Raw genomic sequence first — 57,490 nt, forward strand, 5'->3', positions numbered from 1 at the left:
GCATTTCCCGGGGGACACCAGCAGGGGCAATTACTTTGCGCCCGCCGTCTGGCCCGAGGAGCCGGACGGCGTCAACAGCAGCTGGACGGCGGGCTTCTGGACCGGCCTGCTCTGGATGGCGCATGAGCTGAGTGGCGAGGCCCGTTTCGGCACGGCCGCAGCCGCCCAGCTGGACGGCTACTCGCGCAGGCTGGAGCGGCGCTTTGTGGTGGACCACCACGACCTGGGTTTTCTCTTCATGCCCTCTTGCGTGGCGGCGCTGCGCCAGGGGCCGCAGCCTCTGGCGCACGCCACGGCTTTGCAAGCGGCGGCCTTGCTGATGACGCGCTACCTGCCGCGCGCCGGCGTGGTGCAGGCCTGGGGCCGGTTGGAAGACCCGGCCCAGCGCGGCCGCATCATCATCGACTGCCTGCTCAACCTGCCCCTGCTGCACTGGGCAGCAGGGCAGGGCGGCGCGGCCGAGATGCGCGAGGCCGCCATCAGCCACGCCCAGCGCTCGCGTGAACACCTGGTGCGGCCCGACCACAGCAGCTTTCACACCTTCCACTTCGACCCCGAAACCGGCGCGCCCTTGCACGGCACCACGGCCCAAGGCGCCTCGGACCAGTCCTGCTGGGCGCGTGGCCAGGCCTGGGGCTTGTACGGCTTCTCGCTCAACCACCGCTGGGTGCCGGAGCAGGGCTTTTTGCAAACGGCCTGCCAGCTGGCCGACCACTTCCTGGCCCTGCTGCCCGAGCATGGCATTGCCTGCTGGGACATGAGCTTCCCGCCCGAGGCGGGCGAGCCCTGGGACAGCTCGGCCAGCGCGATCGCGGCATGCGGCCTGATGGACATTGCCGAGCAGCTGCCTGCGGCCGAGGCCGAGCGGGCGCAGCGCTATCGCGCGGCGGCCGACCGCATCCTCGACGGCCTGCTGCGCCACTGCGCCGGCTGGGATGCGCCCGGCAATGCCTTGCTGCGCCACGGCGTTTACAGCAAGCCCGATGGCTTGGGCGTGGACGAGGCCAGCCTGTGGGGCGACTTCTTCTTCCTCGAAGCCCTGGCCCGCCGCGCCCGTGGCTGGACGCCGTTCTGGCACCCGCCTGCGGCTTTGAGCTCAAGCCCGATCTCGACCCTGACCCCAACCCCGACCCCTGTTTGACCTGGGCTGCGCGGCGCCCCTGCTTGCCAATTCTTCTTTTTCTTCTCGATGCCTTCTCTCTCGCTTCCCTGACCTTTCCCTTCCGCTCCCCCCGACTCGCTGCGCAGATCAGATCAATACCTACACTGGAGACACGACCATGCGACCCTCGACTCAGACTCTCTTTGCCCCTCGTTCCGCTTCGGCTTTCCCGACCGTGCCGCACGCCGTGGCCATCGCCGCCGCCAGCTTCCTGGCCCTGGCCGCCGGCAGCGCTGCGGCGCAAAGCAATGCCTCGGCCGCCACGCCCGAAGCCAAGGCACCGGTGCAGAACCAGCTGGACACGGTGGTGATCAGCGGCATCCGCGCCTCCAAGGAAAAGTCGCTCAACGCCAAGCGCTTTGCCGATGGCGTGACCGAGGTGGTGAGCGCCGAGGACATCGGCAAGATGCCGGACAAGAACGTGGCTGACGCGCTGCAGAAGCTGCCGGGCGTGACCACCACCGCCGGCAGCGGCGGCCAGGGCGGCTATGACGAGAACGACCGGGTCAGCATGCGCGGCACCAACCCCAGCCTGTCGCTGACCACCATCAACGGCCACAGCGTGGCGTCGGCCGATTGGGACCCGGGCGACCAAATCGCCGGCGGCACGGGCTCCAACAGCTCGGGCGCGGCGCGCAGCGTCAGCTTCCTGCTGCTGCCATCGGAAATCGTCAGCCAGGTGGTGGTGCGCAAGAGCGCCTCGGCCGACCAGCTCGAGGGCGGCGTGGCCGGCTCGGTGGACATCATCACCCGCCGCCCGCTGGAGTTCAAAAAGCGCTTCTCGGCTGAGATCGGCTTGCAAGGTGTGTACGCCGACCAGGCCGGCAAGACCGACCCGCAGTTCAATGCCTTGTTCAACTGGAAGAACGAGGCCAACGACGCGGGTGTGATGCTGCAGGTGTTTGACCAGACCCGCCACATCCGTCGTGACGGCCAGTCCGAGATCACCTGGGCCCGCCTCTCGCCCACCACACCGGCCGGCCAGGCCAATGGCGGCCAGCTGGGCAACAAGCTCTACATCAGCGGCCTGATCAACAGCCTGTTCGAGCAGAAGCGCCAGCGCCAGGGCGCGGTGCTGGGCGCCGAGTTCAAGGTCTCGCCGGACCTGACGGTCAACCTCGACGCCTTCCACAGCGAGCTCAAGGCCAGCTATACCAACACCCGCTTCTTTGTGCGCCCCGGCAACTCGGTGGCGGCCAGCGGCGGCGTGGTGCCCAGCGAAGTGAGCCTGGACGGCGAGCGCATCAACGCCGCGCGCTTCAACAACACCGGCAATGCCATGGGCGCCCAGCTGGAGACGCAGGCCAACCCGCTGGCCGCCTCCAAGACCCAGTACCTGAATGCCGACTTCAACTACCGCGCCAGCGAGGCGCTGAGCTTCAAGGGCCAGGTCGGCCACACCCGCGCGCAGGGCGACACCTTCCTGTACTGGAACTACGCCTTCATGCCCAACACGGCCACGGCCTACAGCTTCCAGGGCATGGACAAACCGGTGCAGGTGAGCCTGCCCAATGGCTTTGACGGCAGCAAGCTCAGCCATCTGCCCGGCAACTCCGGCGCCGACAACAGCTTCAGCCAACAGCGCAGCAAGGACCGCGAGAACTACGGCCAGATCGACGGCGAGTACCGCTTTGCCGAGAGCAGCCTGATTTCGGCCCTCAAGTTCGGCGCCCGATTTGCCGAGCATGAGCGCGAGGGCAGCCGCCCGGTCAAGGGCGCCGCGCCGATGAACGCGACCAAGAACGGCCAAGTTGCACTGACCAGCTTGCCGGCCTGGGGCGGAGCCAGCTTCCCCGGCAACTTTGGCAGCGGCCTGGGCGGCAACCCCGGCGGCGTGGGCGTGCCCTTGATTGACCCGGCGGCCGTGGTGGCTTGGTCGGACGCCAACTTCTCGGCCGACCCCGTGTTCAACCGCCCACCCTCAGGCGTGTTCACGGTGAAGGAGAACGTCAGCGCCGCCTACGGCCTGGCCAAGCTGGCGCGAGACGACTGGCGCGCCGAGTTCGGCCTGCGCCTGGTGCGCACCCGAACGCAGGTCACCACCAACACCGGCGTGCCCTGCGGCGCCGTCACCGCCAACAATGGCCTGACCTACGGCAGCCCCGCCCAGGCCGAGGCCTGCAAGGGCTTTGTGCCCCCGGGCGCCACCCTGGTGACCGGTTCGCGCTTCGGCAACTTCTACATCAAGAGCACCGAGAGCAGCGACACCCAGGCCCTGCCCAGCGCCAGCTTCAGCTATGACCTGAGCGACAAGCTGCTGCTGCGGGTGGCGGCGGCCAAGGTGATGGCCCGCCCGGACTACAGCGCCCTGGGCTCGACGCTCAGCGCCTTTGCCTACAACCCGGCCAACAACCCGCCGTCCACCGCGGCCGGTGGCAATGCCGAGCTGAAGCCCGTGGTGGCCAAGAACTACAACCTCGGCCTGGAGTGGTACTTTGCGCGCCGCTCGGTGCTGTCGGCCCAGGTGTTCGTGATGGACTTCGACTCTCTGATCGGCGCGGGCAGCTCCATGCAGCAGCAGCTGAACACGGCCATCCCCCTGGCCCTGGGTGGCCCGGCCGTGGTGCCCACCCTGGTCAGTTCGCCGGCGGCCACCACCGGCCGTTCGCGCGGCCTGGAGCTGGGCTATGAGCAGCCGGTCTGGGGCGGCTTCGGTGTCTCGGCCAACTACACCTACGCCAATGCCAAGGAAGCCAACGGCAACCCCATGCTGGGCGCCTCCAAGAACAGCTACAACCTGGGCGCCTACTACGAAGACGAGGTCTTCAGCGCCCGCCTGGCGTATGCGCACCGCAGCGCCTCCCGCGTGGGCTTGTACGGCCTGTCGCAGAACTATCTGGCGGCATCGGGCACGCTGGCCGCTTCGGCCAACTACAAGCTCAACGACACGGTGACCCTGACCTTTGAAGGCCTGAACCTGAACAAGCCGGTGACCCGCTTCTACAACGCGGCCAATGCCACCGTGCCTTTTGATGCGACCACCGCGCTGTACAGCAGCGGCCGCCAGTTCTACGTCGGTTTGCGCCTGAAGTATTGATGATGGGTGCGGGCGCTGCCGCCGGTGCATCAGGCCGGCGGTGGCGCCTTTTTTGTCTTTGCTTGTTCCTTCTCTTTTTCCGGCGCTCGATCGTGTGAGGTTTCGATCGGCGCCGCGCTCATGCCATGCAGTCCCCCAGCGCATTTCCTACTTCTCCCCCTTCGACCTTTGCCGTGTGCGGCGATGACTTCGTGCTGAACGGCCAGCCGGTGCAGCTGCTGTCCGGCGCGCTGCATTACTTCCGCGTGCTGCCCGAGCAGTGGGAAGACCGCCTGCTCAAGCTCAAGGCCCTGGGCCTGAACACGGTGGAGACCTACGTGGCCTGGAACCTGCACGAGCCGCGGCCGGGCGAGTTCTGCTTCGAGGGCGGGCTGGACCTGGTGGCTTTTGTGCAGCTGGCCCAGCGCCTGGGCCTGTGGGTGATCGTGCGGCCCGGGCCTTACATCTGCGCGGAGTGGGAGTTCGGCGGCCTGCCGGCCTGGCTGCTGGCGGACAGTGACATGGCCTTGCGCTGCAGCTACCCGCCCTATCTGGCGGCGGTGGACCGTTTCTTTGCTGCGCTGCTGCCGCTTCTCACGCCGCTGCAGATCACCGAAGGCGGCCCCATCCTCGCCATGCAGGTGGAGAACGAGTACGGCAGCTACGGCAGCGACACCGATTACCTGGCCTGGACCGAGGCCAGCCTGCGCCGCCACGGCGTGCGCGTGCTGCTTTTCACCTCGGACGGCCCGACCGACCACATGCTGACCCACGGCACGCTGCCGCATCTGCTCAAGACCGGCAACTTTGGCTCGCGCGTGCCCTCGGAGCTGGCCAAGCTGCGCGAGCACCAGCCGCGCGGCCCGCTGATGTGCATGGAGTTCTGGAACGGCTGGTTCGACCACTGGGGCGAGCCTCACCACACCCGCGACGGCGAGGACGCCGCCCGCTGCCTGGGCCAGATCCTGGAGGCGGGCGCTTCGGTCAACATCTTCATGGTGCACGGTGGCACCAGCTTCGGCTTCATGAACGGGGCCAACACCGATCTCAAGACCGGGGCCTACCAGCCCACGGTCAACAGCTACGACTACGACGCGCCCCTGGCCGAGGACGGCAGCGTGACGCCCAAATTCATCGCCATGAAGGCAGTGATCCTGGCCCATCTGCGCGCGCAAGCGCAGGCCCGCGGCCTGCCGCCGCCCGATTTGCCACCGCTGCCGCCCGAGGCGCCGCGCTTTGATCGGCAAGGCCTGGCCCTGGTGCCGTGCCAGCCCTGGTTCGAGGCCTTGCAAGGCCTGGCGCCGACCCGCATCGATGTTTGCCCGCGCAGCATGGAGCAGCTGGGGCAGGACTACGGCTTCACGCTCTACCGCTGCCGGGTGCGCCACCCGAAAGGCCCGGTGACGCTGTCGGTGCAGGCCGTGCATGACCGCGCCCAGGTCTTTGTGGACGGCCGGCCGGTGGGCCTGCTGGAGCGCGACGGGCCCTTGAGCCTGGCGCTGGATTGGCCCGGCGGCGAGGCCACGCTGGAGCTGCTGGTGGAGAACCAGGGCCGGGTCAACTACGGCCCGCAGCTGCAGGACCGCAAGGGCCTGCTGGGCTGGGTGCGCCTGGGTATCAATGTGCTGCAGCGCTGGGAGCACTTCGCCTTGCCCCTGGCCGAGCTGCCGGCGGGCGCCACGCAGGCGCGCAGGGCCGGCTCGGTGCAGAGCGGCCTGCCGCAGTTCTTCAGCGCCGACTTTGAGGTGGACGAGCCGGGTGACTGCTTTGTGCGCCTGAACGGCGGCCACAAGGGCCAGGTCTGGATCAATGGCTTCAACCTCGGCCGCCACTGGGTGCGCGGCCCGCAGCTGGCGCTCTATCTGCCCTGGCCGCTGCTGCGCCCAGGCCGCAACTCGCTGACCGTGCTGGAGCTGCAGCCCGAGGCCGGCCAGGCCTTGAGCGCCGACTTCTGCGCCCGCCTGCCGCAAGCCGACGAGGTGGTGGACATGGCGCCGACGCTGGCGGAGCTGTGGTGATGGACGAATTGTTCGTCACGCCCGCACGCGGCCGACCCAGCCTGCCCCTGCCTGAGGCCGTGATGCGCTTCTACGTGCAGCAGGTGGCGGCGGGCATGAGCGTCACCCAGGCCTGCCGGCATGGGCGCTTTTCCGACACGACCTTTTACCGCTGGCGCCAGATCCTGGCGCAGACGGGTTCGGCCCAAGAGCTGAACCCGCCTGCGGCGGGCTGAGGGCGCGGATCAGCGCTGCAGCCGGAAGCGGACCTCGAAAGAGCGCCCGGCTGCCTGCGCCACATTGACCTGCAGTTGCACCGTGGGCGCCAGACGCAGCACGGTGATGCCGGGGCTGTTGGCCAGCACGGCGCTGGCGGCGCGCTGGATCTCCACGGTGATGCTGCCGGTGTTGACCTGGGTGGGGTCGGCCACGCTCAGGGCCAGCTCGTCGGCGCTCTCGCGCATCAGCACCGAGGCCTTGGCGCTGCTGCTCAGCAAGGGTTTGCCGTCGAGGTTCAGCGTTTTGCTGCCATTGGTCAGGAAGTTGGCGCCGACCAGGCCGAGGCTGCTGTCTTGCACGGCCAGCATGTCGGTGCTGCGCGCCAGGATCTTGAGCGCGGGCTGGGCCGCGAAGGCGGCGGTCTGCGTGGCGCTGCGGCCGGGCAGGATGACATAGCTGTAGCTGGCGGCCGTGGGTTTGAGGCCGTGCGGGATGGCCAGGCTCAGGTAATGGGCGTTGACCGTGTCGTCCAGCTCCTGGGACTTGATGGCCTTCCAGCTGCCGCTGCGCTGCTCGCGCAGGGCTTGCACGGTGGGCCGGTCGGGGAAGACATAGCCGATGTCTGCGCCCGGCTGGCTGCCGGCCAGATGAGCCCAGGCGGTGTTGCTGAGGCTGGCGCTCCAGCCCGGCATGCTGGGTTGTGCCTGGCCGCCCACGGTCAGGGTGTTGCTGCCGCTGGTGTTGAGCTTGCGGTTCTCGACCACAGTCTCCACGGCCAGGCTGTTGCCGCTGCTGATGGCCCCACCCAGGGCGATGATCTTGTCGCCGAACAGGAACCAGGCCTTCTTGCCCTTGAGCGAGCTACCGGTCACGTTGAGCGCACCGAAGTCCAGCGTGGCGATGGCGTAGCGGCCTTCGAGCTGGGCGCCGCCGACCCAGTTGCTGGTGTTCTTGATCAGGGCCCAGTTCTTGAGGGCGGCGCTGCTGCGGTCGGTGGTGGTGCCGGGCAGGCGCAGCAGGTCGACCGTGGCCCAATAGTCGCCATCGAAGGCCTGCTGGTCGGCGTTGTGCAGGCTGCTCATGCCCATACCGGTCCACCAGGGGCGCAGGTTCTCGCCATTGCCCGATTCGTAGGCGCTGATGCGGTTGGAGAACAGGCTTAAATCGAAGCTGAAATCGGCATGGCGCAGCACGGCGCGGTCCATGGCGGCGAAGACCTGGGCGCCGGGCCGCTCGGGCGCGGGGCTGAGGCTGGTGTTGGCCTGCAGGCCTTGCAGCAGGCTGATTTCATGCAGGCTGAACTTGGCGCAGGCGCTGTCGGGCGCCAGGGTTTGGCCTGTGAAGCAAGTCGGGCCGAGGTAGCGGTTGCGCTGCAGCCAGCCCTTGACCATTTCCTTGAGCGGCTGCGCCTGGGCCGCAGGCGCGCCCTCGGCCAGGCGCAGCAGCGACCCCATCAGGCTGCGGCCGGCGGAGTGGTTGCTGGAACTGCGCCGGGCGATGGCACGGCCACGCACCGAATCGGTCATGGCACCATCGCGCACCAGGGGGCGGAAGGCCCGCTCGCTCCAGTCGTAGACATTGTTGAGCTGCGGGTCGTTGGGGGCCCAGAGGCTGCCCTGCAAGAGCAGCAGCAGGCGCGAGAGGCTGTCCAGCATCACCAGGCCGTAGCTGCCGGTGTAGGCCACGTAGCTGTGCTGAATGAAGGAGCCGTCGGCGTAGAAGCCATCACCCTGGGTGACGTAGTGCAGGGTCTGGCTGATCGCATCGCGGGCGTGGCGCAAGCGCTCGTCCGAGCCACCGAGCGCGCCACGCACGCCGACGATCAAGGCCTTGTCCAGGCGGTTGGCCCCGGTTTCCTCGAGGCTGGGCTGGTTGCCGCGGCGGGTGGCGTCGGGCACGTAGAAATCAATCGTGGCGAGGTAGCGGCTGCGCTCCTCGGCGCTGAGTGCGCCATGCATCAAGGTCAGGATGCTGCTCAAGGCCTGCGGCGCGCCGATCTCCCAATCCCACCAGTTGCCGTAGCGGCTGAGGCCCGGGCGGTATCGATTGGCGTGCATCCAGGCCAGGCCTTCGATCACGTCGCTGGCCAGCGTGGGGTGGCCGAACAGGCGCGAGCCCGGCGTGGCCTGGGCGCGCGCCATCAGCAGGAGGCGCGCGTAGTGGCTGGTCAGCACCGAGGCATCGCTGCTGCTTTGCAGATCGGGCCACAGGCCCGGCGTGCTGCTGGAGAGGTTGATGGCCTGCCAGTGCAGCTCGGCCTTGTCGGCCAGCTCGGCCAGGGCGGCCTGGCGCTCGGGCAGGGTGCTGGGGCTGCCGGTCAGCTGCTGCAGCCAGCGGCTGCGCAGCTGGGCGTAGTCGCTCTCGGTCTGGGCTTGGGCGGTCTGCAGGGCCAGGCTGCCGGCCAGGGCCAGCAGGGTGGGGCGCCAGAGCCGGGCGCGTTGCATGGGCACCATCTTCTTCATCATCATGTCGACGTCTCCTCGGTGTGGGCCGGCCATGGGGTGGCTGGCGTGTTATTTGAGGTGAACGTTAACATTTTGTGCGGCTGGTGGAGCTAGGGTTGTCGCCAGGAGGGGCGGTGCCAAGACGCTCAGCCCTGGGCGGGGCCGTGTTCACTCGCCTTGGGCGGCGGGCAACTCCTTGGGCGCACCGAACATGAAGCAGTCGATGAAGGTGAAGTAGAGCGAGGTGTAGAACACCGTCGTCAGCATCAGGCCCACCGGCATGGCCACCAGGGGCAGGTACTGGCCGAGGCCGAGCGCGCCGAGCAGCAGGCTGCAGATGGCCGAGGCGCCCATCAGCAGGCCGCCCCAGAGCAGGGCGTTGTAGGCGAAGGCCGTCTTGTTGCGCCAGACGCCCAGGGTGCTGGAGAACAGGGCTTGCATCAGGCCCTGGCCGCCCCAGTGGATCAGGGCCGGCGCATGCCAGAAGGGGATGGACAGCAGGCCGGCCAGGCCCAGGCGTGTGACTGCGCCCCAGAACAGGCGTGGGTCGGCCAGCAAGGCCTCGACCTCGGCCTTGGGCGCATCCTTGCCGAGCAGGGTTTGCAACTGCTCCATCGCACCGCCGTCCACCCACTCGGCCAGCAGGCTGATGCCCACGGTGGCCAGGGCGTAGATGGCGCCCAGCAGCAGCTGGTTGTTGCGCCGCTGCTGGGTCAGCTTGAGCGGCGCCAGGAACACGGCGGCGGTCGGCGTCTTCTCTTGCAGCACCAGATGGGTGGCAAGCATGAAGCCCAGGGAGAGCAGGGGCACGGCCATCAGCAGCGCGACCATGCCCACACCCGGCAGGAGCAGCAGCACAAAGGCCAGGAACACAAAGGTGGCGAACAGGCTGGCCAGGGCCAGGGGGCGGCGCTGGAAGACCTTGAAGCCATGGCGTATCCAGAGCAGGCCGTTGCGTGCCGGCACGGTCTGCAGGTGCAGCATCATGGCGGGGGTGGGGCGGCTGGCGTCACTCATTCCGTGGACTTCTCAAAAACTCGATGGGGGCGTGGTGGGGCGCGTGTGGGCGCTTCACGTGGATGGGAGGGCATGCCAGGCGCGCGCGATGCGCTCGCGCAGCACGCGCTCGAAATGGCTGGGGTCATGCGGCTTGAGCAGGCTGGCCTGGCGCGGCAGGTGCACATCCCAGAGCCGCGAGATCCAGAAGCGCAGCGCTGCCGCGCGCAGCAGGGCGGGCAGCAGGCGATGCTCGGTGCCGCTGAGCGGCCGCACGGATTCGTACGCGGTCACAAAGGCCTGGGCGCGTGCTTCGTCGAGGCGGCCGCTGGCCAGGTCGATGCACCAGTCGTTCAGGCACACGGCCAGATCGAAGAGCCAGGTGTCGACACCGGCGAAATAGAAATCGAAGAAGCCGCTCAGGCGCTCGCGCCCCTGCAGGGGCTGCACGCCCTCGGGCTGCGGCGGCAGCAGCTCGAACATCACGTTGTCGCGGAACAGGTCGGCGTGGATGGGCCCGCGCGGCAGCTCGGCAAAGCTCTGCGAGGCGGCCAGCTGCTGCTGGTAGGCCAGCTCTTCGCGCAGCAGCGCCGCTTGCTCGGGCGCCAGATGGGGCAGCAGCACGGGCACGGTGTCGGTCCACCAGGCCAGGCCGCGCAGATTGGGTTGGTGCAGGGGGAAGTCCTGGCCGGCCAGATGCATGCGAGCCAGGGCGGCGCCGACCTGCTCGCAGTGGAAGAGATCGGGCGCCAGCTGGTGGCCGCCGCGCAGCTTGTTGACCAGGGCGGCCGGCTTGCCCTGGATCTCGAACAGGATCTCGCCCCGCGCGTCGGCCTGCGGGTCGGGCACGGCCAGGCCGCGCGCGGCCAGGTGCTTCATGAACTGCAGGTAGAAGGGCAGCTGCTCGAAGCTCAGTCGCTCGAACAGGGTCAGCACGAACTCACCGCGTTCGGTGGTCAGGAAGTAGTTGGTGTTCTCGATGCCGGCGCCAATGCCGCGCAGCTCCAGCACCTGGCCCAGGTCCAGGCGGTTGATCAGGGCTTGCGCCTGCTCCAGTGTCACTTCGGTAAATACGGCCATGTCAGCACTGCTTGATCGCTTGCTACAGCGTGGGAATCGAGGCGGGCGCGGCGGCGGCTTGAGGGGTGAGGCTCAGGCGGCCGGGCCTCGCACTCAGAAGTTGAAAACGTTCCAGACGCGCTTGCCGGCGGCGCCGCGCGTGGAGCCCGGGCCGGCCGACAGGTCGCGGCTGCCATCGCCCATGATGATTTCGTAGCTCGGTAGCTTGCTGTTCTTGGACTGGACCGTGACCTTCTGGGTCTGGCCGCGCACCCGGGTCTCTTCGATGCGGGTGCTGTCGTCCTCGATCACGGTGACGGTCACGCGCGCATCGGCCACGCCATCGGCAGCTGCGGCCGCAGGGGCTTCAGGCGCTGGGGCGGGCTTGGCTGGCGCCGGATCGGCGGCCTGGGCCGAGGCGCAAAGCAGGGCGCTCAGCAGAGCCAGGGCGGCCGGCAATGATCGAAACCAAAGTGTCGAGGAGTTCATGCTTGCATTCTAGGGCCGGGGGCTCGGGCCCTGCGGCTGCAAGGGCGCTGCGCTGCGGGCCTTGTTGCGGCGGCTCCTGCCTAACCCGCAGTTCGCACAGCGCTTGTTGGCCCCTGGGGTTTTGCGCTAGGATGGCGCCCTGTTGGTGCTCGTGGGACTCCCAAAAGTCCTGCAGTTAAACGGGAATCAGTAGATGCAAGCCGTCCCTTCGGACCTTGCCTGACTGAGCTGCCCCCGCAACGGTGCGTGAACGAAGCGGCCTGGCCTTGCGCCAAGCCGGCCTCAGGGTTCATCTCAAGCCACTGGATGTTGTTGTCTGCATCTGGGAAGGCGATGGACTCGATTTCACCAGCCCGGATACCGGCCAACGAAGCGGTGCGCCGCAGCCCTTGGGCTGCCGCACCATGTGGCGAAAACCTGCGGGGAAGCGGGCGATCGCGCTGTTTCGGTGTCTCTACCCATGGATTCCTCTCCCTCCTAGGCCCTGATCGGGTCTGAGTTTCGGGTTCTCGCTCGTCGGGCCGTTGTGCCGTTGTGCCCTTGTGCTGATTCGCTTGCGCGTTTGCGCCGCAGCGACCGGCTGAGGCTGCTGCATGGCCGATTGCGGCAGGCGCCGCACCGTTGACCCCGCGTCTCATCCCCCCCCGAGAACTGTTTTCCCGCTGACGCGTGTGCCCGGCTCTGGCCGAGGCCTGCGCGTGGCCTGTCCCTGCGCGACCCGCTCTCGGCTGCGCTGTGTTCCACCGCCCCTTCATTCCACTCCCATCGGAGCTGCCACCATGCACATCGAACCCGGGCTGATCGCCCCCGCCAAACTGACCCTGGCCGCCGCCGTGGCCGCGCCGCTGGTGCTGGCGCATCTGCCGCCGCTGTTCAAGCAGCCGGCGCTCTTGCTGCGCACCTTGCTGGCGGCGCTGTTCTTCTCGCTCTTCATGCAGGCCTTTCACATGAAGGCGGGCCCGTCGGAGCTGCATTTCCTCGGCGCCATGCCGCTCTACCTGAGCTTTGGCTTTGTGCCCACGCTTTTGGGCCTGCCCCTGGGCCTGCTGCTGCAAGGCCTGGTGTTCGAGCCGCAGGATCTCGTGCATCTGGCGGTGAATTCGTTGTCGCTGATGCTGCCGCTGATGGCGGTGCACCACGGCCTGGCCCGGCGCCTGGTCCACGGCGAGCGGCCGGTCACGGTCAAGACTTTGCTGCAGCTGGACAGCGCCTACTACGGCGGCGTGATTGCCATGGTGGGTTTCTGGCTGGCCATGGGCCAGGGCGAGACCAGCCTGGCCGAGTGGGCGCGCTTTGCCGTGGCCTACGCACCGGTCGTGCTGCTGGAGCCCCTGGTGACCCTGGGCACGCTGTGGCTGCTGCGTGCCGATGGCCCGCTGCGCCGCCTGCCGCTGGCGGCCCAGTGCTTTGCACCGCAGCCGGGCCGGGCATGAGCGAGGCGCGAGCCGAGCCCGGCACGGTCTGGTTTGTCGGCGCCGGCCCGGGTGACCCGGACCTGATCACGGTCAAGGGCCGGGGCTTGATCGAGCGCGCCGGCGCCATCCTGTTTGCTGGCTCCCTGGTCGACGAGGCAGCCACGCGCTGGGCACCGCCGGGCTGCGAGATTGCCGATTCCAAGGGCATGACGCTGGACCAGATGTCGGCCTGGCTGATCGAGCGTGCCGCGCGCCATGAGACGGTGCTGCGCCTGCAGACCGGCGACCCGGCGCTCTACGGCGCGCTGATGGAGCTGGTGCAACCGCTCGATGCGGCGGGCGTGCCGCTGCGCGTGGTGCCGGGCGTGTCTTCGGCCATGGCCTCGGCCGCGGCGGCGGTGGAGACCTTCACCCTGCCGGAGCTGACGCAGACGGTGATCTTCACCCGCGTGGCCGGGCGCACGCCCATGCCGGCGGGCGAGGAGCTTGCGGCCCTGGCCGCGCACCGCTGCACCTTGTGCATCTTTCTGTCCATCACCTTGCTGGGCCAGCTCACGGCCGAGCTGCGCGCGGCCGGCTGGGCCGAAGACGCGCCCATGCTGGTGGTGCACAAGGCCTCCTGGCCGGGCGAAGAGCAGATCCTGCGCGCCACCCTGGCCGATGTGAAGCAGCGCTGCCGCGAGGCCGGCATCGTCAGCCAGTCCATGGTCATCGCCAGCCCGACCCTGGGCTCGCGCCACTGGCCCGAGCTGGCCAAGTCCAAGCTCTACGACCCCAGCTTCACCCACCGCTTCCGCCGTGCCAGCGTGCCGGCCCAGCCCGAACTCTGAGGCGCAACTTTCATGTCAATCACTCCCAACGAAACCCTTCTGCTGGTGGGCCACGGCTCGCGCGAAGCCGGCGCCAACGACGAGATCGAGGCCTTTGCCGAGCAATGGCGCCAGCGTCAGCCGGGCTGGCGCATCGAGGTCTGCTTCATCGAGTTTGCGCCGGTGATGCTGCACGGCGGCCTGCGCCGCGCCGCCGCCGGTGCGCAGCGCGTGCTGGTGCTGCCGCTGATCCTCAATGCCGCGGGGCATGTGAAGATGGACATCCCGCAGGCCATCGACAGCGCGCGCCTGGACTGCCCCGGCACGCAGTTCCTCTATGCCCCGCACCTGAGCGCCTGCGACCCCATCCTCGCCCTGCTCAAGCGCCGCCTGCGCCAGGCCATGATGAGCCTGGACATGCCCGACCCGCGTAACACCGGTGTGGTGCTGCTGGGCCGCGGCGCCTCGGACCGTCAGGCCAATGGCGATGTGGCCAAGATGGCGCGCTGGCTGCTGGAGGAGGGCGACCATGAGCTGGTCGATGTGGCCTTCACCGGCATCACCCACCCGCGCCTGGAACGGGTGGTGCAACGCCATAGCCAGCAGCTGATGACGCAGATCGTCGTCCTGCCTTACTACCTGTTCAGTGGCACCCTGATCAGCCGCATCCAGCGCCAGGTCGAGCATCTGCGCCTGCAGTACCCGCAGCTGCGCTTTGCCCTGGCCGATTACTTCGGGGCGGAGCGCGAGATCTTCGAGCTGCTGGAGCAGCGCGCCGCCGATCTGCGCGCCGGCGCCCCGGCCGCCCTGATGCCTTGCGACGGCTGCAAGTTCCGCGAGATCGCCGTCAGCCTGGGGCATGGCGGCCATCACCATGGGCCGGAGCCGCATGTGCACGATCACGACCATGGGCATGACCATTCGCATGCGCATGACCAAGCGCATTCGCACGACCACACACATGAGCACAGTCGCGCGCACGGTCACGAGCACCACCACCCTCACCACCATCACCCCCACGACGCCCATGCCCACGGGCATGCCCCGGCATGAGTATCCACCAGGCCCAGGGCAACACCGTCACCGAGCAGCTGACCGCGGCCGGCCGGGCCATCGAGCATGACTCTTTCGCGGTGATTGACCGCGAGGTCGGCCCGCACGGCTACGACGCGCTGCAGTGGCCGGTGGTGCGCCGCATGATCCACGCCAATGCCGATTTCGATTTCAACGGCCTGACGGACTTTCACCCGCAGGCGGTCGAGGCCGGCTTGGCCGCCATCCTGGCCACGGGCGGGCGCGCGCCCAGCCGCGTGGTCGCCGATGTGGAGATGATCTGCGTCGGCCTCTCGCGCCCGCGCCTGGCGCATTTCGGCATGGGCACGCATCAGTTCATCAGCGATGCCGATGTCATTCGGGACGCTGGCGAACAAGGCACGACCCGCGCCGTGCAGGCCATGCGCAAGGCCCAGACCCTGGGCCTGCTGGACGGGGCCATCGTCGGCATCGGCAATGCGCCCACGGCCCTGATCGAGCTGGTGCGCCTGATCCGCGAGCAGGGCGTGCGCCCGGCTCTGGTGGTGGGCATGCCGGTCGGTTTTGTCTCGGCGGCCGAGAGCAAGGACTTGATGGCCGAGCTGGACGAGGTGCCCTGGATCGTCATCCGCGGCCGCAAGGGCGGCTCCACCCTGGTGGTGGCGGCCATCCACGCCCTGCTGGGCCTGGCCGAGGCGCGCGAGCTGCAGCACAAGGGATCGGCTCAGCCATGATGGACAAGACCGTCAAGCGCGGCACCCGCACCGGCTTCACCACCGGCGCCTGCTCGGCCGCGGCCGCGCGGGCGGCGGTGCTGGGCCTGGTGCATGGCGCCGTGCCCGAGACGGTGGAATGCCTTTTGCCCAATGGCCAGCGGGTGCAGTTCGCCGTGCAGGACGGTCGCTGCGAAGGCGAAGGCCTGGCCCGTGTCGCTCATGCCATGGTCATCAAGGATGCCGGCGACGACCCCGACTGCACCGACAAAGCCCATCTGACCGCCGATGTGCGCCTGCGTCCCGAGCTGCAGGGTCAGGTCTTGCTGGCCGGCGGCTTCGGCGTCGGCACGGTCACCATGCCGGGCCTGGGCCTGGCGGTGGGCGGCCCGGCCATCAACCCGGTGCCGCGCCGCAATATCGAGGACAACGTGCGCGAGATCGGCCAGAGCCTGCTCGACGAGCTGGGCCTGGAGGTCTGCATCTCGGTGCCGCAAGGCCTGGAGATGGCCAAGAAAACACTCAACACGCGACTGGGCATCCTCGGCGGCATCTCCATCCTGGGCACCACCGGCATCGTCAAGCCTTACTCGACGGCGGCCTACCGGGCCAGCGTGGTGCAGGGTGTGCAAGTGGCTGGCACCACGGGGGCCGGCATGGTGGCCCTGACCACCGGCGGGCGAACCGAGAAGTTCGTCATGGCCGAGTTCCCGGAGCTTCCCCAGGCCTGCTTTGTGCAGATGGGCGACTTCCTGCGCTATGCGCTGGACGCGGCGGTCAAGGCCCGTCTGGCCCATGTGGTGATCGGCGGCATGGTGGGCAAGCTGACCAAGATCGCCCAGGGCGAAACCATCACCCACGCCGGCCGCGCCGAGGTGGACACCGGCCTGCTGGCCGAGCTCTGCGCCGGCATCGGCGTGCCGGCCGAGGTCTGCGAGGACATCCGAAACGCCGAAACCGCCCGTTATGCCAGCGAGCGCGTCGAGGCCCTGGGCCTGGTGCTGGAGTTCCACCAGGCCCTGGCCGAGCGCGTGGTGCAGACCCTGATGGGACGCTACCCGGGCAAGTTCCGCCTGACCGTGCTGGTCTGCGATTTCGAGGGCCGCAAGCTGGCCGAGGCGGCCAGCGATTGAAGAACACCCAGATGACAGACATGACGATTTCCGAAACCCACACCCATGTGCCGCGCCTGCCGCTGGGCGAGGACACCCGCTACGAAGGCCAGCGCTTCAGCGGCCGGCGCTGCCAGGTGATCGGCGTGCTGGACGATGGCGCGGCCAGTCTCAGTGCGGCCGCCCTGGCCCAGCTGCGCGCGGCCGACTGCGTGATCGGCGCGGCCCGCACCCTGGCTTTGTTCGAGGCCGAGATCGCGCCCGGCGCGCGCCGGCATGAGATCGGCAGCGCCCTGTCCCAGGTGCCGCTCTGGGTCCGCGAGGCCCAGGCCCAGGGCCAGCGCTGCGTGGTGCTGGCCACCGGCGACCCGCTGTGCTTTGGCATCGCCAGCTATCTGGCGGCACGCCTGTGCATCGACGCGCTGGAGGTGCTGCCGAACTTGAGCACCATCCAGCTGGCCTGCGCCCGCCTGGGCCTGCCCTGGCAGGACTTGAAGTTCTGCTCGGTGCACAGCCGCGATGCCGGCGAGTGGCAGCCGGGCGCCGATGCCTCGCATGGGCTCTACGCCTTGCTGCAGACCCTGCGCCAGCAGGAGCGGGTGGCCGTGCTGACCAGCCCTGAGAACAGCGCCGACCGCATCGCCCGCATGCTGCTGGCCGAGGGGCTGGGCGAGGCCTTTCAGATCGCCGTGGCCGAATCCCTGTGCCAGCCGGGCGAGCGGGTGCGGGCCGAGCTCAGCGTGGCCGAGGTGGCCGAGCTGCGCTTTGCGCCCCTGCATGTGATGCTGTTGCTGCGCCTGCAGCCGCGGCCGCGGCCGGTGCTCTTCGGCCTGGCCGATGAGATTTTTGAGCAACGCCAGCCGGAGAAGGGCCTCTTGACCAAACGCGAGGTTCGCGCGGTGTCGCTGGCGCGCCTGCAGCTGCGTGCCAACAGCATCGTCTGGGACATCGGCGCCGGCTCCGGCTCGGTGGGCCTGGAGGCGGCGCGGCTCTGCCCCGAGGGCCATGTCTACGCCATCGAGAAGAACAGCGAGGACGCCGCCATCATCGAGCGCAATCGCCGCAGCCTGGGCCTGAGTAACCACAGCAGCCAACAGGGCCGCGCGCCCGAGGGCCTGGAGGCATGGCCCGCGCCGGATGCGGTGTTCATCGGCGGCTCGGGCGGTGAGCTGGTCGAGCTGATCGAGCGCGTGTTCTCCCGGCTCAAGCCCCAGGGCTGGCTGGTGATGAACTTCGTGACCCTGGAGAACCTGGCCACGGCGGTGGCTGCGCTGAAAGCCGTGGGCGCGAGCTGGGATGTGCTGCAGCTGCAGGCCTCGCGCAGCAAGCCCATCCTGCACATGCACCGGCTGGCGGCCGAGAACCCGGTCTGGGTGGTCTGCGCGCAGCGCGGGACTGCGACATGAGTGAGAAGCTCGTGCAAGCCAAAGGGACGCTGTACGGCGTCTCGCTGGGCCCCGGCGACCCCGGGCTCATCACCCGCCGCGGCTGGGCCTTGCTGGAGCGGCGTGATGCCGTCTGGACCTATCCGGTGCGCAGCCTGCGCAAGGACAGCTATGCCCTGGACATCGCCCTGCGCGCCGGCCTGCAGCCGCCCGCGCAGCACCAGTCCCTGCTGTTTCCGATGACACATGACGCGGAGAAGCTGGCCCGCCACTGGCGCAAGGCGGCCGAGACGGTGCGGGCCCTGCTGGACGGCGGGCAGGACGTGCTCTTCCTGGTCGAGGGCGATGCCTCCACCTACGCGAGCTTTGGCTACCTGGCCCGGGTGCTGCGCGAGCTGGAGCCCGAGGCCCGCATCGAGATCGTCGCCGGGGTCAATTCCTTCAACGCCGCCTGCGCCCAGTTGCAGATGCCGCTGTCCGAGCAGGACGACACCATCGCCATCGTGCCGGCGGCCTACGGCATCGCCGCGGTCGAACGTATGTTGGAGGACTTCGACACCCTGGTGCTGATGAAGGTCAAGCCCCTGCTGGACGACTTGATCGATCTGCTGGCGCGCCGCGGCCTGCTGGCCCACAGCCGCTTCATCGAGAAGGCCGGCAGCCCGGTGGAGCGCATCGTCCACGAGGTGGCCAGCCTGCGCGGGACCAAAGTCAATTACTTGTCCCTGCTGCTGGTGCGCAACCCGGGGCGGGTGCGCGGCGAGCTGCAGCGCGGCTGCCGCAAGAAGGAAAGCCAGGCTGACGCCGAGCCGGAAGAGGCACCACAACCCGATGAAAGCGAAACATGAATCCTGAGAACCTCATCGCGGCACCGCGCGTGGTCCTGGTCGCCATCACCAAGCATGGCGCCGCCCAGGTGGCGGCCCTGGCGCGCGAGCTGCCGCAGGCCGAGCTCTGTGTGGCCGAGAAATTCGCGCCGACTCTGGCCGGACTGGCCAATCCGCTCCGCGTCTACAGCGGAGCCTTCAAGGACGAGATGGCCGCGCTGTTCGCGCGTTACGACCAGATCGTGTTCTTCGTCTCCCTGGGTGCCGTGGTGCGGCTGATCGCACCGCATCTGAAGAGCAAGGACGAGGACCCCGGCGTGCTGGTGGTCGACGATGCGGGCGAGTTCGTCATCCCCGTGCTCAGCGGCCATGTCGGCGGCGCCAATGCCATGGCCGAGCAGATCGCGGCCCTGCTGCGCGCCACGCCGGTGCTGACCACGGCCTCGGATGTGGGCAAGACCATTCCGGTAGACATCCTGGGTCGCGAGCTGGGCTGGCGGGTCGAGGCGCCCAAGATCAACATCACCCGCGTCTCCGCCCATGTGGTCAACGAGGAACCAATCGCTTTTGTGCAGGAGGCCGGCAGCCCGCATTGGTGGACCCGGCCGACGCCGCTGCCGGCCCACATCCAGCGTTTCGAGCGCTTGTCCGAGGTGGACCTGGCCCGCTTCAAGGCCGTGCTCTGGGTGACGCATGCGGAGGTGCCTGAAGTCCTCTGGCAGCGCCTGGCCGAGCGCCTGGTCGTGTACCGGCCGCCGCTGGCATGAGCATGTGCCTGCCTTGCGAGGGCCCGGTGGTGCTGGGCCTGGGCTGTGACCGTGGCACCTCGGCCGAGACCATCGCCCAGGCGGTGGCCCAGGCCCTGGTGCGCCTGGGCTGCGGCTCGGCCCAGGTGCGCGGCCTGGCCAGCATCGCGCTCAAGGCCGACGAGGCGGGCCTGCTCGCCTTTGCCGCGGCCCAGGGCTGGCCGTTGCGCTTTTTCAGCGCGGCCGAGCTGGCCCGTGTCGAGGTGCCCAACCCCTCGGAGACGGTGCGGCGCCACACCGGCACGCCATCGGTCAGCGAGGCGGCGGCCCTGCTGCTGGGCGGCGGCCGGGTCAGCGATCTGCTGCTGGAAAAACACAAGCACCGCGGCGCCGATGGGCGCCATGCCACCGTGTCGGTGGCCCGCTCACACAAGGAATGAAGCCATGAATGAAGCACAAAACCCCAGCGAGGCCAACCATCCCAACCCCGGCCGCATCTCGCTGGTGGGCATCGGCCCTGGCAGCGTCGAGCACATGACCCTGCGCGCGCGCGCAGCCATTGCCGAGGCCGATGTGGTGATCGGTTATGTCACCTACATCAAGCTGGTGGCCGATCTGCTGGAAGGCAAGGAGATCGTGCGCAAAGGCATGACCGAGGAGCTGGACCGGGCCGTCAGCGCGCTGGAGCAGGCCCGCCTGGGCAAGAAGGTGGCGCTGATTTCCTCGGGCGATGCCGGCGTCTACGGCATGGCCGGGCCCACCTACGAGGTGCTGTTCCAGGCCGGCTGGACGCCGGACGACCCGGTGCAGCTGGAGATCGTGCCCGGCGCCTCGGCCATCAATGCCTGCGCCTCGCGCGTGGGTGCGCCGCTGACGCATGACTTCTGCTCAATCTCTCTGTCCGACCTGCTGACGCCCTGGCCGACGATTGCGCGCCGGCTCGATGCCGCCGCGGCGGCGGATTTTGTGGTGGCGCTCTACAACCCCAAGAGCGGCCGGCGCACGCGCCAGATCGTCGAGGCGCAGCGACTCTTCCTGCGCCACCGCCGTCCGGACACACCGGTGGCCGTGGTCAAGAGCGCCTACCGCCGGCGCGAGCGCATCGAGTTCACGACCCTGGACCGCATGAGCGAGTGCGAGATTGGCATGTTGAGCACGGTGCTTATCGGCAACAGCAACACCGTGATCCAGCATGGCCTGATGGTCACGCCGCGCGGCTATGCCAACAAGTACGACCTGAGCGAAGGCGGCGAGACGCGCGCGGGTGAGCGGCCAGGACGCTCGCTGTCCACCGGCCTGCTGGGCTGGCTGGAAGGGCTGCAGGCCGACCATGCCGCGGGCGACAGCATCGAGGTTCTGGCCGCGCGCCACCGCCTGCCGCCTGACTACATCCGCGCCACGCTGAGCGAGGCGCTGGAGGACGAGCCCGTCGAGGCTGCCACTGAGGAAGCGGCCTGAACGATGGGTCTGTGGGAGCAGAAAGAAGAAGTGTGTGTGTTTGAAGTGAGCCAGAGAACAAAGATGAAGTGCATGGAACGAGGGAAGCCAGGGCCGTGGAGCCGGACCTTGTGGTGGCAGGGCCTGAGCCTGGCCTTGCTGTCGCCGGCCTGGGCAGAAGCTGCGGCGGAGGCAAGCGCGTCTGCGCCTGCGAGCCCGCAGGCTCTGCAGCGGGTGGAGGTGCAGGGGCAAGCGCAGCGCGGGGCACGCAGTGTCTTGCAGGCGCCGCAAAGCACCGCCTCCCGCCTGGGCCTGAGCCCGCTGGAAACGGCCGCCAGCGTCGAGGTGCTGGACGTGGAGCGCCTGCGCGCGCGGGGTGACGCGAGCGTGGCTGAGCTGGTCTCGCGCAGCACCGGCCTGGCGGCGTTAGGTTCGCCCGGCTCGGGCAGCACCTACAGCAGCCGCGGCTTCAGCGGCAATGATTCGGTGGCCCAGGCCGAGGACGGCCTGCGCATGGCCACGGCCTCGGGCACCCAGTCCAGCCCGGGGGACAGCTTTGGCTATGAGCGCATCGAGATCCTGCGCGGACCGGCCTCGGTGCTGTTTGGTGACGGCGCCATCGGCGGCCTGATCAATCTGGTGCGCAAATCGCCGGGCCGCGAGGCGCGCAGCGAACTCACCGCCGGCTTAGGGACAGACGGTGAGTACCGCCTCGGTCTTGGCCTGGGCCGGCCTTTGGGCGAGCAACTCGGGCTGCGCCTGGATGCGCTGGCCAAGGGCGGCGATGGCTTCGTCGCGCGCGGCCAGCACCGCAACCGCAAGCTGATGAGCATGCTGCGCTGGCAGGCCACGCCCGATCTGCGCGTGGACCTGAGCCTGGACATCCACCGCGACAGCCCCACGGCCTACTTTGGCTCTCCCTTGAAGAATGGCCAGCTCTGGGCCGAGCTGCGCGGCGAGAACTACAACATCAGCGATGCGATCTGGCGCATGGACCAGGAGCGCGCTCGCGCCCGCCTGGACTGGCAGCTGGCCGAGGGCCTGGCCGCCCGCGTGGTGGCCTACCGCTTCGAAGCCGACCGGCGCTGGCAGAACCTGGAGGAGTACGCGCTCAGCGCCGATGCGCAGACGGTGCAGCGCTCAGGCTATCTGGGCATCGCGCATGAGCTGCGTCAGAACGGGCTGCGCGCCGAGCTGCTGGGGCAGGGCGGGCAGGGTGGGCCGGGTGCTCGTCTGAACTGGTCGCTGGGCGCAGAACGCATGGATCTGCGCTTTCAGCATGCCAACGATTTGTACGAGTACAAGACGGTCAGCAGCGTGCCCCTGCATGGCTTCGACCCCGGCCTCTACATCGCCGCGGCCGAGCTGCTGCCCCGCAACCGCTCGCAGACCGAGCAGCTGGCCCTGTTCGCCGAGGCCGACTGGCAGCCGCTGGACGGCTGGCATCTCAGCGCCGGCCTGCGCCGCGACCGCAGCGTCGTCGATCGCCAGATCCTTTCGCCCAAGCCCGATGCCTGGAGCGGCCGCTTCACGCCCACGGCCTGGCGCCTGGGCACGGTCTGGCAACTCAGCCCGGCACAAAGCCTCTACGGCCAGCTCAGCAGCGGCACCGACCCGGTCGGCACCATCGCCACACTGAGCAAGGCCAATGCTGCCCTGCGCCTGACCGAGGGCCGGCAGGCCGAAGTGGGCTTCAAGCAGGCGGGCGCGGAGCTGGAGTGGACGGCGGCTCTGTTTCAGATCGCCAAGACGCACATCCTGACGCCCGACCCCAAGAACCCGCGCGAGAGCGTGCAGGGCGGCCGACTGCGCTCGCGGGGCCTGGAGCTAGGCCTGGCCTGGACGCCGGCGCCGGGCTGGCGCATCGATGCCAATGTCAGCCTGCTGCGCGCCCGCTACACCGAGCTCTTCGACAGCGCCGGCCTCTCGCTGGCGGGCAAGCGCGCGCCGAATGTGGCCGAGCGCCTGGCCAATCTCTGGCTCAGCCGCCAGCAGGGCGACTTCGACCTGGGCGCCGGCCTGCGTCATGTCGGCCAGCGCTACACCAGCACCGCCAACACGCAAAGCCTGCCGGGCTACACCGTGCTCGATGCCTCGCTAGGCTGGCGCTTCAGCCGCCAGGGCGCGCTGCGCCTGCAGCTGCGCAATCTGGGTGACCGGCTCTATGCCAGCAGCACCTACACCGCCAGCCAGGCCATGCTGGGCAAGCCGCGCAGCGCCGATCTGGTGCTGGACTACCGCTTCGACTGACAGCCGGGAGCTCAAGCGATGTGGCGCCGTCTTCATGTGATCCACCGCTGGGCCGGCATCGCCCTGGGCCTGCTGGTGCTGCTGTGGCTGCTCTCGGGCCTGGTCATGCTCTTTGTGGCGCGGCCCGAGCTGCGCCCTGAAGAGCGCCAGCGGGCGCTGGCCGAGCTGCCCGCGCAGGCCCCTGCGGTGACGCCAGCCCAGGCCTGGGCGGCGCTGGGCGCCTCAGCCCCAGCGGAGGCGGGCGGCCTGCGCCTGCAGCAGCAGCTAGGCCGGCCGGTCTATCTGCTGCAGACGGGCAAGCGCTGGCGGGCGGTCGATGGTCTCAGCGGCCAGCCGCGGCCGCCGCTCGATGCGGCCCAGGCTGCCGAGCTGGCCCGCACCTATGCCCGTGGCCTGAGCGGGCGCCCGCTGGAGCTGGCCGAGCTGGAGCTGCTGGAGCGCGACCAGTGGACGGTGTACAGCCGCTTCAATGCGCAGCGCCCGTTCTACCGCGCGGCCTTTCGCGACGACGAGGGCCTGGAGCTTTACATCGGCCAGGCCAGCGGTGAGCTGCTGCTGGACACGCGCCGCTGGGAGCGGGCCTGGAACTGGCTGGGCTCGGTCACGCACTGGATCTACATCACGCCGCTGCGCCAGCACACAGAACTCTGGCGCCAGATCATTCTCTGGAGCAGCGGCGCGGCGGCGCTGATGTGTGTGCTGGGCCTGATGCTGGGCCTGCAACGCCTGCGCCTGCGGCGCCGCTACGCCAGCGGCAGTGTCTCGCCCTACCGCGAGCGTTGGCAGCGCTGGCACCATCTGCTGGGCCTGGGCGGCGGCGCGGTGCTGCTGGCCTGGTTGTTCAGCGGCTGGCTGTCCATGGGCCCCGGGGGCTGGCCCGGCGGCGATGGCGAGGCCGCGCGGCAGGAGCGCCAGCGCTGGCAGGGCAGCAGCCTGCCCATTGCCTCCCTGGCGCTGCCCGCGCCTCGGCCGGGCGTGGTGGAGCTGGAGGCGCTGCGCTTTCAATCGCAGACCTGGTGGCTGGCGCGCCTGGCCCAGGGCGGCAGTGAGTTGATCTCGCCCGAGGGTCAGGTCTTGCCCCAGGGCTTGAGCGAGGCGCAGCTGAAGACCGCCGGCCAGGCCCTGCGGCCCGATCAGGCGCTGCGGGGCGGCCAGTGGCTGCACGAGGGCGACCTGTACTACTACCCGCTGCGCCACCACCCGCGCAGCTTTCCCGTCTACCGCCTGGACTATGCCGACGGCGTGAGTGTCTACCTCGACCCGCGCAGCGCCCGCATCGCCTTGCGCCTGGACGCCGCCGGCCGCTGGAACCGCTGGCTCTTCCACGCCCTGCATCGCTGGGACCTGCCGCCCTTGCTCGGCCTGGGCTGGGCGCGCGATGCCTGGGTCATCGCCCTGAGCCTGGCCGGCCTGGCGCTGACGACCGCGGGTGCCGTGCTCGGCTGGCGCCGCCTGCGCGGACGCCGCCCCTCCATACTCAAACGCCCTTCCGGCCAGAAAGCCCTTGCCACGCCATGAATGACGACGAACTCTCCCCACCGACTTCGGACGCGCCCATCGTCCGCCCCAAGATCGCCAGCTACCGCCGCCATTTGCTCGTCTGCACCGGCCCGCGCTGCACGGCCGACGGCGAGGCCCAGGCCTTGTTCGACAGCCTGGGCGAGAAGTTCAAGGCCGCCGGCCTGCACGAGGGCGAGCTGCGCGTGAAGCGCAGCCGGGTCAGCTGCTTTGCCGCCTGCAAGGGCGGGCCGGTGATGTGCGTGCAGCCCGATGGCACCTGGTACTTCAATGCCCGGGGAGGGAACCTGGACCGCATCATCACCGAGCATCTGCGCGACGGCCGGCCGGTGGCCGAGCTGGTCTTCCACCAGGGGCCGGGCTGCAGTGATGAAGAAGCGGCTGAGCCATGAGCGGCACCAGCAAGCCGGGGCGGGTGAGCCTGGTCGGCGCCGGGCCGGGCGCGGCCGATCTGCTCAGCCTGCGGGCGCTGCGCCGCATCGAGGCGGCCGAGGTGGTGGTGCATGACCGCCTGATCTCGCCCGAGATCATGGAGTTGCTGCCGGCGCGGGCCGAGCGCATCAATGTGGGCAAGGCGGCGGGCGCGCACATGGTGGGCCAGGCGCAGATCCATGCCATCCTGATCGAGCAGGCGCGTGCCGGCCGTGAGGTGGTGCGGCTCAAGGGCGGCGACCCCTTTGTCTTCGGCCGCGGCGGCGAGGAGATGCTGGCCTTGCGCGAGGCCGGCATTGACTGCGAGGTGGTGCCGGGCATCACGGCCGCCAGCGGCTGCGCGGCGGCGGCCGGCATCCCGCTGACGCAGCGCGGCATGGCGCGCGCCTGCGTGTTCCTGGCCGGGCAGCTGGCCGACGAAGGCACGCCTTTTGATGAGCAGCTCGACTGGCCGGCCTTGGCGCGGCCAGGGCAGACGCGGGTGTTCTACATGGGCATCGCCCGCCTGCCGCGCATCGCCGGGCAGCTGATGGCCCATGGCCTGAGCCCCGACACGCCGGCCGCCATCGTGCAGGACGGCACGCGGCCGGGTCAGCGGGTGCTGGCCTGCCGCCTGAGCCGCCTGCTGGAGCGGGCGCCGGCCTACGGGCCACGACCGGGCCTGCTGATCATTGGCGAGGCGGTGGCCCTGAGCCCGGACTACCAGGCGGATTGAACCTGGAGCCGGGCGGCCGGCACGACAATGCGGGCGACAATGTGGGGATGAGCGACACCAAACCCATCCTGCTGCTGGTCGACGGTTCCAGCTATCTCTACCGCGCCTACCACGCCATGCCCGATCTGCGCGGGCCCGAGGGCGTGGCCACCGGCGCCATCCACGGCATGGTGGCCATGATGAAACGCCTGCGCGATCAGGTCGCAGCCGAGCATGCGGTGTGCGTGTTCGATGCCAAGGGCCCGACCTTCCGCGATGAGTGGTACCCCGAGTACAAGGCCCAGCGCGCGCCCATGCCCGATGCGCTGCGCGAACAGATCGCCCCCATCCACGAGGTGGTGCAGCTGCTGGGCTGGCCGATTCTGGAGGTGCCCGGCATCGAGGCGGACGACGCCATCGGCACCCTGGCCCGGGTCGCGGCCGAGGCCGGCCATGCAGTGGTGGTGTCCACCGGGGACAAGGACCTGGCGCAGCTGGTGACTCCGGACGTCACCCTGATCAACACCATGAACAAGGCGGCGCCCCCAGCTGCTGCGCAGCAGCCCCCCGAGGGGGCGCGCAGCGCACCTTGGGGCGGCCCGGCGGTGGACTGCGAAACGTTGGACATCCCCGGCGTGATCGCCAAGTTCGGCGTGCCGCCCGATCGCATCATCGATTACCTGACCCTGATGGGCGACACTGTGGACAACGTGCCGGGTGTCGAGAAGGTGGGTCCGAAGACGGCGGCCAAGTGGATTGCCGAGTACGGTTCGCTGGACGGCGTGATCGCCAGCGCCGACAAGATCAAGGGCGTGGCCGGTGAGAACCTGCGCAAGGCCCTGGACTGGCTGCCCATGGGCCGCAAGCTGGTCACCGTCAAGCTCGATTGCGACCTGTCGGGCCATGTGCCCAACTGGCCGGCGCTGGAAGCCCTGGCCCTGCGCGAGGTGGACCGCGCCGGCCTGCAGGATTTCTACACCCGCTATGGCTTCAAGACCTGGCTGAAGGAAATCAGCGGTGGTGCGTCCGGCACGTCCAAGGCGGCCGCACCGGTCAGCGGCGATCTGTTCGCCGACGCGCCGGCGGCAGCGCTGGCCGATGTGGAGCGCCGTTACGAGACGGTGCTGGACATGGCGCAGCTGCAGGACTGGATCGCCCGCATCGGCCGCGCACCCTTGGTGGCCCTGGACACCGAGACCGACTCTCTGGACCCGATGCAGGCCCGCATCGTCGGCATCTCCTTTGCCGTGGCGCCCGGCGAGGCCGCCTATGTGCCCCTGCGCCACGAGGGCCCGGATGCGCCGGTGCAGCTGGACCTGGCCGACGTGCTGGCCGCGCTGCAGCCCTGGCTGGAGGACGCGAACGCGCCCAAGCTGGGCCAGAACCTCAAGTACGACACCCATGTGCTGGCCAACCACGGCATTGCCCTGCGCGGCGTGCAGCATGACACTCTGCTTCAGAGTTATGTGCTGGAAGCGCACAAGACCCACGGCCTGGGCGCCCTGGGCGAGCGCTACCTGGGCCGCGCGGGCGTGAGCTACGAGGATTTGTGCGGCAAGGGCGCGCACCAGATCCCCTTCGCCCAGGTCGATGTGGCCAAGGCGGCCGAGTACTCGTGTGAAGACTCGGACATGTGCTTGCAGGTCCACCAGATCCTGTGGCCGCGCATCGAGGCCGAGCCCGGCCTGCTGCGCATCTACCGCGACATCGAGATGCCCAGCAGCGCCTTGCTGGCCCGCATCGAGCGCACCGGCGTGCTGATCGACCCCGAGCTGCTGCAGGCGCAAAGCCATGAGCTGGGCCAGCGCCTGCTGGCCCTGGAGCAGGAGGCCTACGACATCGCCGGCCAGCCTTTCAACTTGGGCTCGCCCAAGCAGATCGGCGAGATTCTGTTCACCAAGCTGGGCCTGCCTGTGATCAAGAAGACCGCAACCGGCGCGCCCTCCACCGACGAAGAGGTGCTGGAAAAACTCTCGCTCGACTACCCGCTGCCGGCCAAGCTGCTCGAGTACCGCGGCCTGGCCAAGCTCAAGAGCACTTACACCGACAAGCTGCCGTTGATGGTGAACGCCCGCACCCACCGGGTGCACACCAACTACGCGCAGGCGGTGGCGGTGACCGGGCGCCTGTCCAGCAACGACCCCAATCTGCAGAACATTCCCATCCGCACCGCGGAAGGCCGGCGTGTGCGCGAGGCTTTTGTCGCGCCGCCGGGCCATGTGATCGTCAGTGCCGACTATTCGCAGATCGAGCTGCGCATCATGGCCCATATCAGCGAGGACCCGGGCCTGCTGCGCGCCTTCGGCGAAGGCCTGGACGTGCACCGTGCCACCGCCTCCGAGGTGTTCTCGACGCCTCTGGGCGAGGTCACCAGCGAGCAGCGCCGTTATGCCAAGACCATCAATTTCGGCCTGATCTACGGCATGGGCGCCTTCGGTCTGGCCCAGTCCCTGGGCATCGAGCAAAAGGCGGCGCGTGACTACATCGAGCTCTACTTCCACCGCTTTGCCGGCGTGAAGCACTATATGGACAGCACCAAGGCACGCGCGGCCGAGCTGGGCTATGTCGAGACCTTGTTCGGCCGGCGCATCTACCTGCCCGAGATCAAGGGCGGCAACGGCCCGCGCAAGGCCGGTGCCGAGCGTCAGTCCATCAACGCACCCATGCAGGGCACGGCGGCCGATCTGATCAAGCTGGCCATGCTGGCGGTGCAGGCCGAGCTGGATGCAAGCGCCAAGTCCACCCGCATCGTCATGCAGGTGCACGACGAACTGGTCTTCGAGGTGCCCGAGGCCGAGCTGGACTGGGTGCGCCGCGAGGTGCCGCGCCTGATGGCCGGCGTGGCCCAGCTCAAAGTGCCGCTGCTGGCCGAGGTGGGCGTGGGCCCGAACTGGGAACAGGCCCACTGAGACGGGTTTTCACCGAGGTGGGCTCTGCCAAATGGCACAGGCCGAACGGCGCCCCCGGGGAAAACCCCTGTCATTTGCTTGTGCTACAGCGGGTGGACTCAGGGTGCGCCCTCTAGGTCGACTTCGCCTGATATGAGAAATTCTTCACAGCCCCGGGGAGTTGTGGGCGTGACTTATTTCTCATCCAAGGAATTCAAATGACAACGATGCAAACCGCACGCAAGCTGATTCTTGGTGCCGTGGCCGCCGCAGCCATGGCCATGACCGGCGCTGCTCAAGCTGATATCAAGCCGGCCAAATCGGCGCTGGGCCAGTTGGCCAGCCGTGGCGTCTCCGTCAGCGGTGCACCTTATGAATCCGCAGTCAACGCCCTGACTTCGCAAGCCGTGGATGTCACGGGCATCCAGAGCTTCGGCGAGTTCGGCGACGCCGGCAATGTGGTGCTGAACTTCTACGTGGGCGCTTTTGCCACCATCACCAGCGTGGACTGGAACGTCAACCTGACCGCCAACGACCCGAGCTGGCTGTCGGAACTGACCCTGGCCTTTGGCAGCTCGGCCGGCGGCGACGGCGTGGTCTTCAACCCTGGCTTTGGCGACGATGACTCGGGCACCAACAGCTACTCGGGTTCGGCCAGCCTGGTCGATCTGGGCCTGTCCTTCCAGGTGGGCGCCGATGGCATCCTGCGCCTGGAGTTCCACGAAGGTTTTGACGACGCCAGCGTCAACCCCGACGGTGTCTGGAACTCCGGCAACGTCACCTTCGGCGTTGCTGCGGCCGTTCCGGAACCCAGCACCTACGGCATGATGGCCCTGGGCCTGCTGGGCGTGGCCGCCGTGGCCCGCCGCCGCAAGAGCGCCTGATTCTTGGGCTGAGCCGCAGGCCTCGTGCCTGCCGGAGGTTCAGCCAATCAGCGTTGACCCGTCCCCACCTCGGTGCGGACGGGTTTGTTTTTTTCGGCCGGCGCTCGGCTCATCTGGGCCGGCAGCCTCGCGGACCCGGCTGCGATCCGAGGGCGAACCAAAAAAAGCCGGTCAGAAAGACCGGCCTTTTGAAGTGCAGCAGCTGCTGCTGGCTTTAGTTTCAGGCGTGGCGCTGGCGGCGTCGCGCCGCGAAGGCGGCCGCCAGTGCCAGAGGCAGCAGGGCCAGGCTGCTGGGCTCGGGCACCTTGTTGAGGTCTTTGAAGTCCAGATCGAACAGGGCCATGTCGCGCGTGGCGTTCAGGCCCGGGACACGGTCACCGTCAAAGCTGCCATTGCGCACGGTGAACAAGCCGGTCAGCTGGATGTCTTGCAGCGCTGCACCTTGGTACAGCTGGTAGCTGATGCCGGGGTAGACACCGCCGGGGTAGCTGTTGCCCAGTTCCACGCCGTTGAGGGCGATGTCGAACAGATCCACATCGATGGCGGGCGACCTCTGTTTGTCCTGCACGGTCAGGGTGATCGAGCCGTAGCTCTTGCCGATCAGTTGGCTGTTGACGCTGTTCAAGCTGCCTTTGGGGGCGAAGATGGAGCTACCAGACCCCAGTTTGTACGTGCCATCCTGGTTGGTGCGCACGCCCCAGCGGATGTCGAAGTTGGCGGCGCCGGTGGCAGCCGAGTAGTTGTATTCGAAGGCGAACTTGGTCGAACCCGAGCCCCAGCCTGTGCCCGCCATATTGGCGGTTTGGCTGTTCGTCTTGTCCAGGCTGTATTTGGCGGAGCTGCTGCTCACGCTCAACTTGGCTTCCTGCGCCTGATCCAGCACAGGCCCAGCCACAGCCAGGCCGCTGGCTGCGAAAAGAATGGACAAGGCTGCGCCCGCGCGGGCCGTGCTCGCGTTCAAAAACATGATGAGTAGTTCCCTCGTGAAGTGGCTCGAAGCACATCGGTCGTGGGCTGGCCGCCCGCCAACTCGTGGCTTTCGTTTACTGCTGCTAACAGTTTAGAGTTCGCCCTCAAAACACAACACCCCGCAAGCTCGGGGTGCGAATTGCGAAAGAGGCTGACTTGCTTTTGAACGAATGATGATTAATCGAAAGATTTTTCAATTTGTATCTTTTGATTTGGTGGGTGATCAGGCGGCCCCGGTTTGGATGCGCGGCTGGCGTCAGCGCCGGCAGGGTGCCGAAGCGGGCTGAGGCCCGGCCGGCCTGCAGCTCGGCCCGGTGGCGTGGTGCCGGTCGGGTAGCATCGCGGCCATGAATTGGCCTTATGAATTGCAGATCGGCTGGCGTTACACGCGGGCCGGGCGGGGAGGGCGGCGCAACCGCTTCATTTCCTTCATCTCCGGGGTGTCCATGCTGGGCATTGCGCTCGGGGTGGCGGCGCTGATCATCGTGCTCTCGGTGATGAATGGCTTCCAGAAGGAAGTGCGCGACCGCATGCTCTCGGTGATCGCCCATATCGAGCTGCAGTCCTACCAGGGTCAAGCCTTGCCCGATTGGCAGGCAACCGCTGCGCAGGCCAAACAGAACCCGGCCGTGATCGGCGCGGCACCCTTCATTGCCACCCAGGTCTTGATCGCCCGCGGCGAGGACATGCGTGGCGCGGTGGTGCGCGGCATCTCGCCGGCCGAGGAGGCCACGGTCACGCCGCTGGCGGCCGAGCTGAAGGACGGGCCGCTGTCACGCCTGCGCTCGGGCGAGTGGGGCATCTTGCTCGGCTCCGAGCTGGCCCGTGCCCTGGGCGTGCGTGAGGGCGACAAGATCACCCTGGTGGCGCCCAACGGCCAGGTCACGCCGGCCGGTGTGGTGCCGCGGCTGAAGCAGTTCACCTTGGTCGGCACTTTTCATGCCGGACATTACGAGTACGACACGGGCATGGCGCTGATCCATGTCGACGATGCGGCGCGCTTTTTTCAGGTTGAGGGTCCGACGGGTGTTCAACTCAAGCTCAAGCAAGCGCTGAGCGCGCGCCAAGTGGCGGGGGAACTGGCCCAGGCCCTCGGCCCCGAGATTTACGTGCGCGACTGGACCCGCACCAATGCCAACTGGTTCGATGCGGTGCAGGTGGAAAAGCGCTTGATGAGCATCATCCTGACCCTGATCGTCGCCGTGGCCGCTTTCAACCTGGTCTCGACCCTGGTGATGACGGTGACCGACAAGCAGGCCGACATCGCCATCCTGCGCACCCTGGGCGCCAGCCCGCGCTCCATCATGGGTGTCTTCATGGTCCAGGGCGCCGCCTCGGGCGTGATCGGCACGGCCTCGGGCGTGGGCCTGGGCCTGCTGGTGGCCTTCAATATCGATGTGATCGTGCCGGCCATCGAGCGCTTGCTCAATGTCAGCTTCCTGCCCGGCAGCATTTATCTGATCAGCCGCATGCCCAGCGATCCGCAATGGGGCGATATCGTGCCCATCGGCGTGACGTCCCTGATCCTGGCCTTCTTGGCCACCTTGTATCCGAGCTGGCGTGCCAGCCGCGTTCAACCCGCGGAGGCGCTGCGTTATGAGTAATTCTTCTTCGCCCCTGATTTTGGAAGGGCGGGGCCTGAGCCGCCGCTTCAGCGAAGGCGAGCTCGATGTGCAGGTGCTCTCGGGCGTGGATCTGCAGGTGCGCCGTGGTCAGACCCTGGCCATCGTCGGCGCCTCCGGTTCGGGCAAGTCCACCTTGCTGCATCTGCTCGGTGGCCTGGACAAGCCCAGCGCCGGCCGCGTCGATCTGATGGGCCGCAATCTGGCCGAGATGGGCGAGCCCGAGCTGGGCCGCTGGCGCAACCAGCACCTGGGCTTTGTCTACCAGTTCCACCACCTGCTGCCTGAGTTCAGCGCGCTGGACAATGTGGCCATGCCCTTGCGCATCCGCCGCCAGACCCAGGAGCAGGCGAGAGCCCGCGCGGCGGCCATGCTGCAGCGAGTGGGCCTGGGCGCGCGTCTGGCGCACCGGCCGGCTGAGCTCTCGGGCGGCGAGCGCCAGCGTGTGGCGATTGCCCGCGCCCTGGTGACCGAGCCGGCCTGCGTGCTGGCCGACGAACCCACCGGCAACCTGGACCGCAGCACCGCGCAAGCGGTGTTCGAGCTGATGCTGGCCACGGCCCACGAGCTGGGCACCGCCTTTGTGCTGGTCACCCACGACCAGACCCTGGCGGCGCAATGTCAGCAGCAGCTGAGCCTGGTGGGCGGCACCATGCAGCCGGCCTTGGCCTGACCCTTTTCCCATCCCCTGATTTCCCTGCTTCCACGAGTGACCATGAGCCAAGACACCCGCTTCATCCTCAAGCTCAGCTGCCCGGACCGCGCCGGCATCGTCCATGCCGTGACCGGTTTTCTGTTGGAGCAGGGCGGCAATATCCTGACGTCGGCCCAGCATGGCGACGCCGACCACCAGCGCTTTTTCATGCGCATCGAGTTTGAGTGCGCGGCGCTGACGGAAGCCTCGGCCTTGCAGGCTGCTTTCCAGCCCCTGGCTGAACGCCTGCAGATGGACTGGGAGCTGGTGGCGCGCTCGGCCAAGACCCGCGTGCTGCTGCTGGTGTCCAAGCTCGGCCACTGCTTGAACGACCTGCTGTTCCGCGTGCAGACCGGGCACCTGCCGATCGAGATTCCGGCCATCGTCTCCAACCACCGCGATTTCTACCAACTCGCGGCCTCGCACAACATCCCGTTTCACCACTTCCCGCTGCTGAACTCGACCGAGGAGCAGAAGCAGGCCCAGGAGCGCAAGATCCGCGAGGTGATGGCCGAGAACCAGATCGATCTGGTCGTGCTGGCTCGCTATATGCAGATCCTCTCGCCCGAGCTCTGCCGCGACCTCTCGGGCCGGGCCATCAACATCCACCACAGTTTCTTGCCCAGCTTCAAGGGCGCCAAGCCTTACCACCAGGCCTATGAGCGCGGCGTCAAGCTGATCGGCGCGACCGCGCATTACGTGACCTCGGACCTGGATGAAGGCCCCATCATCGAGCAGGAGGTGGCCCGCATCGACCACAGCCTGCCGCCCGAGCAACTGGTGGCCATCGGCCGCGACACCGAGTGCGTGACCCTGGCCCGTGCTATCCAGTGGCATGCCGAGCACCGCATCCTGCTGAACGGCCGCCGCACGGTGGTGTTCCGCTGATCGATCACCGTTTGCGGAGACCTTGGCATGTGGATTGACAGCCACTGCCACCTCGATGCGCCCGAGTTTGATGGCGACCGTGCCGCCGTGGTGGCGCGTGCTCGCGCGGCCGGTGTGCAGCAGATCGTGCTGCCGGCGGTGGCGGCCTTTGATTTCGACACGGTGCGCGAGCTGGCCCATGCGCATGGATTTGTCTATGCCCTGGGCATCCATCCGCTGTACGTGATGCAGGCCAGCGAGCAAGACCTGACCCTGCTGGCCGAGCAGTTGGAGCGCCACCGCAGCGACCCGCGCCTGGTGGCCATCGGCGAGATCGGCCTGGATTTCTTTGTGCCCGGTCTCGATGCCGAGCGTCAGCGCTTCTTCTATCTGGAGCAGCTCAAGCTGGCGCGGCGTTTTGAGCTGCCGGTGCTGCTGCATGTGCGGCGCAGTTCCGATCAGTTGCTGGCCGGGCTGCGGCGCTTGCCGGTATGCGGCGGGATTGCCCATGCCTTCAATGGCAGCGCGCAGCAGGCCCAGGCTTTCGTGGACTTGGGCTTCAAGCTGGGCTTTGGCGGCACGCTGACCTTCGAGCGCTCGCAGCAGATCCGCCGCCTGGCGGCCGAGCTGCCGGCCGAGAGCCTGGTGCTGGAGACCGATGCGCCCGACATTCCGCCGCATTGGCTGTACAAAACCGCCGAGCAGCGTTCGAGCGGCGAGGCCATGGGCCGCAACGAGCCGGCCGAGCTGCCACGTATCGCCGAGAGCCTGGCCGCGCTGCGGGGTTGGAGCCTGGGCCAGACCGCGGCGATCACCAGTGCGAACGCGCGGGTGGCGCTGCCGCGGCTGGGCGGGCTCATCGAGCCGGGGGGGCCTGCATAGGGTTGGCTGCGGAGCTGCTGCCTACGACGTCGCGGGCGGCGTGCCGCGCGAACTGGCCGAGCGTTCGGCCCTCATCTGCTTCGATCTCGGGAATCGCTCGGGCTGCCCTGGCTGTGCGACCAGATCGCCGACTTGCCCGGCGATCCGCATTGGCAGATGCTGGCCAAGGGCCTTCGTTCAGCGTCGATCGGCGAGCGCCCAAGCGAGGGCTGCATCGACGCCGCGTCGCAAATCGGCCCAGGTGGTCGGCACAAACTTGTCGGGCTGGAGTCCGTCGGCCGACGGCGCGTCGAAGCGGTACATCCGCTTCGAATAGTTGACGCGCCGCTTGCTGTGAGGCAGCACGAAACCGTCCATGTCCTGATAGCCGACCGGATTGGCACCTGTTGGCTCTCCGACCAGTGTGGCGTTGAATAGCTGCCGGAACTGCGCGGCATTGCTCATGCCGGCCGAGAAGGTCGTGGGGCCGATGAGGGCATAGATGCCGCCGTTCCAGTCGAGCTCATCGACAAGAATCATCTGGTGCGCAAAGCTGAGCCCGACGAAGAAGTCGCCGCCGCCGTTTTCGCGCAGGTCGATGATGAGCTTGCGGATCCGATGCTTGCGCAGGTAGGACTGGACCTTGGCGGCGAAGCGCTCCATCTCGGGAAATGACGGATATTGCGCGAAGTAGAGGTAAGCGGTTGCCTGTGCTGGATCCGCGCTGAGCCACAGCCGGTTGGAAACTTCGGCAACCTTGCGTCCGAGCGGCACCGTGTCGGGCGCGATGGTCGCGCTGAGCTGCTCGTAGTAGTCGTCGCTGCGCAGAGCGGTCAACAGCGCTGCTTGCGGCTTGCCGACATCATCGACGAATTCGAAGCGGGCCTGGCGTGGCTGGCGCGTTACGCCGAGACCATAGAGGACCTCCGCGACATTGGCGTGATTGGCCGTCTGGCGCCGCAGCGACTGCGTGTTCTCGACCACCTGGGCGACCGGCGCCAGCTGTTCCTGCAGTTTTGACGCCGCCATCCCGTCGACCGCGACGAGCTTCGATCCGAGTAGCTGACGGAAGGCTGGGGTCGTGCGGACGACGCGCAACTCGCCCTCGATCGATCGGAAGGCAATCGGGTAGCGGTGATGCTCGGCATCCCAGTAGGCCAGGTGGGTGTGGCCGTCGCCGACGAGCCGCGTGATGCGCATCAGTTCGACGACGATCTGCGGTTCATTGAGGCGAGGTAGTGCGTTCTCGAGTCCTGCGAGTGCGGCAGTGAACTCGGTTTTTGAGATCCGGTGGTAGAGGCGAATATGGCGAGCCTCCAGGGTTCGCCGATAGACGGCGAGATCGTGCTGCCAGCGCTGCACCTCGACTGGTTCGAGCGCGGCCGCGACATTCGATGTCAGCGCTAGGACTGCAAACAGCGCATACCGGCGCCATGCGGGCTTTAGATTCATACGGGCTTTCTCTTGGTTTCGCCGCGCATGGGAACGCGTCGACACGGGCCGTGCTTCTGATTGGATGCAGCGTTTCGGTGTTCGAGTCGGCCCAGCAACCGGCACTCGATGTTGCGGCGCTGGCTGTTGCTCTCGCGATCAACGGCTACGCGGCGCAATCGGTGCAACAGCAAGGGACAGGCGGCGACACCGAAGCTGCGACGGTGGCCTTGTGCGCGGCGGAGTGTATCTGCCTGTCATGGTCGATTCGATCTTCTGGCGGTCGATAATCCAAGCCGCCAGCGCAGCCAGCGCAGCCAGCGCAGCCACCGCAGCCAGGGCCGTCAGGCCGAAGTCGAGAACCTGGCAGCTGATGATTTGCCAGATGGCTTCGACAGTCACGATGAGGAATGAACCTTTTGATGCGGGTGGACAGGATGGGTCGATGACGGCAAAGCAGGTGCCGGCTGCACAGCCCGCCAGATGGCAAGGTCTGGCCCCGATCTGGGCGCCTGACGCACGCCTGCTGCTGCTGGGCAGCTTCCCCAGCGTCGCCTCCTTGGCCTCGCAGCAGTACTACGGCCATCCGCGCAACCAGTTTTGGCCGCTGCTGTCGGCGCTCTGGGGTCAGGACTTGCGCGTGTTGGGCTACGAGGAGCGACTGTCGGCGGCGCGCGCACGAGGGCTGGCGATCTGGGATGTCTATGCCGCCTGCGAGCGCGATGGCAGCCTGGACAGCGCGATCCGCGCCGCCGAGCCGAACGATCTGTTGGGCCTTGCCGCGCGCATGCAGGGGCTGCAGGCGGTGGCGCACAACGGCGGCGAATCGGCCCGCCATATCAAGGTGACCCAGCGCCTGGGCCTGCCGGTTTACCGCCTTCCGTCCAGCAGCCCGGCCAATGCCAGCTGGTCCTTCGAACGCAAGCTGGCGGCCTGGCGAGAAGTGTTCGCGTGCCATGGTCTACTTGCCCCATGAGCAAGACAAAGCAGCAAAACAAGAAGTCCGACTGGATTCCCGCGACCCTGAGCGAGTACGACGGCGTGCGCTTCCTCCACCTGGACTCGATCTGGGTGCAGGGCGCCATGCGCATCCGCAAGCCCCAGCATCTGGAGCTGGAATACATCCAGCGCATGATGGCCTGGATGCTCTGGCGCCCGAGCGCCGAGCTGCGCAGCGGCCACGCCCTGCAACTGGGCCTGGGCGCCGGGGCCATCACCCGCTTTTGCCACAAGGTGCTGCGCATGAAGACCACGGCCGTGGAGCTGAACCCCACGGTGATCCAGGCCTGCCGCATGTGGTTCCACCTGCCCGAGGACGACAAACGCCTCACGGTGATCAACGAGGATGCCGGTCAGTGGGTGGCGAAGCCGGAGCATCTGCAAACGGTCGATGTGCTCAACATCGACCTCTACGACCACGAGGCTGCCGGCCCGGTGCTGGACGATGAAGAGTTCTACCGCCATTGCCATGGCTTGTTGGTGGACGGTGGCCTGATGACGGTGAACCTCTTCGGCCGCGACGCCAGCTTTGCCGCCAGCGCGCGCCGTGTGGCGGCCATCTTCGGCTCGGACCAGGTCTGGAGCCTGACGCCGACCAAGGAGGGCAACACCGTGTTGGTGGCGGCGCGCGGCGTGGTGGTGCCGGATCGTGAGGAGCTGGAGCGCCGAGCGGCTAATATCGAGTCGCTGTTCGAGCTGCCGGCGCGCAAATGGCTGCGCATGGTGCGGCCCCTGCCTGTGAGCATTCTCAACCCCATTTGAGCGCGGAGCGTCTCTTCTCCATCATGAATGCCAAGCCCAAGACCAGCGCCTCCGCATCGGCTTCAATCGCCTCTTCCTCTGCCTCATCGTGCAACACGCCGGCCGCCGCGGGCGGCTCCAGCGGCGAAGGCCGGCTGGAATGGCGCACCCTGCTGCATTGGTTGCAGGAAGATGGCTTGATCGACGAGGCCCAGGTGCTGCGCACCGAGGGCCGTTTCGCTGCGGGTGACAGCTCGCTGCACCCGCTGGTGCGCCTGGGCCACGGCGGCTTGACGCGCAGCAACACGGGCAAGCCGCTCGATGTGGATGCGCTGTCAGAGTGGCTGGCCGAGCGGGCCAAGCTGCCGTATTTGCGCATCGACCCGCTCAAGGTCGATGTGGGCCGGGTGTCGGACGTGATGTCGGTCGGCTATGCCGAGGCCAAGCGCTGTCTGCCGCTGCTGGTGGGCGTGACCGAGGTGACCATCGCCACCTCGGAGCCTTTTGACACCGGCTGGGTGGCCCAAATTGAAGCCCATGTGCGCAAGCCCATCAAGCTGGTGGTGGCCAACCCGCTGGAGATTGCGCGCTACACGACCGAGTTCTTCACGCTGGCCCGCTCGGTGCGCGCCGCGGCCAAGGCGGGTGAGTCCAGCCAGGTGGCCAGCTTCGAGCAGCTGGTGGAGCTGGGCCGCAGCAACAAGCAGCTCGACGCCAACGACCAGGGTGTCGTGCAGGTGGTGGACTGGCTGTGGCAGTACGCCTTCGACCAGCGCGCCAGCGACATCCATCTGGAGCCGCGCCGCGAGATGGGCGTGATCCGTTTCCGCATCGACGGCGTGCTGCACACCGTCTACCAGCTGCCGCCCACGGTGATGAGCGCGATGACCTCGCGCATCAAGCTGCTCGGCCGCATGGATGTGGTGGAGCGCCGCCGGCCGCTGGATGGCCGCATCAAGACGCGCAATCCGGCTGGGGACGAGGTGGAAATGCGCCTCTCCACCTTGCCCACCGCTTTTGGCGAAAAGATGGTGATGCGGATCTTCGACCCCGACACCGCCGTCAAGGATTTGTCCATGCTGGGCTTTTCCAGCCACGACAGCGAGCGCTGGGAGAAGCTGGTGACCCAGGCCCACGGCATCATTCTGGTGACGGGCCCGACCGGCAGCGGCAAGACCACCACGCTGTACTCCACGCTCAAGCGCCTGGCGACCGACGAGGTCAATGTCTGCACCATCGAAGACCCGATCGAAATGATCGAGCCGGCCTTCAACCAGACCCAGGTGCAGACGGCCTTGGACTTCGGTTTCGCCGAGGGCCTGCGCGCCCTGATGCGCCAGGACCCGGACATCATCATGGTCGGCGAAATCCGCGACCTGGCCACGGCCGAGATGGCGATTCAGGCGGCGCTGACGGGCCATCTGGTCTTCAGCACCTTGCACACCAACGATGCCGCAGCGGCCATCACGCGGCTGACGGATCTGGGTGTGCCGTCCTATCTGATCAGCGCCACGGTGATTGGCGTGCTGGCCCAGCGTCTGGTGCGTACCTTGTGCAACCACTGCAAGGTGCCCGATCCCAGCGTCACCCGCGACACCTTGAACGATATGCTCAAGCACTGGCGCATGAACGGCGGCGTCAAACCCTACAAGCCGGTCGGTTGCCTGGAGTGCCGCAACACCGGCTACCGCGGTCGTGCGGGCTTGTACGAACTGTTGACGGTGGGCGAGACGGTCAAGTCGCATTTGCACCCCACACCCGACATCTCGGCCCTGCGCCGCCAGGCCATGCAGGAGGGCTTGCGGCCGCTGCGCCTGGCTGGCGCCATGAAGGTGGCCGAAGGTGTGACCACGCTGGAAGAGATCCTGCGCAGCACGCCGCAGTGGCAGACCTGAGGCGCAGGCCCAGCTCCAGCCCCAGCAGAGCCGCAATGGCGACCCGCAGCGATTACGTGTAAGCCACAAGCGCAGCGCTACAGGGGGCTCCCTAGAATCCCGCTTCATCGCAGCTAGAAGCAGAAAAAGGGATTCCCCATGAAGATCAAGAGTCAAAGAGACTTCTGGTCCGGGTTGATGTTTGTGCTGGTCGGGGTGGTGTTTGCCTGGGCCTCCACCGAGTACAACTTTGGCTCCTCCGCCCGGCCCGGCCCGGGCTACTTCCCCTTCGGCCTGGGGGTCTTGCTGGCCTTGCTGGGCGGCTTGGTGCTGTTCAAGGCCCTGACCTTGGAATCCGAAGGTGGCGACCCGATCGGCCCGGTGGCCTGGCGGCCCTTGCTGGTCATCACGGCTGCCATTGTGTTGTTTGGTCTGGCCTTGCCTCGCCTGGGTTTGCTGATGACCTTGCCCCTGGTGATCGTGCTGGCCGCTGCGGCCGGTGACGAATTCAGCTGGAAGGATGCGCTGCTCAGCACTGTGATTCTGACGGTGGGCAGCTGGGTCATCTTCGTCTGGGGCCTGAAGCTGGTGATCCCAGTCTGGCCCACCATCTTCGGCAACTGAGGACTCGCGCATGGACTTGCTGAACAATCTCGCGCTGGGTTTTCACACGGCGCTGACCCTACAGAACTTGCTTTACGCCTTTGGTGGCGCTTTGCTGGGCACCTTGATTGGCGTGCTCCCGGGCCTGGGCCCGGTGGCGACCATTGCCATGTTGCTGCCTTCGATCTACGCGCTGGACGCCACGCCTGCCTTGATCATGCTGGCCGGTATCTATTACGGTGCGCAATACGGTGGCTCGACCACGGCCATCCTGATCAATGTGCCGGGTGAATCGAGCTCGGTGGTGACCGCCATCGATGGCTACCAGATGGCTCGCCAGGGGCGCGCCGGTGCCGCATTGGCCGCCGCAGGCCTCGGTTCCTTCTTCGCGGGCTGTGTGGGCACGATCATCATCGCGGCCTTCGCGCCGCCGCTGACCGAGCTGGCCTTCAAGTTCGGCCCGGCTGAATACTTCTCACTGATGGTGCTGGGCTTGATCGGTGCCGTGGTCCTGGCTTCGGGTTCGCTGATCAAGGCGATTGCCATGATCTTGCTGGGCTTGTTGCTGGGCCAGATCAACACCGATGTGATCTCGGGCACGCCGCGTTTCTCCTTCGACATCCCCGAGCTGACCGATGGCCTGGGCTTTGTGGTCATCGCCATGGGCGTGTTCGGCTTCGGCGAGATCATTGCCAATCTGGGCAAGCCGGCGGAACACCGCGAGGTCTTCACCAAGGATGTGAAGGGCTTGTGGCCGACACGCCAGGACTTCGCTGATGCATGGCCGGCAGTGCTCCGTGGCACCACCTTGGGCTCCATCCTGGGTGTCTTGCCCGGTGGCGGCGCCTTGCTGGCCTCGTTCGCGGCCTACACCTTGGAGAAGAAGGTCGCTCGCAACCCGCGCGTGCCTTTCGGCAAGGGCGCGATTCAGGGTGTGGCTGGCCCCGAGTCGGCCAACAACGCCGGCGCGCAGACCAGCTTCATCCCCATGCTGACGCTTGGCATTCCGCCGAACGCCGTGATGGCCTTGATGGTGGGCGCCATGACCATCAAGGGCATCCAGCCTGGCCCCCAGGTCATGACCAGCAACCCGGAGCTGTTCTGGGGGCTGATCGCCTCGATGTGGGTTGGCAATCTGATGCTGATCGTGCTGAACCTTCCCTTGATCGGAATCTGGATCAAGCTGCTGACGGTGCCTTATCGCTTCCTGTTCCCGGCCATCGTCACCTTCTGCTGCATTGGCTCCTACACCCTGAACAACAACAACTTCGATGTGTTCGTGACGGCAGGTTTTGCTGTCGTGGGCTACATCTTCTACAAGTTGAGCTGCGAACCCGCACCCTTGCTGCTGGGCTTCATCCTCGGCCCCATGATGGAAGAGAACCTGCGCCGAGCCTTGCTGTTGTCGCGCGGTGACTGGGGCACGTTCATGACCCGCCCTCTGTCTGCCGGCCTGCTGATTGCCGCGCTGCTGATGGTGGTGGTGGTCATGCTGCCTTCCATCAAGAGCAAGCGGGAAGAGGCCTTCCAGGAAGACTGAGGAGAGCCAGTTGCGGGCCTGTGGCGCCTCGAATGAGGCGTCCAGCCGCTTCTGCCAGACACGGAAAGAGGGGGCTTCGGCCCCTTCTTGCATTTCGGCGGTAGCAACACGGCTCTGTGTAGTCGAGGGCGAGCCGCTGGGGGAGCGCGCGTCGTAAGTAGCTTGGTCGATGCTGGAGCTAGCTACCCCACATGCCGCCTGGGCCACGGCTGATCAGCGACCTTCATCGAGAAAATTGCAAAAATCTTTGCAAAGCCAAAAATTCCTGTGCTACAGTAGAGGGCTTCGCTGCACAGAAACACTCCTTCGGAAGTCAGCAAGTGGCTCGAAAGAGTTGCTTGAGTATCTGGGTGGCGAGGATCGAAGCGATTCGATGTGATTTGAGATTCAAAACAAATCTTGCAGAAATGCTTGACGAGTAGAAAGAAAATCAGTCATAATCTCGCTTCTGTGCTGTTGACGAGCTGCAAAGCAGTCGACAGGCGCAAGATTCGATGCAAGTCGGTCTTGTCAAGATGAGCTTGGCTCTCTTGGTTCTTTAAAAATTAACAGCCGATAAGCGTGGGCGTTTGAAGGTGAGTTTTGATGCTCGGTGACGAGTATCAAGTCTCTTAGACTTTAAACGCTCACGGAAATTAGATGGAATCATGTAAATGGTTTCGTCGATTCCGTTGAGTAAATCAAGATCGAACTGTAGAGTTTGATCCTGGCTCAGATTGAACGCTGGCGGCATGCCTTACACATGCAAGTCGAACGGTAACAGGTTAAGCTGACGAGTGGCGAACGGGTGAGTAATGTATCGGAACGTGCCCAGTCGTGGGGGATAACTACTCGAAAGAGTGGCTAATACCGCATACGACCTGAGGGTGAAAGCGGGGGACCGTAAGGCCTCGCGCGATTGGAGCGGCCGATATCAGATTAGCTAGTTGGTGGGGTAAAAGCCCACCAAGGCGACGATCTGTAGCTGGTCTGAGAGGACGACCAGCCACACTGGGACTGAGACACGGCCCAGACTCCTACGGGAGGCAGCAGTGGGGAATTTTGGACAATGGACGCAAGTCTGATCCAGCCATGCCGCGTGCGGGAAGAAGGCCTTCGGGTTGTAAACCGCTTTTGTCAGGGAAGAAACGAGTTTCTCTAATACAGAGACTTAATGACGGTACCTGAAGAATAAGCACCGGCTAACTACGTGCCAGCAGCCGCGGTAATACGTAGGGTGCAAGCGTTAATCGGAATTACTGGGCGTAAAGCGTGCGCAGGCGGTTATGCAAGACAGAGGTGAAATCCCCGGGCTCAACCTGGGAACTGCCTTTGTGACTGCATAGCTAGAGTACGGCAGAGGGGGATGGAATTCCGCGTGTAGCAGTGAAATGCGTAGATATGCGGAGGAACACCGATGGCGAAGGCAATCCCCTGGGCCTGTACTGACGCTCATGCACGAAAGCGTGGGGAGCAAACAGGATTAGATACCCTGGTAGTCCACGCCCTAAACGATGTCAACTGGTTGTTGGGAGGGTTTCTTCTCAGTAACGTAGCTAACGCGTGAAGTTGACCGCCTGGGGAGTACGGCCGCAAGGTTGAAACTCAAAGGAATTGACGGGGACCCGCACAAGCGGTGGATGATGTGGTTTAATTCGATGCAACGCGAAAAACCTTACCTACCCTTGACATGCCAGGAATCCTGCAGAGATGTGGGAGTGCTCGAAAGAGAACCTGGACACAGGTGCTGCATGGCCGTCGTCAGCTCGTGTCGTGAGATGTTGGGTTAAGTCCCGCAACGAGCGCAACCCTTGTCATTAGTTGCTACGAAAGGGCACTCTAATGAGACTGCCGGTGACAAACCGGAGGAAGGTGGGGATGACGTCAGGTCATCATGGCCCTTATGGGTAGGGCTACACACGTCATACAATGGCCGGTACAGAGGGCTGCCAACCCGCGAGGGGGAGCTAATCCCAGAAAACCGGTCGTAGTCCGGATCGTAGTCTGCAACTCGACTGCGTGAAGTCGGAATCGCTAGTAATCGCGGATCAGCTTGCCGCGGTGAATACGTTCCCGGGTCTTGTACACACCGCCCGTCACACCATGGGAGCGGGTTCTGCCAGAAGTAGTTAGCCTAACCGCAAGGGGGGCGATTACCACGGCAGGGTTCGTGACTGGGGTGAAGTCGTAACAAGGTAGCCGTATCGGAAGGTGCGGCTGGATCACCTCCTTTCTAGAAAATGGTCGAGCAGTTGTTTGCTGCATGCAGCAGATGACCAGCGAGATCCACATGACTCATTTTTAAGCGCCCACACTTATCGGCTGTGAATACAACATCAGAGTAATAGCGTGAGCCTGCCGAGCTGGCCTCAACAGGCGAGCGTTACTGAGAGGCAGTGCACGCAAGAAACGCGTGGGTCTGTAGCTCAGTCGGTTAGAGCACCGTCTTGATAAGGCGGGGGTCGCTGGTTCGAATCCAGCCAGACCCACCACGGATTTGAAGAGATCCCGGGGGATTAGCTCAGCTGGGAGAGCACCTGCTTTGCAAGCAGGGGGTCGTCGGTTCGATCCCGTCATCCTCCACCAATTACTCTGTGCCATGGTTGACAAACCAAAGCATCCGTTGCGCGAAGGCGTGAGCGGTTGTTCTGGTTTGTCAGTCATAAGGCTCGAAAGAGTCGGCTGTTGTTCTTTAACAATTTGTAGAGTCGAATCAGCGCTGCTAGCGGAAAGCGCCATCTCGTAAAGGGGGTGAGCGTACCGTGCCGCTAGTAGCTTTTGATTGCGTCAAACACAAGACTTCAACTGAGCAAGAAATTGTTTAGGTATGAAGAACGGCGTAACGCGTGAATACTCAATAAACGTATGGAGCTGAGAGGCTCTGTACGAGTCCTTGACGACAGTGCAGTCAGCGCTGTCAAAGTTATAGGGTCAAGTGACTAAGTGCATGTGGTGGATGCCTTGGCGATTACAGGCGACGAAGGACGTGATAGCCTGCGATAAGCTTCGGGGAGCTGGCAAATTAGCTTTGATCCGGAGATTTCCGAATGGGGAAACCCACCCCGCGAGGGGTAACTCTGACTGAATACATAGGTCATTGTGGCGAACCGGGTGAACTGAAACATCTCAGTAGCTCGAGGAAAAGACATCAACCGAGATTCCGAAAGTAGCGGCGAGCGAAATTGGAGTAGCCTTTACGTTTTAGCATCGTGTATATCAGAACGGAATGGAAAGTCCGGCCATAGCGGGTGATAGCCCCGTATGAGAAATGCTGCGGTGTGGAACTAAGCGTAAGACAAGTAGGGCGGGACACGAGAAATCCTGTCTGAATATGGGGGGACCATCCTCCAAGGCTAAATACTCGTAATCGACCGATAGTGAACTAGTACCGTGAGGGAAAGGCGAAAAGAACCCCGGGAGGGGAGTGAAATAGATCCTGAAACCGCATGCATACAAAAAGTAGGAGCCCGCAAGGGTGACTGCGTACCTTTTGTATAATGGGTCAGCGACTTACATTCAGTGGCGAGGTTAACCGAATAGGGAAGCCGTAGAGAAATCGAGTCCGAATAGGGCGAATTAGTCGCTGGGTGTAGACCCGAAACCAAGTGATCTATCCATGGCCAGGATGAAGGTACCGTAACAGGTGCTGGAGGTCCGAACCGACTAATGTTGCAAAATTAGCGGATGAGCTGTGGATAGGGGTGAAAGGCTAAACAAACTTGGAAATAGCTGGTTCTCTCCGAAAACTATTTAGGTAGTGCCTCAAGTATTACCATCGGGGGTAGAGCACTGTTATGGCTAGGGGGTCATGGCGACTTACCAAACCATTGCAAACTCCGAATACCGATGAGTACAGCTTGGGAGACAGAGCACCGGGTGCTAACGTCCGGACTCAAGAGGGAAACAACCCAGACCGCCAGCTAAGGTCCCCAAAATTGGCTAAGTGGGAAACGAAGTGGGAAGGCTAAAACAGTCAGGATGTTGGCTTAGAAGCAGCCATCATTTAAAGAAAGCGTAATAGCTCACTGATCGAGTCGTCCTGCGCGGAAGATGTAACGGGGCTAAGCCAGTTACCGAAGCTGCGGATGTGCAATTTATTGCACGTGGTAGGAGAGCGTTCTGTAAGCCTGTGAAGGTGGGTTGTGAAGCCTGCTGGAGGTATCAGAAGTGCGAATGCTGACATGAGTAGCGTTAAAGGGGGTGAAAAGCCCCCTCGCCGAAAGCGCAAGGTTTCCTACGCAACGTTCATCGGCGTAGGGTGAGTCGGCCCCTAAGGCGAGGCAGAGATGCGTAGCTGATGGGAAACAGGTAAATATTCCTGTACCGATCAATAGTGCGATGTGGGGACGGAGAAGGTTAGCTCAGCCAACTGTTGGAATAGTTGGTTCAAGCGTGTAGTCGTGCTCTTTAGGCAAATCCGGAGAGCTTAGATGAGGCGTGATAACGAGTCTGCTTGCAGACGAAGTGAGTGATACCCTGCTTCCAGGAAAAGCCACTAAGCTTCAGCTATTGACGACCGTACCGCAAACCGACACTGGTGCGCGAGATGAGTATTCTAAGGCGCTTGAGAGAACTCTGGAGAAGGAACTCGGCAAATTGACACCGTAACTTCGGAAGAAGGTGTGCCTCTAGTATGTGTAGAGATTTACTCTCGAAGCAGAATGGGGCCGCAGAGAATCGGTGGCTGCAACTGTTTATTAAAAACACAGCACTCTGCAAAGACGAAAGTCGACGTATAGGGTGTGACTCCTGCCCGGTGCTGGAAGATTAAATGATGGGGTGCAAGCTCTTGACTGAAGTCCCAGTAAACGGCGGCCGTAACTATAACGGTCCTAAGGTAGCGAAATTCCTTGTCGGGTAAGTTCCGACCTGCACGAATGGAGTAATGATGGCCACACTGTCTCCTCCAGAGACTCAGCGAAGTTGAAATGTTTGTGATGATGCAATCTCCCCGCGGAAAGACGGAAAGACCCCATGAACCTTTACTGTAGCTTTACATTGGACTTTGAACAGATCTGTGTAGGATAGGTGGGAGGCTTTGAAGTGAGGACGCTAGTTCTCATGGAGCCAACGTTGAAATACCACCCTGGTGTGTTTGAGGTTCTAACCTTGGTCCCTTATCGGGATTGGGGACAGTGTATGGTGGGCAGTTTGACTGGGGCGGTCTCCTCCCAAAGTGTAACGGAGGAGTTCGAAGGTACGCTAAATACGGTCGGAAATCGTGTTGATAGTGCATTGGCATAAGCGTGCTTGACTGCGAGACTGACAAGTCGAGCAGGTACGAAAGTAGGACAAAGTGATCCGGTGGTTCTGTATGGAAGGGCCATCGCTCAACGGATAAAAGGTACTCTGGGGATAACAGGCTGATACCGCCCAAGAGTTCATATCGACGGCGGTGTTTGGCACCTCGATGTCGGCTCATCTCATCCTGGGGCTGTAGCCGGTCCCAAGGGTATGGCTGTTCGCCATTTAAAGAGGTACGTGAGCTGGGTTTAAAACGTCGTGAGACAGTTTGGTCCCTATCTTCCGTGGGCGCTGCAAGATTGAGAGAGCCTGCTCCTAGTACGAGAGGACCGGAGTGGACGCACCTCTGGTGTATCGGTTGTCACGCCAGTGGCATCGCCGAGTAGCTAAGTGCGGAAGAGATAACCGCTGAAAGCATCTAAGCGGGAAACTCGTCTCAAGATGAGTCTTGCCGGGGCCTTGAGCCCCCTGAAGGGTCGTTCGAGACCAGGACGTTGATAGGCTGGGTGTGGAAGCGCAGTAATGCGTTAAGCTAACCAGTACTAATTGCCCGTGAGGCTTGACCCTATAACTTTGACAGTTCAGGCGATGGAAACATCAGCCGATCTGATCAAGGATTATTGAGGACACAAGTTATACCGTTCTTCAGAAGTCAGATCATTCAACGAAATGATCCAACGTGTGAACGCAATCAAAACCAGCTGATTCGAAGTGCAATACATGACGAACTCATGTATACTGCGCAGCTCTACAAATTGGGCCTGTTGAAAATCTCTGACGAGACTTCAGCAAGCCAACCAGTTAAGCCTGATGACCATAGCGAGGCGGGTCCCACTCCTTCCCATCCCGAACAGGACAGTGAAATGCCTCAGCGCCGATGATAGTGCGGGTTCCCGTGTGAAAGTAGGTCATCGTCAGGCTAATATCTAAGCAAAACGCCCGGTCACATGGCCGGGCGTTTCTGTCTCTGAGTGTGGGTCTGCTAAGGCAGGTCGGGCACTCGGTCCCTAGATGCAAGCGAAGTCTGCCTGGTGTGTGGCAGCGTTTGCCTCTGTGGATCCAGCTGGGCTTGGCCTGGTTGTAAGCAGAGCAGAAGTTGCAAGCTGATGAAAATCGCATGCAATAGGTGTTGACGATAGTGAAAACATCAGTCATAATCTCGCTTCTGTGCTGTTGACGAGCTGCAAAGCAGTCGACAGGCGCAAGATTCGATGCAAGTCGGTCTTGTCAAGATGAGCTTGGCTCTCTTGGTTCTTTAAAAATTAACAGCCGATAAGCGTGGGCGTTTGAAGGTGAGTTTTGATGCTCGGTGACGAGTATCAAGTCTCTTAGACTTTAAACGCTCACGGAAATTAGATGGAATCATGTAAATGGTTTCGTCGATTCCGTTGAGTAAATCAAGATCGAACTGTAGAGTTTGATCCTGGCTCAGATTGAACGCTGGCGGCATGCCTTACACATGCAAGTCGAACGGTAACAGGTTAAGCTGACGAGTGGCGAACGGGTGAGTAATGTATCGGAACGTGCCCAGTCGTGGGGGATAACTACTCGAAAGAGTGGCTAATACCGCATACGACCTGAGGGTGAAAGCGGGGGACCGTAAGGCCTCGCGCGATTGGAGCGGCCGATATCAGATTAGCTAGTTGGTGGGGTAAAAGCCCACCAAGGCGACGATCTGTAGCTGGTCTGAGAGGACGACCAGCCACACTGGGACTGAGACACGGCCCAGACTCCTACGGGAGGCAGCAGTGGGAATTTTGGACAATGGACGCAAGTCTGATCCAGCCATGCCGCGTGCGGGAAGAAGGCCTTCGGGTTGTAAACCGCTTTTGTCAGGGAAGAAACGAGTTTCTCTAATACAGAGACTTAATGACGGTACCTGAAGAATAAGCACCGGCTAACTACGTGCCAGCAGCCGCGGTAATACGTAGGGTGCAAGCGTTAATCGGAATTACTGGGCGTAAAGCGTGCGCAGGCGGTTATGCAAGACAGAGGTGAAATCCCCGGGCTCAACCTGGGAACTGCCTTTGTGACTGCATAGCTAGAGTACGGCAGAGGGGGATGGAATTCCGCGTGTAGCAGTGAAATGCGTAGATATGCGGAGGAACACCGATGGCGAAGGCAATCCCCTGGGCCTGTACTGACGCTCATGCACGAAAGCGTGGGGGAGCAAACAGGATTAGATACCCTGGTAGTCCACGCCCTAAACGATGTCAACTGGTTGTTGGGAGGGTTTCTTCTCAGTAACGTAGCTAACGCGTGAAGTTGACCGCCTGGGGAGTACGGCCGCAAGGTTGAAACTCAAAGGAATTGACGGGGACCCGCACAAGCGGTGGATGATGTGGTTTAATTCGATGCAACGCGAAAAACCTTACCTACCCTTGACATGCCAGGAATCCTGCAGAGATGTGGGAGTGCTCGAAAGAGAACCTGGACACAGGTGCTGCATGGCCGTCGTCAGCTCGTGTCGTGAGATGTTGGGTTAAGTCCCGCAACGAGCGCAACCCTTGTCATTAGTTGCTACGAAAGGGCACTCTAATGAGACTGCCGGTGACAAACCGGAGGAAGGTGGGGATGACGTCAGGTCATCATGGCCCTTATGGGTAGGGCTACACACGTCATACAATGGCCGGTACAGAGGGCTGCCAACCCGCGAGGGGGAGCTAATCCCAGAAAACCGGTCGTAGTCCGGATCGTAGTCTGCAACTCGACTGCGTGAAGTCGGAATCGCTAGTAATCGCGGATCAGCTTGCCGCGGTGAATACGTTCCCGGGTCTTGTACACACCGCCCGTCACACCATGGGAGCGGGTTCTGCCAGAAGTAGTTAGCCTAACCGCAAGGGGGGCGATTACCACGGCAGGGTTCGTGACTGGGGTGAAGTCGTAACAAGGTAGCCGTATCGGAAGGTGCGGCTGGATCACCTCCTTTCTAGAAAATGGTCGAGCAGTTGTTTGCTGCATGCAGCAGATGACCAGCGAGATCCACATGACTCATTTTTAAGCGCCCACACTTATCGGCTGTGAATACAACATCAGAGTAATAGCGTGAGCCTGCCGAGCTGGCCTCAACAGGCGAGCGTTACTGAGAGGCAGTGCACGCAAGAAACGCGTGGGTCTGTAGCTCAGTCGGTTAGAGCACCGTCTTGATAAGGCGGGGGTCGCTGGTTCGAATCCAGCCAGACCCACCACGGATTTGAAGAGATCCCGGGGGATTAGCTCAGCTGGGAGAGCACCTGCTTTGCAAGCAGGGGGTCGTCGGTTCGATCCCGTCATCCTCCACCAATTACTCTGTGCCATGGTTGACAAACCAAAGCATCCGTTGCGCGAAGGCGTGAGCGGTTGTTCTGGTTTGTCAGTCATAAGGCTCGAAAGAGTCGGCTGTTGTTCTTTAACAATTTGTAGAGTCGAATCAGCGCTGCTAGCGGAAAGCGCCATCTCGTAAAGGGGGTGAGCGTACCGTGCCGCTAGTAGCTTTTGATTGCGTCAAACACAAGACTTCAACTGAGCAAGAAATTGTTTAGGTATGAAGAACGGCGTAACGCGTGAATACTCAATAAACGTATGGAGCTGAGAGGCTCTGTACGAGTCCTTGACGACAGTGCAGTCAGCGCTGTCAAAGTTATAGGGTCAAGTGACTAAGTGCATGTGGTGGATGCCTTGGCGATTACAGGCGACGAAGGACGTGATAGCCTGCGATAAGCTTCGGGGAGCTGGCAAATTAGCTTTGATCCGGAGATTTCCGAATGGGGAAACCCACCCCGCGAGGGGTAACTCTGACTGAATACATAGGTCATTGTGGCGAACCGGGTGAACTGAAACATCTCAGTAGCTCGAGGAAAAGACATCAACCGAGATTCCGAAAGTAGCGGCGAGCGAAATTGGAGTAGCCTTTACGTTTTAGCATCGTGTATATCAGAACGGAATGGAAAGTCCGGCCATAGCGGGTGATAGCCCCGTATGAGAAATGCTGCGGTGTGGAACTAAGCGTAAGACAAGTAGGGCGGGACACGAGAAATCCTGTCTGAATATGGGGGGACCATCCTCCAAGGCTAAATACTCGTAATCGACCGATAGTGAACTAGTACCGTGAGGGAAAGGCGAAAAGAACCCCGGGAGGGGAGTGAAATAGATCCTGAAACCGCATGCATACAAAAAGTAGGAGCCCGCAAGGGTGACTGCGTACCTTTTGTATAATGGGTCAGCGACTTACATTCAGTGGCGAGGTTAACCGAATAGGGAAGCCGTAGAGAAATCGAGTCCGAATAGGGCGAATTAGTCGCTGGGTGTAGACCCGAAACCAAGTGATCTATCCATGGCCAGGATGAAGGTACCGTAACAGGTGCTGGAGGTCCGAACCGACTAATGTTGCAAAATTAGCGGATGAGCTGTGGATAGGGGTGAAAGGCTAAACAAACTTGGAAATAGCTGGTTCTCTCCGAAAACTATTTAGGTAGTGCCTCAAGTATTACCATCGGGGGTAGAGCACTGTTATGGCTAGGGGGTCATGGCGACTTACCAAACCATTGCAAACTCCGAATACCGATGAGTACAGCTTGGGAGACAGAGCACCGGGTGCTAACGTCCGGACTCAAGAGGGAAACAACCCAGACCGCCAGCTAAGGTCCCCAAAATTGGCTAAGTGGGAAACGAAGTGGGAAGGCTAAAACAGTCAGGATGTTGGCTTAGAAGCAGCCATCATTTAAAGAAAGCGTAATAGCTCACTGATCGAGTCGTCCTGCGCGGAAGATGTAACGGGGCTAAGCCAGTTACCGAAGCTGCGGATGTGCAATTTATTGCACGTGGTAGGAGAGCGTTCTGTAAGCCTGTGAAGGTGGGTTGTGAAGCCTGCTGGAGGTATCAGAAGTGCGAATGCTGACATGAGTAGCGTTAAAGGGGGTGAAAAGCCCCCTCGCCGAAAGCGCAAGGTTTCCTACGCAACGTTCATCGGCGTAGGGTGAGTCGGCCCCTAAGGCGAGGCAGAGATGCGTAGCTGATGGGAAACAGGTAAATATTCCTGTACCGATCAATAGTGCGATGTGGGGACGGAGAAGGTTAGCTCAGCCAACTGTTGGAATAGTTGGTTCAAGCGTGTAGTCGTGCTCTTTAGGCAAATCCGGAGAGCTTAGATGAGGCGTGATAACGAGTCTGCTTGCAGACGAAGTGAGTGATACCCTGCTTCCAGGAAAAGCCACTAAGCTTCAGCTATTGACGACCGTACCGCAAACCGACACTGGTGCGCGAGATGAGTATTCTAAGGCGCTTGAGAGAACTCTGGAGAAGGAACTCGGCAAATTGACACCGTAACTTCGGAAGAAGGTGTGCCTCTAGTATGTGTAGAGATTTACTCTCGAAGCAGAATGGGGCCGCAGAGAATCGGTGGCTGCAACTGTTTATTAAAAACACAGCACTCTGCAAAGACGAAAGTCGACGTATAGGGTGTGACTCCTGCCCGGTGCTGGAAGATTAAATGATGGGGTGCAAGCTCTTGACTGAAGTCCCAGTAAACGGCGGCCGTAACTATAACGGTCCTAAGGTAGCGAAATTCCTTGTCGGGTAAGTTCCGACCTGCACGAATGGAGTAATGATGGCCACACTGTCTCCTCCAGAGACTCAGCGAAGTTGAAATGTTTGTGATGATGCAATCTCCCCGCGGAAAGACGGAAAGACCCCATGAACCTTTACTGTAGCTTTACATTGGACTTTGAACAGATCTGTGTAGGATAGGTGGGAGGCTTTGAAGTGAGGACGCTAGTTCTCATGGAGCCAACGTTGAAATACCACCCTGGTGTGTTTGAGGTTCTAACCTTGGTCCCTTATCGGGATTGGGGACAGTGTATGGTGGGCAGTTTGACTGGGGCGGTCTCCTCCCAAAGTGTAACGGAGGAGTTCGAAGGTACGCTAAATACGGTCGGAAATCGTGTTGATAGTGCATTGGCATAAGCGTGCTTGACTGCGAGACTGACAAGTCGAGCAGGTACGAAAGTAGGACAAAGTGATCCGGTGGTTCTGTATGGAAGGGCCATCGCTCAACGGATAAAAGGTACTCTGGGGATAACAGGCTGATACCGCCCAAGAGTTCATATCGACGGCGGTGTTTGGCACCTCGATGTCGGCTCATCTCATCCTGGGGCTGTAGCCGGTCCCAAGGGTATGGCTGTTCGCCATTTAAAGAGGTACGTGAGCTGGGTTTAAAACGTCGTGAGACAGTTTGGTCCCTATCTTCCGTGGGCGCTGCAAGATTGAGAGAGCCTGCTCCTAGTACGAGAGGACCGGAGTGGACGCACCTCTGGTGTATCGGTTGTCACGCCAGTGGCATCGCCGAGTAGCTAAGTGCGGAAGAGATAACCGCTGAAAGCATCTAAGCGGGAAACTCGTCTCAAGATGAGTCTTGCCGGGGCCTTGAGCCCCCTGAAGGGTCGTTCGAGACCAGGACGTTGATAGGCTGGGTGTGGAAGCGCAGTAATGCGTTAAGCTAACCAGTACTAATTGCCCGTGAGGCTTGACCCTATAACTTTGACAGTTCAGGCGATGGAAACATCAGCCGATCTGATCAAGGATTATTGAGGACACAAGTTATACCGTTCTTCAGAAGTCAGATCATTCAACGAAATGATCCAACGTGTGAACGCAATCAAAACCAGCTGATTCGAAGTGCAATACATGACGAACTCATGTATACTGCGCAGCTCTACAAATTGGGCCTGTTGAAAATCTCTGACGAGACTTCAGCAAGCCAACCAGTTAAGCCTGATGACCATAGCGAGGCGGTCCCACTCCTTCCCATCCCGAACAGGACAGTGAAATGCCTCAGCGCCGATGATAGTGCGGGTTCCCGTGTGAAAGTAGGTCATCGTCAGGCTAATATCTAAGCAGCGCCCCCGGTTCGAAAGAATCGGGGGCGTTTTGCTTTACAGGTCGCAAATCCTTGTGACGATGAAAGCTTTGTCTTCGATCGGCCAGGCACCTTGCGTCGTGCCTTTGGATTCAATATGAAGCAAAGGCGTAGCGGGAAGATTGTTTCGGCGCGCTCTTTCTCAGGCGCTATCAACCCCTAGGCTCGCCCCCATGCGTTCGATACGTCGACGCAAAAAATCTTCGGCGAGGCCGGGTTCCGGTTGTAGGCGTTGGCCGATATAGAGCTCCTGGCGACGTTCTGCAATTTGGCTGCGCAGGCGTTGGACCATCACATGGAATGGGTCCAGCCCCAGTTTTTCGGCCCGACTGATGGCCTGCCAGAGTTGATGCATGGGGTGAGCTTCGAGCGCAACGCGGTGGGCTTGAACCACGCGGAGACGGCCTTGTACCGAGTTCTCGCAGCGGCTGAGCCATTCGTGCAAGGCATCGGCATTACCTCCGGTGACTTTGAGTGGATCTTCTCCGGCAGCCAGGAGTAGTGCTTCCAGGCGTGTTCGGTTTTCTGAGGCGTAGGCTTCGTTCACCAGCATCATGGCTTGCTCGCGGCGCTGACGCTCGTTCTCGTTGTCGGCGAAATCAGGATGCAGACGCATGGCTGCGCGCCGATACAAAGTCTTTAAGCTCGGCGGCGGCAGATCGATCACCCCGGCAGCGGGTTCCGCGGGAAGCGGTGGCGCTGTGGGCAAGAAAGGGATGGTTGGCAAGGCCGTGGCTTGCGGCGCACGTGGCGTGCGAGCTGAAATGCCATTGCGGCGCAAAGCTTCGGCCAAGTATTGGGTGGCCGTGTGTAACTGCGATTCCAGAGCATCCAATTCCAAATAGGAGGAGCCAAGCGTGGCCACATACCGGTCGACGAAAGCCCTCAGTTGGCCATGCAGTTCGAAGAATTCCTGCTCCTGGGCTTGCAAATAGCGCTGCAGCTCACGCAATTGAGCCCTTCGGCGGTCCAGTCCATGCCTTGAAAGCGCAGAATTGTTCATGGCACCGAGTGAGTGGGTTGGACGGTCATTCAAACAGTTCTATTGTGGCGTGACGAGTGAAGTTCCTGAAATGAAAACAGCCCCCGCAGGGGCTGTTTTATCTCGGGGCTAACCCGTGTGAGCCTGCCAATCGGCGAATCGCTCGCTCCAGTACTTTTGATTCAGTCTGTCAAGGTTGAGAGGCGGCGGCGCTGGCTTGTTCCGCAGCTGAGCCTGGCGCCGCGGTAAGCACCTTGGTGTCGGACGCAGCCTGTGGCGAATCGGTCGGTTGTGCAGCAATGGCGGCTGGGCTGTTCGTGCCGTGGGCTGCGGCCGGTGCCGTGGTGGGCAAAGGCAGCAGCGGAACGATCAGCAAGGCCACGATGTTGATGATCTTGATCAGCGGGTTGACGGCAGGGCCGGCGGTGTCTTTGTAGGGGTCACCGACCGTATCGCCCGTCACCGCGGCCTTGTGAGCTTCCGAGCCCTTGCCGCCGTGGTGGCCGTCTTCGATGTATTTCTTGGCGTTGTCCCAAGCGCCGCCGCCGGTGCACATGGAAATGGCGACAAAGAGGCCGGTGACGATGGTGCCCATCAACAGGCCGCCCAATGCGGCGGGGCCGAGCAGCAGGCCGACCAAGACCGGTACCACCACGGGCAGCAGTGAGGGCACGATCATTTCCTTGATCGCTGCAGTGGTCAGCATGTCGACGGCGGTGCCATACTCGGGCTTACCGCTGCCATCCATGATGCCCTTGATGTCGCGGAACTGGCGGCGAACTTCGACGACCCACCGCGCCCGCAGCACGGCCGACCGCTTCCATGGCCATGGCGCCGAACAGATAGGGGATCAGGCCGCCGATGAACAGGCCCACGATGACTTTGGGGTCGCTGAGGTCGAAGCTCACGCTCAGGCCGCGGCTTTCCAGCGAGTGGGTGTAGTCCGCGAACAGCACCAGCGCGGCAAGGCCGGCCGAGCCAATGGCGTAGCCCTTGGTCACGGCCTTGGTGGTGTTGCCCACGGCGTCCAGGGGGTCCGTCACGTCGCGCACGCTGGAAGGCAGTTCGGACATCTCGGCAATGCCGCCGGCGTTGTCGGTGATGGGACCGTAGGCGTCCAGTGCAACGACGATGCCGGCCATGCTCAGCATGGAGGTGGCGGCCACGGCGATCGCGTACAGACCGCCGAGTTGATAGGTCGCCAGAATGGCGGCGCAAACAAACAGCACGGGCCATGCTGTCGAACGCATCGACACGCCCAGGCCCGCGATGATGTTGGTGCCGTGACCGGTGGTGGACGCTTGTGCGATGTGTTTGACGGGCGAGTACTGGGTGCCGGTGTAGAACTCGGTGATCCAGACCAGGGCCGCGGTCAGCACCAAGCCGACGGCGCATGCGCCGAACAAGCGCATGCGGGTGCCGGCACCCAGGGCGTCATCGGGCACGACTGCATTGGTGACGAAGTAGAAGGCGATCAGGGACAGCACGCCGGCCACTGCGAGGCCTTTGTAAAGCGCCGGCATCACATTCTTCATGCCAGGTGAGGCTTTGACAAAGTAGCAGCCGATGATGGACGCGATGATGGACACGCCCCCCAGCATCAGCGGGTAGAGGATGGCGGCCATCGGTGCAGCAGTCACCACCAGAGCGCCCAGCGCCATGGTGGCGATCAGGGTGACCGCATAGGTCTCGAACAAGTCAGCGGCCATGCCGGCGCAGTCGCCGACGTTGTCGCCGACGTTGTCGGCGATCACCGCCGGGTTGCGCGGGTCGTCCTCGGGAATGCCGGCTTCGACCTTGCCCACCAGGTCAGCGCCCACATCGGCGCCCTTGGTGAAAATGCCGCCACCCAGGCGAGCGAAGATGGAGATCAGCGAAGAGCCGAAGGCAAAGCCCAGCAAGGGCTTGAGCGTGGCGGAATCCACCTTCTCGCCACCACTGAGGTACCAGAAGAACAGGCTCACGCCCAGCAAGCCCAGGCCCACGACCAGCATGCCGGTGATGGCGCCGCCCTTGAACGCGACATCCAGCGCCGGGCCGATGCCCTTGGTGGCGGCCTGGGCGGTGCGCACATTGGCACGCACCGAGACATTCATGCCGATGAAGCCGCAGGCGCCCGAAAGCACCGCGCCCAAGACAAAGCCGATGGCGGTGCGCAGGTCCAGGAAGAAGGCAATCAAGAGGGTCAGCACGACGCCGACCACGGCAATTGTCTTGTACTGCCGTGCGAGGTAGGCGGCGGCCCCTTGCTGGATGGCCGCGGCGATTTCCTGCATGCGGGGATTGCCCGCGTCCTGACTCAAGATCCAGCTTCTCTGGATGAAGCCATACAAGACTGCGGCGATACCGCAGGCCAGCGCGAAGTACAGCGCCAATTGGGTCGTCATGAACGGGTCTCCTGTTGGTGTAACTGCCAAATCGGAATGCGCCTCGATGCCCCTACGCCAGACCTGCACGGTGGCGGCTCAGGTCGCTGCGTTTGATGCTACGGGATGGGCTTTGCGTAAAGCAATCGAGCGCTCTGGGTGTTTACCCAGTGTTTGCGGGTAAACGATGCCGCTGACGTCCAAGTCCAGCGGTGTGTCGTAGCCTGGGGTGTTGCAGCTTGCGCCACCGCTGTCACGGCGGTGTAAGCGCAGCCCTTAGAATCCGGGTTTCCCCTCGCGTT

Annotated in this window: 37 protein-coding genes, 4 tRNA genes, 6 rRNA genes, 1 pseudogene and 1 riboswitch (1 of these 49 only partly in view); of the genes and pseudogenes, 39 read left to right on the plus strand and 9 right to left on the minus strand. The window is 64.1% G+C overall.

Annotation, left to right across the window (positions count from 1 at the left end):
* The 4 genes from C1O66_RS03170 to C1O66_RS03185 form a co-directional block, all read left to right on the plus strand.
* Window positions 1–1,141 carry the 3' portion of a glycoside hydrolase family 88 protein gene (locus C1O66_RS03170; protein WP_165794442.1) on the plus strand. Its footprint begins 149 nt before the window's first position, so the window shows 1,141 of its 1,290 coding nt (coding positions 150–1,290); the start codon falls outside the window, past its left edge; its stop codon occupies window positions 1,139–1,141.
* A gap of 139 nt (window positions 1,142–1,280) precedes the next feature.
* Entirely contained in the window at window positions 1,281–4,199 is a 2,919-nt protein-coding gene (locus C1O66_RS03175; RefSeq protein WP_102766525.1) for a TonB-dependent receptor, read from the plus strand.
* A gap of 125 nt (window positions 4,200–4,324) precedes the next feature.
* Complete coding sequence (locus C1O66_RS03180) at window positions 4,325–6,196, plus strand: glycoside hydrolase family 35 protein (RefSeq protein ID WP_102766526.1); 1,872 nt, start codon at window positions 4,325–4,327, stop codon at window positions 6,194–6,196.
* Window positions 6,196–6,411 carry a helix-turn-helix domain-containing protein gene (locus C1O66_RS03185; RefSeq protein WP_102766527.1) on the plus strand — a complete coding sequence of 72 codons (216 nt, stop codon included), beginning with the start codon at window positions 6,196–6,198 and terminating at the stop codon, window positions 6,409–6,411. The genes C1O66_RS03180 and C1O66_RS03185 overlap by 1 nt, the downstream gene beginning before the upstream one ends.
* Window positions 6,412–6,420: 9 nt before the next feature.
* Here the strand turns inward: C1O66_RS03185 and C1O66_RS03190 are convergent, their stop codons facing one another.
* The 4 genes from C1O66_RS03190 to C1O66_RS03205 all read right to left on the minus strand — a co-directional run bounded on the left by C1O66_RS03190 (window position 6,421) and on the right by C1O66_RS03205 (window position 11,382).
* Window positions 6,421–8,862, minus strand: a complete 2,442-nt coding sequence (locus C1O66_RS03190) for a polysaccharide lyase 8 family protein (RefSeq protein ID WP_165794443.1) — start codon at window positions 8,860–8,862, stop codon at window positions 6,421–6,423.
* Window positions 8,863–9,006: 144 nt separating this feature from the next.
* The gene (locus C1O66_RS03195; RefSeq protein ID WP_102766529.1) at window positions 9,007–9,855 is read right to left on the minus strand and encodes a BPSS1780 family membrane protein; all 849 of its coding nucleotides are present in this window, start codon (window positions 9,853–9,855) and stop codon (window positions 9,007–9,009) included.
* Window positions 9,856–9,909: 54 nt separating this feature from the next.
* Window positions 9,910–10,914 carry a homoserine kinase gene (locus C1O66_RS03200; RefSeq protein WP_102766530.1) on the minus strand — a complete coding sequence of 335 codons (1,005 nt, stop codon included), beginning with the start codon at window positions 10,912–10,914 and terminating at the stop codon, window positions 9,910–9,912.
* Window positions 10,915–11,007: 93 nt separating this feature from the next.
* Entirely contained in the window at window positions 11,008–11,382 is a 375-nt protein-coding gene (locus C1O66_RS03205) for a hypothetical protein (RefSeq protein ID WP_133155081.1), read from the minus strand.
* A gap of 126 nt (window positions 11,383–11,508) precedes the next feature.
* Window positions 11,509–11,765, plus strand: a riboswitch (cobalamin riboswitch).
* Window positions 11,766–12,161: 396 nt separating this feature from the next.
* Between C1O66_RS03205 and C1O66_RS03210 the strand changes: the two genes are divergently transcribed.
* The 16 genes from C1O66_RS03210 (at window position 12,162) to C1O66_RS03285 (ending at window position 29,524) form a co-directional block, all read left to right on the plus strand.
* Window positions 12,162–12,815 (plus strand): energy-coupling factor ABC transporter permease, encoded by a 654-nt coding sequence (locus C1O66_RS03210; protein WP_102766532.1) that lies wholly within the window; start codon window positions 12,162–12,164, stop codon window positions 12,813–12,815.
* Window positions 12,812–13,627, plus strand: coding sequence for a precorrin-4 C(11)-methyltransferase (cobM, locus tag C1O66_RS03215; protein WP_102766533.1), 816 nt, complete (start codon window positions 12,812–12,814; stop codon window positions 13,625–13,627). Before C1O66_RS03210 ends, cobM begins: the two co-directional genes overlap by 4 nt.
* 12 nt (window positions 13,628–13,639) lie before the next feature.
* Window positions 13,640–14,659 (plus strand): sirohydrochlorin chelatase, encoded by a 1,020-nt coding sequence (locus tag C1O66_RS03220; protein WP_102766534.1) that lies wholly within the window; start codon window positions 13,640–13,642, stop codon window positions 14,657–14,659.
* Window positions 14,656–15,372, plus strand: a complete 717-nt coding sequence (locus tag C1O66_RS03225; protein ID WP_102766535.1) for a precorrin-8X methylmutase — start codon at window positions 14,656–14,658, stop codon at window positions 15,370–15,372. The genes C1O66_RS03220 and C1O66_RS03225 overlap by 4 nt, the downstream gene beginning before the upstream one ends.
* A complete protein-coding gene (locus C1O66_RS03230) occupies window positions 15,369–16,484 on the plus strand; it encodes a cobalt-precorrin-5B (C(1))-methyltransferase (RefSeq protein WP_102766536.1) in 1,116 nt (371 codons plus the stop codon). The genes C1O66_RS03225 and C1O66_RS03230 overlap by 4 nt, the downstream gene beginning before the upstream one ends.
* A gap of 20 nt (window positions 16,485–16,504) precedes the next feature.
* Entirely contained in the window at window positions 16,505–17,869 is a 1,365-nt protein-coding gene (cbiE, locus tag C1O66_RS03235; protein WP_102766537.1) for a precorrin-6y C5,15-methyltransferase (decarboxylating) subunit CbiE, read from the plus strand.
* Window positions 17,866–18,696: a precorrin-2 C(20)-methyltransferase gene (gene cobI, locus C1O66_RS03240; protein WP_207795886.1), complete on the plus strand. Its 831-nt coding sequence runs from the start codon at window positions 17,866–17,868 to the stop codon at window positions 18,694–18,696. The genes cbiE and cobI overlap by 4 nt, the downstream gene beginning before the upstream one ends.
* Window positions 18,693–19,442: a cobalamin biosynthesis central domain-containing protein gene (locus tag C1O66_RS03245; RefSeq protein WP_102766538.1), complete on the plus strand. Its 750-nt coding sequence runs from the start codon at window positions 18,693–18,695 to the stop codon at window positions 19,440–19,442. The genes cobI and C1O66_RS03245 overlap by 4 nt, the downstream gene beginning before the upstream one ends.
* Entirely contained in the window at window positions 19,439–19,861 is a 423-nt protein-coding gene (locus C1O66_RS03250) for a cobalamin biosynthesis protein (RefSeq protein WP_243392682.1), read from the plus strand. The genes C1O66_RS03245 and C1O66_RS03250 overlap by 4 nt, the downstream gene beginning before the upstream one ends.
* Before the next feature lie 4 nt (window positions 19,862–19,865).
* Entirely contained in the window at window positions 19,866–20,879 is a 1,014-nt protein-coding gene (gene cobJ / locus C1O66_RS03255) for a precorrin-3B C(17)-methyltransferase (RefSeq protein WP_102766540.1), read from the plus strand.
* 72 nt (window positions 20,880–20,951) lie between these two features.
* Window positions 20,952–23,108, plus strand: a complete 2,157-nt coding sequence (locus C1O66_RS03260) for a TonB-dependent receptor (RefSeq protein ID WP_165794444.1) — start codon at window positions 20,952–20,954, stop codon at window positions 23,106–23,108.
* An 18-nt stretch (window positions 23,109–23,126) separates the two neighbouring features.
* The gene (locus tag C1O66_RS03265) at window positions 23,127–24,626 is read left to right on the plus strand and encodes a PepSY domain-containing protein (RefSeq protein ID WP_102766542.1); all 1,500 of its coding nucleotides are present in this window, start codon (window positions 23,127–23,129) and stop codon (window positions 24,624–24,626) included.
* A complete protein-coding gene (locus tag C1O66_RS03270; RefSeq protein ID WP_102766543.1) occupies window positions 24,623–25,018 on the plus strand; it encodes a (2Fe-2S) ferredoxin domain-containing protein in 396 nt (131 codons plus the stop codon). Before C1O66_RS03265 ends, C1O66_RS03270 begins: the two co-directional genes overlap by 4 nt.
* Window positions 25,015–25,773, plus strand: coding sequence for a uroporphyrinogen-III C-methyltransferase (gene cobA, locus C1O66_RS03275; RefSeq protein WP_102766544.1), 759 nt, complete (start codon window positions 25,015–25,017; stop codon window positions 25,771–25,773). The genes C1O66_RS03270 and cobA overlap by 4 nt, the downstream gene beginning before the upstream one ends.
* A 47-nt stretch (window positions 25,774–25,820) precedes the next feature.
* Entirely contained in the window at window positions 25,821–28,661 is a 2,841-nt protein-coding gene (polA, locus tag C1O66_RS03280) for a DNA polymerase I (protein WP_102766632.1), read from the plus strand.
* 197 nt (window positions 28,662–28,858) lie between these two features.
* A complete protein-coding gene (locus C1O66_RS03285) occupies window positions 28,859–29,524 on the plus strand; it encodes a PEP-CTERM sorting domain-containing protein (RefSeq protein WP_207795887.1) in 666 nt (221 codons plus the stop codon).
* A 220-nt stretch (window positions 29,525–29,744) separates the two neighbouring features.
* On the opposite strand, the gene C1O66_RS03290 is transcribed toward C1O66_RS03285, so the two are convergent.
* Window positions 29,745–30,491, minus strand: coding sequence for a PEP-CTERM sorting domain-containing protein (locus C1O66_RS03290; protein ID WP_102766545.1), 747 nt, complete (start codon window positions 30,489–30,491; stop codon window positions 29,745–29,747).
* A gap of 349 nt (window positions 30,492–30,840) precedes the next feature.
* Here C1O66_RS03290 and C1O66_RS03295 point away from each other — a divergent pair, with 349 nt between their 5' ends.
* Genes C1O66_RS03295 through C1O66_RS03310 form a run of 4 tightly spaced genes read left to right on the plus strand, consistent with a single transcriptional unit; the run spans window position 30,841 to window position 34,558 of the window.
* The gene (locus tag C1O66_RS03295) at window positions 30,841–32,097 is read left to right on the plus strand and encodes a lipoprotein-releasing ABC transporter permease subunit (RefSeq protein WP_102766546.1); all 1,257 of its coding nucleotides are present in this window, start codon (window positions 30,841–30,843) and stop codon (window positions 32,095–32,097) included.
* On the plus strand, window positions 32,090–32,788 hold the full coding sequence (gene lolD, locus C1O66_RS03300; RefSeq protein WP_102766547.1) for a lipoprotein-releasing ABC transporter ATP-binding protein LolD: 699 nt from the start codon (window positions 32,090–32,092) through the stop codon (window positions 32,786–32,788). The genes C1O66_RS03295 and lolD overlap by 8 nt, the downstream gene beginning before the upstream one ends.
* A gap of 42 nt (window positions 32,789–32,830) precedes the next feature.
* The gene (gene purU, locus C1O66_RS03305) at window positions 32,831–33,697 is read left to right on the plus strand and encodes a formyltetrahydrofolate deformylase (protein WP_102766548.1); all 867 of its coding nucleotides are present in this window, start codon (window positions 32,831–32,833) and stop codon (window positions 33,695–33,697) included.
* 27 nt (window positions 33,698–33,724) lie between these two features.
* A complete protein-coding gene (locus C1O66_RS03310) occupies window positions 33,725–34,558 on the plus strand; it encodes a TatD family hydrolase (RefSeq protein WP_102766549.1) in 834 nt (277 codons plus the stop codon).
* A gap of 177 nt (window positions 34,559–34,735) precedes the next feature.
* On the opposite strand, the gene C1O66_RS03315 is transcribed toward C1O66_RS03310, so the two are convergent.
* Entirely contained in the window at window positions 34,736–35,989 is a 1,254-nt protein-coding gene (locus C1O66_RS03315) for a S41 family peptidase (protein WP_133155082.1), read from the minus strand.
* 138 nt (window positions 35,990–36,127) lie between these two features.
* The gene (locus C1O66_RS23525) at window positions 36,128–36,370 is read right to left on the minus strand and encodes a hypothetical protein (RefSeq protein ID WP_133155083.1); all 243 of its coding nucleotides are present in this window, start codon (window positions 36,368–36,370) and stop codon (window positions 36,128–36,130) included.
* A gap of 43 nt (window positions 36,371–36,413) precedes the next feature.
* On the opposite strand from C1O66_RS23525, the gene C1O66_RS03320 reads away from it, so the two are divergent.
* From C1O66_RS03320 to rrf (C1O66_RS03390), 15 genes are all read left to right on the plus strand, one after another.
* Window positions 36,414–36,944, plus strand: a complete 531-nt coding sequence (locus C1O66_RS03320; RefSeq protein WP_102766551.1) for a DNA-deoxyinosine glycosylase — start codon at window positions 36,414–36,416, stop codon at window positions 36,942–36,944.
* The gene (locus C1O66_RS03325) at window positions 36,941–37,729 is read left to right on the plus strand and encodes a spermidine synthase (RefSeq protein WP_102766552.1); all 789 of its coding nucleotides are present in this window, start codon (window positions 36,941–36,943) and stop codon (window positions 37,727–37,729) included. The genes C1O66_RS03320 and C1O66_RS03325 overlap by 4 nt, the downstream gene beginning before the upstream one ends.
* A 23-nt stretch (window positions 37,730–37,752) precedes the next feature.
* On the plus strand, window positions 37,753–39,603 hold the full coding sequence (locus tag C1O66_RS03330) for a GspE/PulE family protein (protein ID WP_102766553.1): 1,851 nt from the start codon (window positions 37,753–37,755) through the stop codon (window positions 39,601–39,603).
* 138 nt (window positions 39,604–39,741) lie between these two features.
* Complete coding sequence (locus C1O66_RS03335; protein WP_102766554.1) at window positions 39,742–40,206, plus strand: tripartite tricarboxylate transporter TctB family protein; 465 nt, start codon at window positions 39,742–39,744, stop codon at window positions 40,204–40,206.
* A gap of 10 nt (window positions 40,207–40,216) precedes the next feature.
* Window positions 40,217–41,725, plus strand: a complete 1,509-nt coding sequence (locus tag C1O66_RS03340; RefSeq protein ID WP_102766555.1) for a tripartite tricarboxylate transporter permease — start codon at window positions 40,217–40,219, stop codon at window positions 41,723–41,725.
* A 688-nt stretch (window positions 41,726–42,413) separates the two neighbouring features.
* A 16S ribosomal RNA gene (locus C1O66_RS03345) occupies window positions 42,414–43,937 on the plus strand.
* Window positions 43,938–44,119: 182 nt separating this feature from the next.
* Window positions 44,120–44,196, plus strand: a tRNA-Ile gene (locus C1O66_RS03350).
* Window positions 44,197–44,214: 18 nt separating this feature from the next.
* Window positions 44,215–44,290, plus strand: a tRNA-Ala gene (locus C1O66_RS03355).
* 343 nt (window positions 44,291–44,633) lie between these two features.
* Window positions 44,634–47,515, plus strand: a 23S ribosomal RNA gene (locus tag C1O66_RS03360).
* Between the two features lie 239 nt (window positions 47,516–47,754).
* A 5S ribosomal RNA gene (rrf, locus tag C1O66_RS03365) occupies window positions 47,755–47,868 on the plus strand.
* Window positions 47,869–48,353: 485 nt separating this feature from the next.
* Window positions 48,354–49,877 (plus strand): 16S ribosomal RNA (locus tag C1O66_RS03370).
* 182 nt (window positions 49,878–50,059) lie between these two features.
* A tRNA-Ile gene (locus C1O66_RS03375) sits at window positions 50,060–50,136 on the plus strand.
* Window positions 50,137–50,154: 18 nt separating this feature from the next.
* Window positions 50,155–50,230 (plus strand) — tRNA-Ala (locus tag C1O66_RS03380).
* Window positions 50,231–50,573: 343 nt separating this feature from the next.
* Window positions 50,574–53,455 (plus strand): 23S ribosomal RNA (locus C1O66_RS03385).
* 239 nt (window positions 53,456–53,694) lie between these two features.
* Window positions 53,695–53,807, plus strand: a 5S ribosomal RNA gene (rrf, locus tag C1O66_RS03390).
* The 16S, 23S and 5S rRNA genes sit together here with 4 tRNA genes alongside, the layout of an rRNA operon.
* Before the next feature lie 175 nt (window positions 53,808–53,982).
* Here rrf (C1O66_RS03390) and C1O66_RS23530 read toward each other — a convergent pair.
* Window positions 53,983–54,843: a J domain-containing protein gene (locus C1O66_RS23530; RefSeq protein WP_133155084.1), complete on the minus strand. Its 861-nt coding sequence runs from the start codon at window positions 54,841–54,843 to the stop codon at window positions 53,983–53,985.
* 169 nt (window positions 54,844–55,012) lie between these two features.
* Window positions 55,013–57,209 (minus strand): annotated as a pseudogene (locus C1O66_RS03400) (sodium-translocating pyrophosphatase).
* Window positions 57,210–57,490: the final 281 nt, after the last annotated feature.

The organism is Paucibacter aquatile (genome assembly GCF_002885975.1).
Lineage (GTDB): Bacteria > Pseudomonadota > Gammaproteobacteria > Burkholderiales > Burkholderiaceae_C > Paucibacter_A > Paucibacter_A aquatilis.

Excerpts from the sequence above, each read along its gene's own strand:
- C1O66_RS03175 (WP_102766525.1), top strand. The coding sequence starts at position 1,281 with ATGCGACCCTCGACTCAGACTCTCTTTGCCCCTCGTTCCGCTTCGGCT.
- C1O66_RS03180 (WP_102766526.1), top strand. The coding sequence starts at position 4,325 with ATGCAGTCCCCCAGCGCATTTCCTACTTCTCCCCCTTCGACCTTTGCC.
- C1O66_RS03185 (WP_102766527.1), top strand. The coding sequence starts at position 6,196 with ATGGACGAATTGTTCGTCACGCCCGCACGCGGCCGACCCAGCCTGCCC.
- C1O66_RS03190 (WP_165794443.1), bottom strand. The coding sequence starts at position 8,862 with ATGATGATGAAGAAGATGGTGCCCATGCAACGCGCCCGGCTCTGGCGC.
- C1O66_RS03195 (WP_102766529.1), bottom strand. The coding sequence starts at position 9,855 with ATGAGTGACGCCAGCCGCCCCACCCCCGCCATGATGCTGCACCTGCAG.
- C1O66_RS03200 (WP_102766530.1), bottom strand. The coding sequence starts at position 10,914 with ATGGCCGTATTTACCGAAGTGACACTGGAGCAGGCGCAAGCCCTGATC.
- C1O66_RS03205 (WP_133155081.1), bottom strand. The coding sequence starts at position 11,382 with ATGAACTCCTCGACACTTTGGTTTCGATCATTGCCGGCCGCCCTGGCT.
- C1O66_RS03210 (WP_102766532.1), top strand. The coding sequence starts at position 12,162 with ATGCACATCGAACCCGGGCTGATCGCCCCCGCCAAACTGACCCTGGCC.
- cobM (WP_102766533.1), top strand. The coding sequence starts at position 12,812 with ATGAGCGAGGCGCGAGCCGAGCCCGGCACGGTCTGGTTTGTCGGCGCC.
- C1O66_RS03220 (WP_102766534.1), top strand. The coding sequence starts at position 13,640 with ATGTCAATCACTCCCAACGAAACCCTTCTGCTGGTGGGCCACGGCTCG.
- C1O66_RS03225 (WP_102766535.1), top strand. The coding sequence starts at position 14,656 with ATGAGTATCCACCAGGCCCAGGGCAACACCGTCACCGAGCAGCTGACC.
- C1O66_RS03230 (WP_102766536.1), top strand. The coding sequence starts at position 15,369 with ATGATGGACAAGACCGTCAAGCGCGGCACCCGCACCGGCTTCACCACC.
- cbiE (WP_102766537.1), top strand. The coding sequence starts at position 16,505 with ATGACGATTTCCGAAACCCACACCCATGTGCCGCGCCTGCCGCTGGGC.
- cobI (WP_207795886.1), top strand. The coding sequence starts at position 17,866 with ATGAGTGAGAAGCTCGTGCAAGCCAAAGGGACGCTGTACGGCGTCTCG.
- C1O66_RS03245 (WP_102766538.1), top strand. The coding sequence starts at position 18,693 with ATGAATCCTGAGAACCTCATCGCGGCACCGCGCGTGGTCCTGGTCGCC.
- C1O66_RS03250 (WP_243392682.1), top strand. The coding sequence starts at position 19,439 with ATGAGCATGTGCCTGCCTTGCGAGGGCCCGGTGGTGCTGGGCCTGGGC.
- cobJ (WP_102766540.1), top strand. The coding sequence starts at position 19,866 with ATGAATGAAGCACAAAACCCCAGCGAGGCCAACCATCCCAACCCCGGC.
- C1O66_RS03260 (WP_165794444.1), top strand. The coding sequence starts at position 20,952 with ATGGAACGAGGGAAGCCAGGGCCGTGGAGCCGGACCTTGTGGTGGCAG.
- C1O66_RS03265 (WP_102766542.1), top strand. The coding sequence starts at position 23,127 with ATGTGGCGCCGTCTTCATGTGATCCACCGCTGGGCCGGCATCGCCCTG.
- C1O66_RS03270 (WP_102766543.1), top strand. The coding sequence starts at position 24,623 with ATGAATGACGACGAACTCTCCCCACCGACTTCGGACGCGCCCATCGTC.
- cobA (WP_102766544.1), top strand. The coding sequence starts at position 25,015 with ATGAGCGGCACCAGCAAGCCGGGGCGGGTGAGCCTGGTCGGCGCCGGG.
- polA (WP_102766632.1), top strand. The coding sequence starts at position 25,821 with ATGAGCGACACCAAACCCATCCTGCTGCTGGTCGACGGTTCCAGCTAT.
- C1O66_RS03285 (WP_207795887.1), top strand. The coding sequence starts at position 28,859 with ATGACAACGATGCAAACCGCACGCAAGCTGATTCTTGGTGCCGTGGCC.
- C1O66_RS03290 (WP_102766545.1), bottom strand. The coding sequence starts at position 30,491 with ATGTTTTTGAACGCGAGCACGGCCCGCGCGGGCGCAGCCTTGTCCATT.
- C1O66_RS03295 (WP_102766546.1), top strand. The coding sequence starts at position 30,841 with ATGAATTGGCCTTATGAATTGCAGATCGGCTGGCGTTACACGCGGGCC.
- lolD (WP_102766547.1), top strand. The coding sequence starts at position 32,090 with ATGAGTAATTCTTCTTCGCCCCTGATTTTGGAAGGGCGGGGCCTGAGC.
- purU (WP_102766548.1), top strand. The coding sequence starts at position 32,831 with ATGAGCCAAGACACCCGCTTCATCCTCAAGCTCAGCTGCCCGGACCGC.
- C1O66_RS03310 (WP_102766549.1), top strand. The coding sequence starts at position 33,725 with ATGTGGATTGACAGCCACTGCCACCTCGATGCGCCCGAGTTTGATGGC.
- C1O66_RS03315 (WP_133155082.1), bottom strand. The coding sequence starts at position 35,989 with ATGAATCTAAAGCCCGCATGGCGCCGGTATGCGCTGTTTGCAGTCCTA.
- C1O66_RS03320 (WP_102766551.1), top strand. The coding sequence starts at position 36,414 with ATGACGGCAAAGCAGGTGCCGGCTGCACAGCCCGCCAGATGGCAAGGT.
- C1O66_RS03325 (WP_102766552.1), top strand. The coding sequence starts at position 36,941 with ATGAGCAAGACAAAGCAGCAAAACAAGAAGTCCGACTGGATTCCCGCG.
- C1O66_RS03330 (WP_102766553.1), top strand. The coding sequence starts at position 37,753 with ATGAATGCCAAGCCCAAGACCAGCGCCTCCGCATCGGCTTCAATCGCC.
- C1O66_RS03335 (WP_102766554.1), top strand. The coding sequence starts at position 39,742 with ATGAAGATCAAGAGTCAAAGAGACTTCTGGTCCGGGTTGATGTTTGTG.
- C1O66_RS03340 (WP_102766555.1), top strand. The coding sequence starts at position 40,217 with ATGGACTTGCTGAACAATCTCGCGCTGGGTTTTCACACGGCGCTGACC.
- C1O66_RS23530 (WP_133155084.1), bottom strand. The coding sequence starts at position 54,843 with ATGAACAATTCTGCGCTTTCAAGGCATGGACTGGACCGCCGAAGGGCT.